The 55029-nt window shown below is 73.8% G+C and carries 53 protein-coding genes and 4 pseudogenes (1 of these 57 only partly in view); 29 read left to right on the top strand and 28 right to left on the bottom strand.

Annotated features, from left to right (window positions below; translation table 11 throughout):
* Together KBZ10_RS23450 and KBZ10_RS23445 are read left to right on the top strand one after the other, a co-directional pair.
* Positions 1 to 2041 carry the 3' portion of a catalase gene (locus KBZ10_RS23450; protein WP_247702847.1) on the top strand. Its footprint begins 182 nt before the window's first position, so only the last 2041 of its 2223 coding nucleotides appear in the window; the start codon falls outside the window, past its left edge; its stop codon occupies positions 2039 to 2041.
* A gap of 225 nt (positions 2042 to 2266) precedes the next feature.
* Positions 2267 to 2965, top strand: a complete 699-nt coding sequence (locus KBZ10_RS23445) for a 1-acyl-sn-glycerol-3-phosphate acyltransferase (protein ID WP_210989691.1) — start codon at positions 2267 to 2269, stop codon at positions 2963 to 2965.
* 267 nt (positions 2966 to 3232) lie between these two features.
* Here the strand turns inward: KBZ10_RS23445 and KBZ10_RS23440 are convergent, their stop codons facing one another.
* The gene (locus KBZ10_RS23440; protein ID WP_210989690.1) at positions 3233 to 3544 is read right to left on the bottom strand and encodes a type II toxin-antitoxin system Phd/YefM family antitoxin; all 312 of its coding nucleotides are present in this window, start codon (positions 3542 to 3544) and stop codon (positions 3233 to 3235) included.
* A gap of 90 nt (positions 3545 to 3634) precedes the next feature.
* Between KBZ10_RS23440 and KBZ10_RS23435 the strand changes: the two genes are divergently transcribed.
* Positions 3635 to 4270 (top strand): ATP-dependent Clp protease proteolytic subunit, encoded by a 636-nt coding sequence (locus tag KBZ10_RS23435; RefSeq protein WP_210989689.1) that lies wholly within the window; start codon positions 3635 to 3637, stop codon positions 4268 to 4270.
* 3 nt (positions 4271 to 4273) lie between these two features.
* Positions 4274 to 4582: a hypothetical protein gene (locus KBZ10_RS23430; protein WP_210989688.1), complete on the top strand. Its 309-nt coding sequence runs from the start codon at positions 4274 to 4276 to the stop codon at positions 4580 to 4582.
* A 153-nt stretch (positions 4583 to 4735) separates the two neighbouring features.
* On the opposite strand, the gene KBZ10_RS23425 is transcribed toward KBZ10_RS23430, so the two are convergent.
* Positions 4736 to 5893 carry an 8-amino-7-oxononanoate synthase gene (locus KBZ10_RS23425; RefSeq protein ID WP_210989687.1) on the bottom strand — a complete coding sequence of 386 codons (1158 nt, stop codon included), beginning with the start codon at positions 5891 to 5893 and terminating at the stop codon, positions 4736 to 4738.
* 145 nt (positions 5894 to 6038) lie between these two features.
* On the opposite strand from KBZ10_RS23425, the gene bioB reads away from it, so the two are divergent.
* From bioB to KBZ10_RS23405, 4 genes are all read left to right on the top strand, one after another.
* Positions 6039 to 7298, top strand: a complete 1260-nt coding sequence (gene bioB / locus KBZ10_RS23420) for a biotin synthase BioB (RefSeq protein ID WP_210989686.1) — start codon at positions 6039 to 6041, stop codon at positions 7296 to 7298.
* Between the two features lie 109 nt (positions 7299 to 7407).
* A complete protein-coding gene (locus KBZ10_RS23415) occupies positions 7408 to 8712 on the top strand; it encodes an adenosylmethionine--8-amino-7-oxononanoate transaminase (RefSeq protein ID WP_210989725.1) in 1305 nt (434 codons plus the stop codon).
* An 89-nt stretch (positions 8713 to 8801) separates the two neighbouring features.
* Positions 8802 to 9524, top strand: coding sequence for a dethiobiotin synthase (gene bioD, locus KBZ10_RS23410; RefSeq protein WP_210989685.1), 723 nt, complete (start codon positions 8802 to 8804; stop codon positions 9522 to 9524).
* Between the two features lie 143 nt (positions 9525 to 9667).
* Complete coding sequence (locus tag KBZ10_RS23405) at positions 9668 to 10342, top strand: class I SAM-dependent methyltransferase (RefSeq protein WP_210989684.1); 675 nt, start codon at positions 9668 to 9670, stop codon at positions 10340 to 10342.
* A gap of 42 nt (positions 10343 to 10384) precedes the next feature.
* Here KBZ10_RS23405 and KBZ10_RS23400 read toward each other — a convergent pair whose 3' ends face one another.
* Both KBZ10_RS23400 and KBZ10_RS23395 read right to left on the bottom strand, forming a co-directional pair.
* Positions 10385 to 10759: a fic family toxin-antitoxin system, toxin component gene (locus tag KBZ10_RS23400; RefSeq protein WP_210989683.1), complete on the bottom strand. Its 375-nt coding sequence runs from the start codon at positions 10757 to 10759 to the stop codon at positions 10385 to 10387.
* Positions 10756 to 10980 (bottom strand): antitoxin, encoded by a 225-nt coding sequence (locus tag KBZ10_RS23395; protein ID WP_210989682.1) that lies wholly within the window; start codon positions 10978 to 10980, stop codon positions 10756 to 10758. The genes KBZ10_RS23400 and KBZ10_RS23395 overlap by 4 nt, the downstream gene beginning before the upstream one ends.
* 112 nt (positions 10981 to 11092) lie before the next feature.
* Between KBZ10_RS23395 and KBZ10_RS23390 the strand changes: the two genes are divergently transcribed.
* The 4 genes from KBZ10_RS23390 to KBZ10_RS23375 all read left to right on the top strand — a co-directional run bounded on the left by KBZ10_RS23390 (position 11093) and on the right by KBZ10_RS23375 (position 14982).
* Complete coding sequence (locus KBZ10_RS23390) at positions 11093 to 11902, top strand: ABC transporter ATP-binding protein (RefSeq protein ID WP_210989681.1); 810 nt, start codon at positions 11093 to 11095, stop codon at positions 11900 to 11902.
* 83 nt (positions 11903 to 11985) lie between these two features.
* On the top strand, positions 11986 to 12414 hold the full coding sequence (locus KBZ10_RS23385) for a GNAT family N-acetyltransferase (protein WP_210989680.1): 429 nt from the start codon (positions 11986 to 11988) through the stop codon (positions 12412 to 12414).
* Between the two features lie 211 nt (positions 12415 to 12625).
* Positions 12626 to 13969 (top strand): hemolysin family protein, encoded by a 1344-nt coding sequence (locus KBZ10_RS23380; RefSeq protein WP_210989679.1) that lies wholly within the window; start codon positions 12626 to 12628, stop codon positions 13967 to 13969.
* A complete protein-coding gene (locus KBZ10_RS23375; protein ID WP_210989678.1) occupies positions 13966 to 14982 on the top strand; it encodes a hemolysin family protein in 1017 nt (338 codons plus the stop codon). The genes KBZ10_RS23380 and KBZ10_RS23375 overlap by 4 nt, the downstream gene beginning before the upstream one ends.
* Positions 14983 to 15120: 138 nt before the next feature.
* Here the strand turns inward: KBZ10_RS23375 and KBZ10_RS30120 are convergent, their stop codons facing one another.
* The gene (locus KBZ10_RS30120; protein ID WP_210989677.1) at positions 15121 to 15567 is read right to left on the bottom strand and encodes an ATP-binding protein; all 447 of its coding nucleotides are present in this window, start codon (positions 15565 to 15567) and stop codon (positions 15121 to 15123) included.
* Positions 15568 to 15912: 345 nt separating this feature from the next.
* Positions 15913 to 16050, bottom strand: a complete 138-nt coding sequence (locus KBZ10_RS23365; RefSeq protein ID WP_210989676.1) for an SCO1431 family membrane protein — start codon at positions 16048 to 16050, stop codon at positions 15913 to 15915.
* Positions 16051 to 16284: 234 nt separating this feature from the next.
* Between KBZ10_RS23365 and KBZ10_RS23360 the strand changes: the two genes are divergently transcribed.
* From KBZ10_RS23360 to mug, 3 genes are all read left to right on the top strand, one after another.
* Positions 16285 to 17061 carry an SGNH/GDSL hydrolase family protein gene (locus KBZ10_RS23360; protein WP_210989675.1) on the top strand — a complete coding sequence of 259 codons (777 nt, stop codon included), beginning with the start codon at positions 16285 to 16287 and terminating at the stop codon, positions 17059 to 17061.
* 86 nt (positions 17062 to 17147) lie between these two features.
* Positions 17148 to 18581: an adenylosuccinate lyase gene (gene purB / locus KBZ10_RS23355; RefSeq protein ID WP_210989674.1), complete on the top strand. Its 1434-nt coding sequence runs from the start codon at positions 17148 to 17150 to the stop codon at positions 18579 to 18581.
* Between the two features lie 6 nt (positions 18582 to 18587).
* Positions 18588 to 19112 (top strand): G/U mismatch-specific DNA glycosylase, encoded by a 525-nt coding sequence (gene mug / locus KBZ10_RS23350; RefSeq protein ID WP_307847569.1) that lies wholly within the window; start codon positions 18588 to 18590, stop codon positions 19110 to 19112.
* Between the two features lie 49 nt (positions 19113 to 19161).
* Here mug and KBZ10_RS23345 read toward each other — a convergent pair whose 3' ends face one another.
* Complete coding sequence (locus KBZ10_RS23345) at positions 19162 to 19866, bottom strand: LPXTG cell wall anchor domain-containing protein (protein WP_210989673.1); 705 nt, start codon at positions 19864 to 19866, stop codon at positions 19162 to 19164.
* Between the two features lie 138 nt (positions 19867 to 20004).
* Entirely contained in the window at positions 20005 to 20580 is a 576-nt protein-coding gene (locus KBZ10_RS23340) for a hypothetical protein (RefSeq protein WP_210989729.1), read from the bottom strand.
* Positions 20581 to 20686: 106 nt separating this feature from the next.
* Here KBZ10_RS23340 and KBZ10_RS23335 point away from each other — a divergent pair, with 106 nt between their 5' ends.
* The 3 genes from KBZ10_RS23335 (at position 20687) to KBZ10_RS23325 (ending at position 25663) form a co-directional block, all read left to right on the top strand.
* Entirely contained in the window at positions 20687 to 21433 is a 747-nt protein-coding gene (locus KBZ10_RS23335) for an SDR family oxidoreductase (RefSeq protein WP_210989672.1), read from the top strand.
* Positions 21434 to 21643: 210 nt separating this feature from the next.
* Positions 21644 to 23224, top strand: coding sequence for an alkaline phosphatase (locus KBZ10_RS23330; protein WP_210989671.1), 1581 nt, complete (start codon positions 21644 to 21646; stop codon positions 23222 to 23224).
* Between the two features lie 939 nt (positions 23225 to 24163).
* Positions 24164 to 25663, top strand: a complete 1500-nt coding sequence (locus KBZ10_RS23325; RefSeq protein WP_210989670.1) for a GNAT family N-acetyltransferase — start codon at positions 24164 to 24166, stop codon at positions 25661 to 25663.
* Positions 25664 to 25686: 23 nt separating this feature from the next.
* On the opposite strand, the gene KBZ10_RS23320 is transcribed toward KBZ10_RS23325, so the two are convergent.
* On the bottom strand, positions 25687 to 26889 hold the full coding sequence (locus tag KBZ10_RS23320) for a PLP-dependent aspartate aminotransferase family protein (protein ID WP_210989669.1): 1203 nt from the start codon (positions 26887 to 26889) through the stop codon (positions 25687 to 25689).
* 60 nt (positions 26890 to 26949) lie between these two features.
* Between KBZ10_RS23320 and KBZ10_RS23315 the strand changes: the two genes are divergently transcribed.
* The 4 genes from KBZ10_RS23315 to KBZ10_RS23300 all read left to right on the top strand — a co-directional run bounded on the left by KBZ10_RS23315 (position 26950) and on the right by KBZ10_RS23300 (position 30110).
* On the top strand, positions 26950 to 27423 hold the full coding sequence (locus tag KBZ10_RS23315) for an Lrp/AsnC family transcriptional regulator (RefSeq protein WP_210989668.1): 474 nt from the start codon (positions 26950 to 26952) through the stop codon (positions 27421 to 27423).
* Between the two features lie 162 nt (positions 27424 to 27585).
* Positions 27586 to 29274 carry a DUF885 domain-containing protein gene (locus KBZ10_RS23310; RefSeq protein WP_210989667.1) on the top strand — a complete coding sequence of 563 codons (1689 nt, stop codon included), beginning with the start codon at positions 27586 to 27588 and terminating at the stop codon, positions 29272 to 29274.
* Between the two features lie 210 nt (positions 29275 to 29484).
* Positions 29485 to 29736: a hypothetical protein gene (locus tag KBZ10_RS23305; RefSeq protein WP_210989666.1), complete on the top strand. Its 252-nt coding sequence runs from the start codon at positions 29485 to 29487 to the stop codon at positions 29734 to 29736.
* 2 nt (positions 29737 to 29738) lie between these two features.
* Positions 29739 to 30110, top strand: a complete 372-nt coding sequence (locus KBZ10_RS23300) for a hypothetical protein (protein WP_019708304.1) — start codon at positions 29739 to 29741, stop codon at positions 30108 to 30110.
* A 66-nt stretch (positions 30111 to 30176) separates the two neighbouring features.
* On the opposite strand, the gene KBZ10_RS23295 is transcribed toward KBZ10_RS23300, so the two are convergent.
* Both KBZ10_RS23295 and KBZ10_RS23290 read right to left on the bottom strand, forming a co-directional pair.
* On the bottom strand, positions 30177 to 33188 hold the full coding sequence (locus KBZ10_RS23295; protein ID WP_210989665.1) for an AAA family ATPase: 3012 nt from the start codon (positions 33186 to 33188) through the stop codon (positions 30177 to 30179).
* The gene (locus KBZ10_RS23290) at positions 33185 to 34348 is read right to left on the bottom strand and encodes an exonuclease SbcCD subunit D (protein ID WP_210989664.1); all 1164 of its coding nucleotides are present in this window, start codon (positions 34346 to 34348) and stop codon (positions 33185 to 33187) included. Before KBZ10_RS23290 ends, KBZ10_RS23295 begins: the two co-directional genes overlap by 4 nt.
* A gap of 263 nt (positions 34349 to 34611) precedes the next feature.
* On the opposite strand from KBZ10_RS23290, the gene KBZ10_RS23285 reads away from it, so the two are divergent.
* Positions 34612 to 35610 (top strand): dihydroxyacetone kinase subunit DhaK, encoded by a 999-nt coding sequence (locus KBZ10_RS23285; protein ID WP_210989723.1) that lies wholly within the window; start codon positions 34612 to 34614, stop codon positions 35608 to 35610.
* Between the two features lie 23 nt (positions 35611 to 35633).
* Entirely contained in the window at positions 35634 to 36311 is a 678-nt protein-coding gene (locus KBZ10_RS23280) for a DAK2 domain-containing protein (protein ID WP_210989663.1), read from the top strand.
* 96 nt (positions 36312 to 36407) lie between these two features.
* Here KBZ10_RS23280 and KBZ10_RS23275 read toward each other — a convergent pair whose 3' ends face one another.
* Together KBZ10_RS23275 and KBZ10_RS23270 are read right to left on the bottom strand one after the other, a co-directional pair.
* Positions 36408 to 37220, bottom strand: coding sequence for an HAD family phosphatase (locus KBZ10_RS23275; protein ID WP_210989662.1), 813 nt, complete (start codon positions 37218 to 37220; stop codon positions 36408 to 36410).
* Between the two features lie 337 nt (positions 37221 to 37557).
* Positions 37558 to 38187 carry a YigZ family protein gene (locus KBZ10_RS23270; protein ID WP_210989661.1) on the bottom strand — a complete coding sequence of 210 codons (630 nt, stop codon included), beginning with the start codon at positions 38185 to 38187 and terminating at the stop codon, positions 37558 to 37560.
* A gap of 73 nt (positions 38188 to 38260) precedes the next feature.
* Between KBZ10_RS23270 and KBZ10_RS23265 the strand changes: the two genes are divergently transcribed.
* On the top strand, positions 38261 to 38674 hold the full coding sequence (locus KBZ10_RS23265) for a CoA-binding protein (protein ID WP_210989660.1): 414 nt from the start codon (positions 38261 to 38263) through the stop codon (positions 38672 to 38674).
* Between the two features lie 52 nt (positions 38675 to 38726).
* Here KBZ10_RS23265 and KBZ10_RS23260 read toward each other — a convergent pair whose 3' ends face one another.
* Positions 38727 to 39299 (bottom strand): helix-turn-helix domain-containing protein, encoded by a 573-nt coding sequence (locus KBZ10_RS23260; RefSeq protein ID WP_210989722.1) that lies wholly within the window; start codon positions 39297 to 39299, stop codon positions 38727 to 38729.
* A 109-nt stretch (positions 39300 to 39408) separates the two neighbouring features.
* Between KBZ10_RS23260 and KBZ10_RS23255 the strand changes: the two genes are divergently transcribed.
* Positions 39409 to 40281: an EamA family transporter gene (locus KBZ10_RS23255; RefSeq protein WP_210989659.1), complete on the top strand. Its 873-nt coding sequence runs from the start codon at positions 39409 to 39411 to the stop codon at positions 40279 to 40281.
* A gap of 317 nt (positions 40282 to 40598) precedes the next feature.
* Here KBZ10_RS23255 and KBZ10_RS23250 read toward each other — a convergent pair whose 3' ends face one another.
* Positions 40599 to 41423: a DapH/DapD/GlmU-related protein gene (locus KBZ10_RS23250; RefSeq protein ID WP_210989658.1), complete on the bottom strand. Its 825-nt coding sequence runs from the start codon at positions 41421 to 41423 to the stop codon at positions 40599 to 40601.
* A gap of 106 nt (positions 41424 to 41529) precedes the next feature.
* On the bottom strand, positions 41530 to 42144 hold the full coding sequence (locus tag KBZ10_RS23245) for a gamma carbonic anhydrase family protein (protein ID WP_210989657.1): 615 nt from the start codon (positions 42142 to 42144) through the stop codon (positions 41530 to 41532).
* A 225-nt stretch (positions 42145 to 42369) separates the two neighbouring features.
* Between KBZ10_RS23245 and KBZ10_RS23240 the strand changes: the two genes are divergently transcribed.
* Positions 42370 to 43392: a hypothetical protein gene (locus KBZ10_RS23240; protein ID WP_210989656.1), complete on the top strand. Its 1023-nt coding sequence runs from the start codon at positions 42370 to 42372 to the stop codon at positions 43390 to 43392.
* Between the two features lie 198 nt (positions 43393 to 43590).
* On the opposite strand, the gene KBZ10_RS23235 is transcribed toward KBZ10_RS23240, so the two are convergent.
* The 3 genes from KBZ10_RS23235 to tuf all read right to left on the bottom strand — a co-directional run bounded on the left by KBZ10_RS23235 (position 43591) and on the right by tuf (position 46813).
* A complete protein-coding gene (locus KBZ10_RS23235; RefSeq protein ID WP_307847568.1) occupies positions 43591 to 44454 on the bottom strand; it encodes a fused MFS/spermidine synthase in 864 nt (287 codons plus the stop codon).
* Between the two features lie 125 nt (positions 44455 to 44579).
* Positions 44580 to 45425 carry a patatin-like phospholipase family protein gene (locus tag KBZ10_RS23230; RefSeq protein WP_210989655.1) on the bottom strand — a complete coding sequence of 282 codons (846 nt, stop codon included), beginning with the start codon at positions 45423 to 45425 and terminating at the stop codon, positions 44580 to 44582.
* Positions 45426 to 45640: 215 nt separating this feature from the next.
* Positions 45641 to 46813 carry an elongation factor Tu gene (tuf, locus tag KBZ10_RS23225; protein ID WP_210989654.1) on the bottom strand — a complete coding sequence of 391 codons (1173 nt, stop codon included), beginning with the start codon at positions 46811 to 46813 and terminating at the stop codon, positions 45641 to 45643.
* 388 nt (positions 46814 to 47201) lie between these two features.
* On the opposite strand from tuf, the gene KBZ10_RS23220 reads away from it, so the two are divergent.
* Together KBZ10_RS23220 and KBZ10_RS23215 are read left to right on the top strand one after the other, a co-directional pair.
* A complete protein-coding gene (locus KBZ10_RS23220; RefSeq protein WP_210989653.1) occupies positions 47202 to 47903 on the top strand; it encodes a TVP38/TMEM64 family protein in 702 nt (233 codons plus the stop codon).
* Between the two features lie 227 nt (positions 47904 to 48130).
* Positions 48131 to 49006, top strand: a complete 876-nt coding sequence (locus tag KBZ10_RS23215; RefSeq protein WP_210989720.1) for an undecaprenyl-diphosphate phosphatase — start codon at positions 48131 to 48133, stop codon at positions 49004 to 49006.
* A 176-nt stretch (positions 49007 to 49182) separates the two neighbouring features.
* On the opposite strand, the pseudogene KBZ10_RS30380 reads toward KBZ10_RS23215, so the two are convergent.
* The 9 genes and pseudogenes from KBZ10_RS30380 to KBZ10_RS23175 all read right to left on the bottom strand — a co-directional run.
* Positions 49183 to 49317 (bottom strand): annotated as a pseudogene (locus tag KBZ10_RS30380) (IS630 family transposase); the annotation flags it as partial.
* A 38-nt stretch (positions 49318 to 49355) separates the two neighbouring features.
* On the bottom strand, positions 49356 to 50564 hold the full coding sequence (locus KBZ10_RS23210; RefSeq protein WP_210989652.1) for an RNA-guided endonuclease TnpB family protein: 1209 nt from the start codon (positions 50562 to 50564) through the stop codon (positions 49356 to 49358).
* Between the two features lie 131 nt (positions 50565 to 50695).
* Positions 50696 to 51695 (bottom strand): annotated as a pseudogene (locus KBZ10_RS30375) (IS630 family transposase); the annotation flags it as partial.
* A 16-nt stretch (positions 51696 to 51711) separates the two neighbouring features.
* On the bottom strand, positions 51712 to 52083 hold the full coding sequence (locus KBZ10_RS23195) for a VOC family protein (protein ID WP_210989651.1): 372 nt from the start codon (positions 52081 to 52083) through the stop codon (positions 51712 to 51714).
* Positions 52084 to 52319: 236 nt separating this feature from the next.
* Positions 52320 to 52769, bottom strand: a complete 450-nt coding sequence (locus KBZ10_RS23190) for a carbamoyltransferase N-terminal domain-containing protein (protein WP_210989650.1) — start codon at positions 52767 to 52769, stop codon at positions 52320 to 52322.
* A gap of 301 nt (positions 52770 to 53070) precedes the next feature.
* A pseudogene (locus KBZ10_RS23185) lies at positions 53071 to 53205 on the bottom strand (IS5/IS1182 family transposase); the annotation flags it as partial.
* 266 nt (positions 53206 to 53471) lie between these two features.
* Positions 53472 to 53638 (bottom strand): annotated as a pseudogene (locus tag KBZ10_RS30370) (IS630 family transposase); the annotation flags it as partial.
* A 268-nt stretch (positions 53639 to 53906) separates the two neighbouring features.
* The gene (locus KBZ10_RS23180; RefSeq protein WP_210989649.1) at positions 53907 to 54140 is read right to left on the bottom strand and encodes a hypothetical protein; all 234 of its coding nucleotides are present in this window, start codon (positions 54138 to 54140) and stop codon (positions 53907 to 53909) included.
* A gap of 95 nt (positions 54141 to 54235) precedes the next feature.
* The coding region (locus KBZ10_RS23175; RefSeq protein WP_210989648.1) for a hypothetical protein at positions 54236 to 55029 on the bottom strand (794 nt) is incomplete at its 5' end.

Genomic DNA, 55029 nt, shown 5'->3' with positions numbered 1-55029 from the left:
CGCGTATCTCACCACCGCCCAGGGACTCCGGTTGCCGGACACCGACCACTCCCTGAAGGCGGGGGCGCGGGGACCGGTCCTGCTGCGGGACCACCATCTGCGGGAGAAGATCACCCACTTCGACCACGAGCGCATCCCGGAGCGTGTGGTGCATGCCCGCGGCGCCGCCGCCCACGGGGTGTTCCGGGGGTACGGCACAGCGGCGGGCGTGACGAAGGCGGCCTTCCTGGCCAAGGACGCCGAGACGCCGGTCTTCGTCCGGTTCTCCACCGTGCTCGGCTCCCGGGGCTCCGCGGACACCGTCCGGGACACCCGGGGCTTCGCCACGAAGTTCTACACCGGCGAAGGCGTCTTCGACCTGGTCGGGAACAACATCCCGGTGTTCTTCATCCAGGACGCCGTCAAGTTCCCCGACATCATCCACGCCGGCAAGCCGCATCCGGACCGCGAGATCCCGCAGGCGCAGAGCGCGCACGACACCTTCTGGGACTTCGTCTCGCTGCACACCGAGGCCACCCACCACACGCTGTGGAACATGTCGGACCGCGGCATCCCGCGCTCCTACCGCATGATGGAGGGCTTCGGCATCCACACCTTCCGGCTGGTCGACGCCTCGGGCGGCACCACCCTGGTGAAGTTCCACTGGAAGCCGAAGCTGGGAGCGCACTCCCTGGTCTGGGAGGAGGCGCAGATCACGGGCGGGGCCGACCCCGACTTCCACCGGCGCGACCTCGCCGACGCGATCGAGGCCGGCGCCTTCCCGCAGTGGGAGCTCGGCATCCAGACCTTCCCCGACACGCCCGAGCAGACGTTCGCGGGCATCGACCTGCTGGACCCGACGAAGATCGTGCCGGAGGAGCTGGCACCGGTGCAGCCGGTCGGTCTGATGACCCTGGACGCCAACCCCTCGAACTACTTCGCCGAGACGGAGCAGGTGGCCTTCCACCCGGGCCATCTGGTCCCGGGCATCGACGTCACCGACGACCCCTTGCTCGCCGGGCGGCTCTTCTCGTACCTCGACACCCAGATCTCCCGGCTGGGCGGCCCCAACTTCGCGCAGATCCCCGTCAACCGCCCGCACGCGCCGGTCAACGACATGCTGCGGGACGGGATGCACCAGACCGCCGTGCACCGGGGGGTGGCGCCGTACCGGCCCAACTCCCTCGACGGCGGCTGCCCGTTCACCGCCGGGGCGGACGCGGGCGGCTACACCGAGGTGCCGGTGGAGGTGCCGGCCGCGCCGCGGGGGCGGGAGGCACCGGCCTCCTTCGCCGACCACTTCAGCCAGCCGCGGCAGTTCTGGCTGAGCCTCTCACCGGTCGAGCGCGAGCATGTGATCGCCGCGTACACCTTCGAGCTGAGCAAGTGTTACGAGAACGCGGTCAAGGAACGGGTCCTGCGCACGCTGGCCGCGATCGACCCCCGGCTCTGCCGGGAGGTCGCGAACGGACTCGGGCTGCCCGCGCCGGAGCCGTCGGAACCGCTGGCGGAGGTGGAGCCCAGCCCGGCGCTGTCCCAGGTCGGGCAGGAGTGGCCGGTCGCGGGGCGGGTCATCGGCATCGTCACCGGCGAGAGCGGTGACCTGGACTCCGTGCGGGCAGTCCGGCAGGCGGTGTTCGACCAGGGCATGGTGCCGCTGGTCATCGCTCCCCGGGGCGGCGTGCTGGAGGACGGGGCCGGGGAGCCGGTCACCGTCCAGCGCACGTTCGCCAACGCCCGTTCCGTCGAGTTCGACGCCCTGCTGCTGGCCGGAGCCCCCGCCGCGGGGGCGGACGCCCACGGAGCGCGGGACGCCAAGGCCGGGAACGGCGGCGCCGGCGCGCCGGTCGACCCCCGGGTGCTGCTGATGACCGCCGAGGCCTACCGGCACGCCAAGGCCGTCGGCGGCTGGGCGGACGCCGGGCGGGTCTGGGAGGCGGCGGGCATCGACCCGGGCGCCCACGGGGTGGTCGGCGGCGACAACGGCCGTGACGTCCTGGACGGCGTCGTCCGGCTGCTGGCCCGGCACCGGGTGTGGGACCGCTTCCCCGCCACGGTCTGAGCCGCAATCTGCCCGGCTCCGCCGCCGTGCCCGCCCGTCCGGTGGGCGGGCGGGCACGGCGGCATTGCTGACGCCCCGTGAACCAGTGCCGAAGGCCCCTGAAAGGGGGCCGGTCAGGAGTGGTCACGCGCGGCCACACCTGCCCATAAACTGGTTCCCTTCCTTTCACCCTGGACCTCACGGGGCGCAGCCCAGGGCCGATACGGTGCAGTCGGGAGCCGACCTGTGTTCTATTACGTGCTCAAGTACGTGCTTCTCGGGCCGTTGCTGAGGCTGACGTTCCGCCCTCGTATCCAGGGCCTGGAGCATGTGCCCGAGAACGGGGCCGCGATCGTCGCCGGCAACCACCTGTCCTTCTCGGACCACTTCCTGATGCCGGCCATCCTCCGCCGCCGCATCACCTTCCTCGCCAAGGCGGAGTACTTCACGGGTCCCGGGATCAAGGGCCGGCTGACCGCCGCCTTCTTCCGCAGCATCGGCCAGATCCCGGTGGACCGGTCGGGCAGGAAGGCCGGGCAGGCCGCGATCGCCGAAGGGCTCAAGGTGCTGGAAAGCGGCGAGCTGCTCGGGATCTATCCGGAGGGGACGCGCTCGCACGACGGCCGGCTCTACAAGGGCCGCGTCGGGGTGGCCGTGATGGCGATCCGGGCGGGGGTGCCGGTGGTGCCGTGCGCCATGCAGGGGACGTTCGAGATCCAGCCGCCGGGGCGCCGGCTGCCGCGGCCGGGCCGGGTGACGATCCGCTTCGGGAAGCCCATGGACTTCTCCCGGTTCGCGGTCATGGACGGCGAACGGGCGGTGCTGCGCGCCGTGACCGACGAGATCATGTACGAGATCATGAAGCTCTCGGGCCAGGAGTACGTGGACCGCTACGCGAACGAGGCCAAGGCGGAGCAGAAGGGCCGGCCGGGCACCCGGGGCTGACCGGTCCCGCGCCCACCGGTCCGGCGCCCACCGGTCCCGCGCCCACCGGTCCCGCGGCCGCCCGGCCACGGCCCGCACGGCGGACACGCACCGTGATCCCGCTGGTCCCCCGTGATCGCCGCCCGCGCGCGGTGGGCCTCCGTCCGGCCCGCGGCCCGGATCGCCCCGCGCGGCCGCCCCGCTCGGCGTGGCCGGGCCGGTCTCCGCCACCGCCCCGCTGGAGCAGTGGCTCCGGCGCCGGCGCCGGCACGTTGGCCTGATGCCTCGTCAGTTGCGATGCCGCCCGGGCGGACCGCCCGGGCCCGGCCCCGGGCCCCCGTGCTCCGCCGCGATGCCGAACCGGCTCCGTTCGCCCGCAGCGGACGGGAGACCGGGGCGGAGGGCCGACACCGTACTGACCACCGGCTCCTCCGCGGCAACCTCCTCCGCCTCCAGAAGCTGCAGGTCAGCGGCTGACACCAGGGCCACCAGGGGCTTGCCGTGCCGCGTCACGACCACGCGCTCACCGCCGTAGACGACGCGGTTGATCAACTCGGCCAGCTCCGCGCGGGCTTGCGTCACCGGAATCTCATACGCCATGCTCCCCATCGTACGAGACGTACAGGACGTACATTTTTGCCAGAGCGGTGATCACGAACAACGGAAGAAAACGGAAGAAGGGGAGCAGCCGTGGAGTCTCCGACCGCCCGCTACGTGCTGCCGCAGTTCACCGAGCGCACCAGTCGCGGGACCCGCACGCTCGATCCGTACTCCCGGCTTCTGGAGGAGCGCATCGTCCTCCTCGGCACCGAGATCGACGAGACCTCCGCCAACGACGTCATCGCACAGCTGGTGCACCTGGAGCACGACGCCCCCGGCCGGGACATCGCCCTGTACATCAACTCTCCCGGCGGCTCGCTCACCGCGATGACCGCCGTGTACGACACGATGCTCTTCGTCGGCTGCGCCATCGAGACGATCTGCCTGGGGCAGGCGGCGGAGGAAGCCGCCGTGCTGCTCGCCGCGGGTGAGCCCGGCCGGCGCCTGATGCTCCCGGGTTCCCGTGCCGTGCTGCGGCAACCGTCCCTGCCCGAGCCCGTGGAGGGGCAGGTGGACGATCTGGAGATCAGGGCCCGTGAGGCGGGCCGAGCCCGCGCCGTGCTGGAGGGGATGCTGGTGCGGCACACCGGGCAGTCCGCCGATCGCGTCGCCGCGGACATCGAGCGGGACAGGATCTTCACCGCCGGCGAGGCCGTCGCCCACGGCCTCGCCGACAGGATCGTCGAGAACCGCGAGGGTTCCGCCGCCGCCACGAGCCGGAGGTGAGCCGTGCCGCTGCCCGAACTGCCGCCGCTCCCCGCTCTCACCCGCGCCGAAGGAGAGCTGATCGACCGTTACCTGGAGGCGGTCGATCTGCTGGGACGGATCAATCCGGCCCGCGGGTCCGACACCTACGGCGGTCTGCGTGCGGCGCAGGCCCTGGTCGACCGCGCCGTCCGGCTGCGCGACGCGCTCTCCCTGATGCACGACCGCGGCGAGACGGAACTGCATACGACGACCCTGGGCCGGGCCCTGCGCGTGCTCGACGGGGAGCGCCGGACACGCCGCGTCACCCTCCCGCCGGAGAACCGCGCCTGACGGGACGCGCGGGCGTCACACCTGGCCGTTGAGGGGCCGGAGGGGTCGCCGGATGGACCCGGTCGGGGCGGAAGGGGGACGTTCCGCATGACGCCGGCTGACCGCCGGACCGCCCCCGCCCGACCGCCCCCGCCGGACGGGCCGGCCCGGCGGTCAGCCCTCGGGCGCCGCCGCGACGATGACGGCCACCGCCCGGTCGACCTGCTCCTCCGTCAGGTCGGCGCGGGCGGTGAGCCGCAGCCGTGAGACGCCGTCGGGCACGGACGGCGGGCGGAAGCAGCCCACCGCCAGCCCGCCGGTCCGGCAGTCCGCCGCCCAGCGCAGCGCCGCCTCCGGGGAGGGCGCCCGGACGGACACCACCGCCGCGTCCGGGCGCACGGACGCCAGACCGGCCGCCGTCAGCCGCTCGTGCAGCGCGGCGGCGACGGTGCGGGCCCGGGCCGCCCGTTCGGGCTCCCGGCGCAGCAGCCGCAGGGCGGCGAGCGCCGCCCCGGCGGCTGCGGGCGCGAGTCCGGTGTCGAAGATGAACGCCCGTGCCGTGTTGACGAGATGCTCGATCACGCGGGCCGGACCCAGCACGGCACCGCCCTGGCTGCCCAGGGACTTGGACAGGGTGACGGTGGCGACCGTGTCCGCCGAGCCCGCGAGCCCGGCGGCGTGCGCGGCTCCGCGCCCGCCCGCTCCCAGCACCCCCAGCCCGTGGGCGTCGTCGACGACGAGGGCCGCACCGTGCTCGCGGCAGACGGCGGCGAGCCGGTCGAGCGGCGCGGCGTCGCCGTCGACGGAGAAGACCGTGTCGGTGAGGGCGACCGCCCGGCCCCCGTGCCCGTCGAGCGCCTTGGCCACGGCCTCGGGATCGGTGTGCGGGACGACGGCGGTGCCGGCCCGGGAGAGCCGGCAGCCGTCGATGAGCGAGGCGTGGTTGGCGGCGTCGGAGACGATCAGGGTGCCCCGCCCGGTGAGCGCCGTGACCGCGGCGAGGTTGGCCGCGTAACCGGAGGACAGGACGAGTGCGGCCTCGAAGCCGCAGAAGTCCGCCAGTTCGGCCTCCAGTTCGGCGTGGAGCCCGGTGCTGCCGGTCACCAGCCGGGAACCCGTCGCACCGGCCCCCCACACCCGGGCCGCGTCCGCGGCCGCGGCGGTCACCGCGGGGTGACGGGCCAGCCCGAGGTAGTCGTTGGACGCCAGATCGAGCAACGGGGACGCGGCGGGACGGGGGCGCAGCGCGCGGACGAGACCCGCCCGCCGCCGGGCGGCCGCCTCCTCGTCGATCCATCCGAACGGATCCCGGGCGTCCTGGTCCTGGGGCATCGGCCATCCTCGCGTCTGTTGGGTCTGCCCAAAACCTAGCCCGGCTACGGGCGGGACACGGTGTGGCGATACACACACCCGGATCCGGCCGTGTTGTGGGATCCCTCCTTGGCCGCGGCCCCTCCGGTAGGCAAGGATCTCCGCCATGGAGCTGCTGACAACGCTGGTGGACAAGGGGCTGCGCCGCGAGCCGCCCACCCGGGACGAGGCGCTCGCCGTACTGGCGACGTCCGACGACGACCTCCTCGACGTGGTGGCGGCGGCCGGCCGGGTGCGCCGCCAGTGGTTCGGGCGGCGGGTGAAGCTCAACTACCTGGTCAACCTCAAGTCGGGGCTGTGCCCCGAGGACTGCTCGTACTGCTCGCAGCGGCTGGGCTCGAAGGCGGAGATCCTCAAGTACACCTGGCTGAAGCCGGAGGAGGCGGCCGCGGCGGCCGGTGCCGGTGTGGCCGGCGGGGCCAAGCGCGTCTGCCTGGTGGCGAGCGGGCGCGGGCCGACCGACCGGGACGTGGAGCGGGTGTCGGCCACCATCGCCGCCATCAAGGAGGAGAACGAGGGCGTGGAGGTCTGCGCCTGCCTCGGCCTGCTCTCCGACGGACAGGCGGAGCGGCTGCGGCGGGCCGGCGCGGACGCGTACAACCACAACCTCAACACCTCCGAGTCCGCCTACCGGGACATCTGCACCACCCACGACTTCTCCGACCGGGTGTCCACCGTGCGGCAGGCGCAGGGCGCGGGGCTGTCGGCCTGCTCCGGCCTGATCGCGGGCATGGGCGAGTCCGACGAGGACCTGGTCGATGTGGTGTTCGCGCTGCGCGAACTCGACCCGGACTCGGTGCCGGTCAACTTCCTGATCCCGTTCGACGGCACGCCGCTGGCCGGGGAGTGGAACCTCACCCCCCAGCGGGCGCTGCGCATCCTGGCCATGGTCCGCTTCGTCTGCCCCGATGTGGAAGTGCGGCTCGCGGGCGGCCGCGAGGTGCATCTGCGGTCCCTGCAGCCCCTCGCGCTGCACCTCGCCAACTCCGTCTTCCTGGGCGACTACCTGACGAGTGAGGGCCAGGCGGGGCAGGCGGACCTGGACATGATCGCCGACGCGGGCTTCGAGGTGGAGGGCTCGGACATCGTGACGCTGCCGGAGCACCGGGCGGGCGCGTCCGGGGCGGCGGGCCGCGGCGGACACGACGGCGGCGGCTGCGCGCCCTGCGGCGGGACGGCGGAGGGCGCGGCCCCGGACGGGGCACACGGCCCGGCCGGTGCGGACACCGCCCCGGCCGTCGCGACGACGGCGGCGTCTGCGGCCGCGGCCACCGCGCCCTCCTCCGCGCCGGCGGGCGCCGCCCGTACCGGCCTGGTGGCGGTACGCCGCCGCGGGCCGGGCACCGAGCTGCCGCCCAATGCCTGAGCGGCTCCCGCCCCCGCCGGGCGCACCGCACGCGCCGTCCGGGCACGCCGTGCCCCCGCCGCTGCCCACGCCGCTGCCCACGCCGCTGCCCACGCCGCTGCCCACGCCGCTGCCCACGCCGCTGCCCACGGCCGAACTGCTGGAGCTGGACCGGCGGCACGTCTGGCACCCGTACGGCCCGATGCCCGGCCGTACGGACCCGCTGGTCGTGGCGTCCGCCTCCGGGGTGCGGCTGCGGCTGGCCGAACCGGCCCACGGCCGGGAGGAACTGGTCGACGGGATGTCGTCGTGGTGGTCGGCCGTGCACGGCTACGGCCACCCGGTGCTGACCGGCGCCGCGCACGCGCAGCTGGACCGGATGAGCCATGTGATGTTCGGCGGGCTCACCCATGAGCCGGCCGTCCGGCTCGCGGCCCGGCTCGTGGAGATCACCCCGGAGCCGCTGCGCCACGTCTTCCTGGCCGACTCCGGCTCGGTCTCCGTGGAAGTGGCCGTCAAGATGTGCCTGCAGTACTGGCGTTCGCTGGGGAAGCCGCGCAAGCAGCGGCTGCTGACCTGGCGCGGCGGCTACCACGGCGACACCTGGCAGCCGATGTCGGTGTGCGACCCGGACGGCGGCATGCACCACCTGTGGTCCGGGGTACTGCCCCGGCAGGTCTTCGCGGACGCGCCGCCGGCCGGCTTCGGCGCCGGCGTGGACCCGGCGTACGCGGAGCACCTGCGCGGGCTGATCGCGGAGCACGCCGACGAGCTGGCGGCCGTCGTCGTCGAACCGGTGGTGCAGGGCGCGGGCGGGATGCGCTTCCACTCCCCCGGCTATCTGCGGGTGCTGCGCGAGGCGTGCGACGACCACGGCGTGCTGCTGGTGCTGGACGAGATCGCGACCGGCTTCGGCCGCACCGGCGAGCTGTTCGCCGCGGACCACGCGGGTATCGCGCCCGATGTCCTGTGCCTGGGGAAGGCGCTGACCGGCGGGATGGTGACGCTGGCGGCGACGCTGTGCACCGCGGAGGTGGCGGAGGGCATCTCGCGCGGCGAGGTCCCGGTGCTGGCGCACGGCCCGACCTTCATGGGCAATCCGCTGGCCACGGCGGTCGCGGGCGCCTCGGTCGACCTGCTGCTGAGCCGCGACTGGCGCGCCGAGGTGCGCGCGGTCGAACGCGGGCTGCGGGACGGGCTGGCCCCGGCGGAACGGCTGCCGGGCGTGCGGGAGGTCCGGGTGCTGGGGGCCATCGGCGTGGTGCAGCTCGACCACGAGATCGACATGGCCGCGGCGACCCGCGCCGCGGTGCGCGAGGGCGTCTGGCTGCGGCCGTTCCGCGATCTCGTCTACACGATGCCGCCCTACGTCACGGACGAGGAGGACGTGGCCCGGATCTGCGCCGCGGTGTACGCGGCGGCAGCGGCGGGCTGACCGGGGGGCGGAGGAACAGGCAGGGCGCGCGGGCACGCGGGCCACGGACGGCAGCGCTGCAGCGCACCGGGAAGGGAGCAGGGAGCCTCATGGCCGTCACCGTCGTCAGCGGCACCGGCACCGGGATCGGCAAGACCATGGCCACGGCCGCGCTGGCCGCCGTGGCCCTGGCGGCGGGCCGTACCGTCGCCGTCCTCAAGCCGGCCCAGACAGGAGCGGCCCCGGGCGAGCCGGGGGACGCGGCGGAGACCGCCCGCCTCGCCGGCCCCGTCACCACGGCCGAACTGGCCCGCTATCCGGAACCGCTGGCCCCGGAGACCGCGGCCCGGCGGGCGGGTCTCTCCCCGGTGCGGCCGACGGAGATCGCCGGGGCGGCGGAGAAACTGGCCGCGGAGCACGATCTGGTCCTGGTCGAGGGCGCCGGCGGACTGCTCGTCCGGTACGACGAGGAGGGCGCCACGCTGGCGGACGCCGCCCGGCTGCTGGACGCGCCGGTGCTCGTGGTCGCCGCCGCGGGACTGGGCACCCTCAACGCCACCGCGCTGACGGCGGAGGCCCTGCGCACCCGGGGCCTGGCCTGTACCGGTGTTCTCGTGGGCAGCTGGCCCGCCGAGCCGGGCCTGGCGGAACGCTGCAATCTGGCGGACCTGCCCACGGCGGCCGGGGCGCCGCTGCTCGGTGCGCTCCCGCAGGGATCGGGCGCGCTTCCGCCCGCGGAGTTCCGCGCCCGTGCCGGCCGCTGGCTCGCCCCCGCTCTCGGAGGCGTCTGGGACGCGGCGGGGTTCACCGCGCGGTACCGTCCGGTGCCCTGAGCCGGCGGACGGGGGCGGGCGGAGGCGCGCGGTGCCCCCGGGCTCGTGCCGCCGCCCGCACCGGTCCGGGGCGGGCGGGGACAATGCGATGGGCGGTGCCGTCGGGACCGTTCGCACACCACCACCGAAGAAGGAGTCCGGCCATGTCACGGCTCAGCGGGAACAGCGGCGACGCGCGTGCCACGGTGCACCATCCGCTCTTCGCCCGGTTCTACACGCGGCTGAGCGTCCTCGCCGAGAAACAGGGGGAGACCGCCGCGCACCGGACCGAGCTGCTGTCCGGGCTCTCCGGCCGGGTCGTGGAGGTCGGCGCGGGCAACGGCCTCAACTTCGGCCACTACCCGCCCGGCGTCACCCGGGTGTCCGCCGTCGAGCCGGAGCCCCGGCTGCGGCGGCTGGCGGTGGCGGCCGGACGGCGCGCCGCGGTCCCGGTGGAGGTGATGCCGGGGACGGCCGAGGAACTGCCCCTGGGCGACGGGCACTTCGACGCGGCCGTGGCCTCGCTGGTGCTCTGCTCGGTGCGTGATCTGCCGCGGGCCCTGGCCGAGATCCGCCGGGTCCTCCGGCCCGGCGGCGAACTGCGCTTCTACGAGCACGGGCGGGCCGGCCGCCCGGCCGCCGACCGGGTGCAGCGGGCCCTGGACCGCACGGTGTGGCCGAAGCTGTTCGGCGGCTGCCACACCGGCCGGGACACCCTGGCGGAGATCGCCGCGGCGGGGTTCGAGATCGGCCCCCACCGCCGGCTGCGGGTCCCGGGGCAGGGGCTGCCGCTGCCCTGCTCCCCCCATGTCCTGGGCGTGGCGCGGCGGCCGGAGTGAACCCCGGCCGGCCCACGGCTACGGCTACGGCTACGGCTACGGCTACGGCAGGCTCCAGCTCCGCAGTTCCTCCGCGATGGCCTCCACTCCGGCGGTCCCGTCCTTGACGAGCCGGGCCAGATCGCGGACCTGCTCCGGCGAGGTGCTGATCTTCAGCCCGCTCGCGACGAGATAGGCGTAGGCGACGGCCGAGGCGAACACGGCGTTGGACCGCTCCAGCGCCGGTACGTGGAGCAGCAGTTGCAGCAGGGCGGCCGCGCGGCTCTGCGGATCGGTGTAGACGGGGACACCGAATATCTCCGCCTCGTGCCGGCTGACGGCGGCGACGAGCGCGCCCCAGTCGGTCACCGCCGGATCGCCGGGGGTGTTCTGCTCGGCCACCATGAGCAGCCAGGAGAGGTCGATGCGGAAGGTCAACGGCGGGTGCGCTCCTCGCCGAACTCCTCCGCGAAGACCGACTCGTACTGCTTCATGAAGTCGGCGGCCGCCTCGACGAACGTCCGGCCGGCCTCACCGGCGTCCTGCCGGACGAGCTCCTCGATGTAGCGGTTCACGCTCATGCCCCGCTGGAGCGCGCGCTGCCGCGCGGTCTCGGCGGTCGTCTCGTCCACCCGGACGTTCAGCTGGGTCTTGGCCACCCTCCCAAGCTAGCACTTATCCGCTATCATCGGCAAGGGGTACCGGCCCGCCCCGCGGCCCCCTACCCTCGGAAGCCCCCCGGGGGACGCCACACCGAGACGGGAGGCGGCCATGCCCACCCTTGCACAGGAGACCACCCGCGACGCCGCGGACGGACGGCCCCCGGCCGCGCGGGCCGAGGCGCTCACCAAGGCCTACGGTTCCGGCGAGACGACGGTGATCGCCGTGGACGCCGTGGACGTGACGATCGAACGGGGCCGGTTCACGGCGGTGATGGGCCCCTCCGGCTCCGGCAAGTCCACACTGATGCACTGCCTGGCCGGGCTGGACTCCGTCTCGGCGGGCCGGGTCTGGCTGGGCGGCACGGAGATCACCGGGCTCAGGGAACGGGATCTCACCCGGCTGCGGCGGGACCGGGTCGGCTTCATGTTCCAGTCGTTCAACCTGCTGCCGACGCTGACGGCGGCCGAGAACATCACGCTGCCGATGGACATCGCCGGCCGCAAGCCCGACCGGGCCTGGCTCGACCGGGTGATCGACACCCTGCGCCTGCGGGACCGGCTCTCGCACCGCCCGTCCCAGCTCTCCGGCGGCCAGCAGCAGCGGGTGGCCTGCGCGCGGGCCCTGGCCTCCCGCCCCGAACTGATCTTCGCGGACGAGCCGACCGGGAACCTGGACTCCCGGAGCGGCCGGGAGGTCCTGCGCTTTCTGCGCGAGGCCGTGGACGAGCTCGGGCAGACGGTGGTGATGGTCACCCACGACCCGAACGCGGCCGCCTTCGCCGACCGGGTGCTGTTCCTGGCCGACGGCCGCATCGTCGACGAGATGACGGAGCCGACCGCCGAGCGGGTACTGCAGCGGATGCGCCTCTTCACCCCGGGCCCGCCGCCGCCCGCCGAGGGCGGCGGCGCGGGGGCCTGAGCCCCCGGGCGCGGCGGACGGCCACGTCCCGGTCCGCGGAATCACGTGGCCCGGGCACCCGCCGGCATGCTTCGCTGCCGGTCATGACCGATGTGGAAATCCGCACCGCCCGTCCGTCCGACGCCGCCGACGTGCTGGCCTTCTGGAAGGCGGCAGCCGAGGGGACGAGCGTCAGCGACGACGAGACAGGGGTGACCGGGCTCATCGCACGGGACCCCGGAGCCCTGCTCCTGGCCGAGTCGGCGGGCCGTCTCGTGGGGTCCGTCATAGCCGGCTACGACGGCTGGCGGTGCAGCCTGTACCGTCTCGCCGTCCTCCCCGCACATCGCCGGCAGGGCGTGGCGACCGCCCTGCTGCGGGCCGCCGAGCAGCGGTTCGCGGCGCTCGGCGGCCGGCGGGCCGACGCCATGGTGCTGGAGGCGAACGCACGCGCCCACCGGGCCTGGGCCGCTGCCGGCTACCGGCGGCAGGACCAGTGGCGGCGCTGGGTGAAGCCGCTGCCCCACCCCTGATCTCATCTCGGCGGAGCGGTCGACGACCGAGCGCGTGCACTGCCGCTTCGCCCGCCGTTTTGCTGAGCCTTTACTATGGTGGTCCCCCGGGCCTCGCGGCCCCGCCTCCGCATGACGAAAGGTGTGAGCGTCCGCCCATGGGCGAGCCTCCCAGTAGCGACCATCGCGCGATCCTCCGTTCCCCGGCCCACCATGGGGGGAGGTGAACCCGATGATCGAATTGCTGCTTCTCGCCCTGGCGCTCCTCCTGTCCCTGGCGTGCGGTGCCTTCGTCGCGGCGGAGTTCTCGCTGACCACCCTGGAGCGCGGCAGCCTGGAACAGGCGGCCGAGAACGGTGAGCGGGGTGCGGAGAGCGCCCTCAAGGCCGTCCGCAATCTGACCTTCCAGCTCTCCGGCGCCCAGCTCGGCATCACCGTCACCAACCTGGTCATCGGTATGCTCGCCGAGCCGTCCATCGCGGCGCTGCTGCGCGGACCGCTCACCGCCGCCGGGGTCCCCGAGGGGGCCGTGGGCTCCGTCGCCCTCGTCACCGGTACGGCCGTGTCGACCGTGGTCCTGATGGTGGTCGGCGAGCTGGTCCCCAAGAACTGGGCGATCTCCAGCCCGCTGCCGGTGGCGAAGGCCGTCGCCACGCCGCAGCGCGTGTTCAGCGCGGCCTTCCGCCCGCTCATCAGCCATCTCAACAACTCCGCCAACCGCCTCGTCCGCCGGATGGGCCTGGAGCCGGCCGAGGAGCTGGCGTCCGCGCGCGGCCCGCAGGAGCTGGTGGCCCTGGCCCGGCACTCCGCCAGGGAGGGGGCCCTGGAGCCCGACACGGCCGAGCTGTTCGTGCGGACACTGAACCTCTCCGAGCTGAGCGCCGAGAACGTCATGACGCCACGCGTGCAGGTCATGGCCCTCGACGTGCAGGCCACCGCGGAGGACGTCGCCAATGCCACCCGCGCCACGGGTCTCTCCCGCTTCCCCGTCTACCGGGGCAGCCTCGACACGGTCGTCGGCATCGCGCACATCAAGGATGTCCTGGCGGTTCCGGCCGGGCGCCGGGCGCGCCACCCGGTGACCGAGCTGCTGCGCGAGCCGCTGCTCGTCCCGGAGTCGCTGACGGTGGACCGGCTGCTCGACCGGCTCTCCGGCAAGCGCAGCATGGCCGTCGTCATCGACGAGTACGGCGGCACCGCCGGTGTCGTCACCCTGGAGGACATCGTCGAGGAGGTCGTCGGCGAGGTCCGGGACGAGCACGACCCCCTGGAGGCGCCCGACCTGGCGCCGGCCGGCACCGACGAGGAGGGCCGGGCGCTCTACGCGGCGGACGGCGCGGCCCGGACCGACCAGCTGGAGACGATCGGCCTGCGCGCCCCCGAGGGGCCGTACGAGACCCTGGCCGGGCTGGTCGCCACGGAGCTCGGCCGGATACCGGCCGAGGGCGACCGGCTGGAGGTCGCCGGCTGGCAGGTCGACGTGGTGGACGCGTCGGGCCGCCGGGCGGCGCGCGTGCTGCTGCACGCCCCCCTGCCCGAGCACGGTGAGCAGCACCACGAGGAGGCCGCCCGATGACCGCGATCCAGCTGTTCGTGGGTCTGCTCACGCTGATCCTGAACGCCTTCTTCGTCGGTGCCGAGTTCGCGATGATCTCGGTCCGGCGCAGCCAGGTGGAACCGCTCGCCGAGGAGGGCGACCGGCGCGCCACGAGCGTGCTGTGGGGACTGCAGCACGTCTCGGCGCTGATGGCCGCCGCGCAGCTCGGTATCACGCTGTGCACGCTGGTCCTGGGTGTGGTCGCCGAGCCGGCGATCGCCCATCTGCTGGAACCGCTGTTCGACGCGGTGGGCGTGCCGCACGGCCTGGTGCATCCCATCTCCTTCGTCATCGCCCTGGCGGCGGCGACGTATCTGCACATGCTCTTCGGCGAGATGGTGCCGAAGAACGTCGCGCTCGCCGCACCGGTGCGGACCGCGCTGCTCCTGGGCCCGCCGATGGTGGCCCTCTCCCGGGCGCTCCGCCCGGTGATCTTCACCGTCAACGCCTTCGCCAACGCGCTGCTGAAGCTGCTGCGCGTGGAGCCGAAGAACGAGGTCGCGGCCACGTTCTCGGACGACGAGCTGGCCCGGATGGTGGCCGACTCCCGTGAGGCGGGGCTGCTGGACAAGCGGTCCACGGAGCGCCTGCGGGACGCCCTGGAGCTCGGCCGCCGGCCCGTGCGGGAGGTCGTCAAGCCGGTGGCCAACGTGGTCGCCGCCCCGCTCGGCATCACGCCGGAGGGTCTGGAGACCCTGGCATGGGAGTCGGGGTTCTCCCGCTTCCCGGTGGTGGACTCCGGCCTCCGGATCCTGGGCTACCTGCACGTGAAGGACGCGCTGGACGCCCGGCCGCGGGATCTGCCCTTCCCCGTGGCGGCGATGCGGCCGATCGCCCGGGTCCGGGCCGAGACGCCGCTGGACGACGCCCTGGGCGCGATGCGGAGTTCCAGTACGCATCTGGCCGCGGTGATCGGGGCGGACGGCAAGCTGGCCGGCCTCGTCACCATGGAGGACGTCCTGCGGGAGCTGGTCGGCCGCACGCCCGCCTGATCACGGAGGCCGGCTCGGCCGGAGGGGTCCGGGCGCCCGGGGGTCCCGGTCGCACTCGGAGGGCCGCGGGCGCGCGTGCCGCCGCGGTGGCCCGGCCCGGCCCTCACGGGAGCCGGCACGGGCTCCCGGCGTCCGTACTCAGTCCCGCTCGTCCGCGGGCGGCGCCGGGGCCGGCACGACGGCGGCCGGAAGAGGAGCGGCCGGGGCCGGGAGGGAGAACCAGACTTCCTTGCCCCAGGGGGTGCGGTCCGCGCCCCAGTCGCAGGCCATCAGGTCGACCATCGACATGCCGCGGCCGTGTTCGTCGTCCGCGGTGGCGCGGCGGACCCGGGGCAGTTCCCGGCTTCCGTCACCGACCTGGCAGCAGACCGAGGCACCCCGGACGAGGGTCAGGTGGACGGGGCCCTGCGCGTGCCGCAGCGCATTGGCGACGAGTTCGCTGACCAGGAGTTCCGCGGTGTCGGCGAGGTCGCCGAGTCCCCAGCGGGACAGGGTGTGCCGCACGGCCCTGCGGGCGAGCGCGCACGCCTCGCCCGACCGCGGCAGCGGCCAGGGGCCGGCCCGGCCGGTGACGGGCTCGGGCACCGCCGGCTCGGAGGCCGGGCGGCACACGGGCACATGGGCCGGGTGAGGCAGTGTGGCCTCCGCCGGCCCACGCGGGTGCGGGTGGTGCATGGGGTCTCCACTACGGCCCGGCTGTCCGACGACAGGGGCTCAGCGGATCGAGCGTGCCGTGTGCGGCACGGGAAGGTTCGCGACGCTGCGAGGCTTCCGCGCGGCCGTTCCCCCGGGTGCGTCCGGGCAGACGGCAGCTGCGGGTTACTTCCGCGTAAAACAATAAAATGCGTTTACCGGGAAGTAAAGCGTTGATGACCGATCTGTTCCGGACGCCCTACCAACCAGAACCGGGCAGACCCGATCATTCCGGTCTCAGAGCGGACCGAATCGCGCGATGAGCACTGCCAGCAGGATCGTGAGAACCCACCCCGCGACGTGCTCCAGCAGCGGGTGGTGGTCGTCGTCCGGCGGTCCGCCGGTACGGGCGGCCGCGACAGCGGCAGCGGTCATTGCGCACACTCCTTGCCGAGGGGTCCCGCCCGGCCCCGCGCCACGGGACGGCGGGACGAAGACGGCGGGACGAAGACGGGAACGGGACCGGATACGGCACGGAGCCGCCGAACAGCACCCATACCGGTACCGGTCGGGCGACCATAGCCCCGTATCGCGCGCCCCGCTGTGACCGGGGCCTCATCCCCACCGGCCCCCTCCCCCGTCCCGGCCGGGCGTAGGATTTCCGGCGTCATGCAGATGAATGCCTCCTACACCAGTTTTGTCGCCCTGGGCGACTCCTTCACCGAGGGCATGTCCGACCGCCTGCCCGACGGCAGTTACCGCGGCTGGGCCGACCTCCTCGCGGCGGACCTGGCCGCCCGGACCCCCGGCTTCCGTTACGCCAATCTGGCGGTGCGCGGAAAACTCATCGGCCAGATCGTGGACGAGCAGGTGGACGCGGCGGCCGCCATGAACGCGGACCTGGTGACCCTCGTCGGCGGACTCAACGACGCCCTCCGCCCCGCGTGCGACATGGGCCTGGTCCGCGCCCGGCTGGAAGAGGCCGTCACCAAGCTGGCGCCCAACTGCGGCCGCCTGGTGCTGATGCGCAGCCCCGGGCGGAACGGGCCGGTGATGGAGCGCTTCCGGCCCCGCATGGAACAGCTCTTCGGCTTCATCGACGAACTGGCCGGCGCGCACGGCGCCCTCGTCGTGGACCTCTACGGCTCCGGTGCCCTGGGCGACCCCCGGCTGTGGGCCGTCGACCGGCTCCACCTCACCGCCGAGGGGCACCGCCGGGTGTCCGAGGCCGTCTGGCAGACAATCGGCCTGGAGCCGCGCCGCGACTGGACCGAACCGCTGCCGCCGGTGGCACCGGAGAGCTGGTACCGGCGGCGGAGCAGCGATCTGCGGTTCGCCCGCGAGCATCTGCTGCCGTGGATCGGCCGGCGGCTGACCGGGCGCTCCTCCGGTGACGGGCTCGCGCCCAAACGCGGCGATCTCCTGCCCTACCCGTACGAACTCTGAGCCGGCGCCGCGGCGGCGGTCGCCGGGCCGGGGGCGTGCGGAGGCGGGCGGACGTCCCGCCGGACCGGCCCGTACAATGCCGTCACGTGACCTCCAAGCCCCGCATTCCGAACGTTCTGGCCGGCCGCTACGCCTCCGCGGAGCTCGCCGCCCTGTGGTCCCCCGAGTACAAGGTGACGCTGGAGCGCCGGCTGTGGCTGGCCGTCCTCCGTGCGCAGAAGGACCTCGGCATCGAGGTGCCGGAGCAGGCACTCGCCGACTACGAGCGGGTGCTCGACCGGGTGGACCTGGCGTCGATCGCGGAACGCGAGAAGGTCACCCGGCACGACGTGAAGGCCCGGATCGAGGAGTTCAACGCCCTCGCCGGGCACGAGCACGTCCACAAGGGCATGACCTCCCGGGACCTCACCGAGAACGTCGAGCAGCTGCAGATCCGCCTCTCCCTGGAACTGGTCCGGGACCGCGCGGTCTCCGTGCTGGCACGGCTGGGGCGGCTCGCCGCCGAGCACGCCGAGCTGGTGATCGCCGGCCGTTCCCACAACGTCGCCGCGCAGGCCACCACCCTCGGCAAGCGGTTCGCGACCGCGGCGGACGAACTGCTGGTCGCGTACGGCCGGCTGGAGGATCTCCTCGCCCGCTACCCGCTGCGCGGGGTCAAGGGCCCGGTCGGCACCGCGCAGGACATGCTCGACCTCCTCGGTGGCGATGCCGCGAAACTGTCCGAGCTGGAACGGCGGGTCGCCGGCCACCTCGGCTTCGGCCGGTCCTTCACCTCGGTCGGCCAGGTCTACCCGCGCTCACTGGACTACGACGTCGTGACCGCGCTGGTGCAGCTGGCCGCCGCGCCCTCCTCGCTCGCCAAGACGATCCGGCTGATGGCCGGGCACGAGCTGGTCACGGAGGGCTTCAAACCCGGCCAGGTCGGCTCCTCCGCCATGCCGCACAAGATGAACACCCGTTCCTGCGAGCGCGTCAACGGCCTCATGGTGATCCTGCGCGGCTACGCCTCGATGACGGGAGAGCTCGCGGGCGACCAGTGGAACGAGGGCGACGTGTCCTGCTCCGTCGTGCGCCGGGTGGCCCTCCCGGACGCCTTCTTCGCCTTCGACGGCCTGCTGGAGACGTTCCTCACGGTGCTCGACGAGTTCGGCGCCTTCCCCGCCGTCGTCTCCCGCGAGCTCGACCGCTACCTGCCCTTCCTCGCCACCACCAAGGTGCTCATGGGCGCCGTGCGGGCCGGAGTCGGCCGGGAGGCCGCGCACGAGGTCATCAAGGAGCACGCCGTGGCCTCGGCACTGGCGATGCGGGAGAAGGGCGCCGAGCGCAATGAACTGCTCGACCGGCTCGCGGGCGACGAGCGCATCCCCCTGGACCGCGCCCGGCTGGACGCGCTGATGGCGGACCGCCTCGCCTTCACCGGTGCGGCGGCGGACCAGGTGGCAGCGGTCGTCACCCGGATCGAGGACATCACGGCCGCGCGTCCGGAGGCCGCCGCCTACGTCCCGGGAGCGATCCTCTGACGCGCGGTGAGCCCCGGGCGGGGCGGCGGCCTGCGGGTGCTGTTCTGCGGCATCAACCCCGGACTCATGTCGGCGGCGACCGGGCATCACTTCGCCCGGCCGGGCAACCGCTTCTGGCCGGTGCTGCACGCCTCCGGCTTCACACCGCGGCTGCTGCGGCCGGACGAGGAGCGGGAACTGCTCGACCACGGGCTCGGCATCACCAACGTCGCCGCCCGCGCCTCGGCGCGGGCGGACGAGCTGAGCGACGAGGAGATGCGCGAGGGCGGCCGCCTGCTGGCGGAGAAGGTCCTGCGGTACGAGCCGCGCTGGCTGGCGGTGCTGGGGATCACGGCCTACCGGGTGGCGTTCCGGGACAGGGCGGCGGTGATCGGTCCGCAGGACCGGGTGATCGGCCGCACGCGGATCTGGGCCCTCCCCAATCCGAGCGGCCTCAACGCCCACTGGACGGCGGCGACCATGGCGGAGGAGTTCGCCCGTCTGCGGGAGGCCGCCGGGCGGGTCGGCCGGCCCGCGTCACCGGAGCGGTGAGCCCGGCCGGCCCCGGAACCGGCGGCACCGGTGCGCCGGCGGTGCTCCGTCAGTTCTCGCCGCGGGCCGCCCGGCGGCGCATCAGCAGCACGCCGCCCGCGCCCAGCAGCACCAGGGCGGCCGCGGAGGTGCCGATGACCGCGGAGGCACCGGTCTCGGCGAGGTCCTCCTTGCCGCCGTCCGACGGATTGCGGCCGGCCGTGTCCGCGGCCGTCGGCTCGTTCGACGGCTCGCCGGTCTCTCCGCCCGTCCCGCCGGCGGGCTCCTCCGAGGGCTCCTGCGACGGCTCGCCGGAGGGCCGGCCACCGGACGTCCCGCCGTCACCTCCCTCGTTCTCCTCGTCGTCCCCGTCCTCGCAGTCCGTCCGGAAGACCTTCTGCTTGGCCTTGCCGTTCTCGCCCGCGAAGTTCCAGAGCAGCTTGTAGTGGCCGTCGGGAAGCTCCAGATCGTCCGTGCGGCCGTGCCCCGCGGCGTCGAGGGTCAGGACGCCGGACTCGGCCTCCGTGCCCCGGGTGCCCGTGGGCGGCATCTCGACGATCGTCCACTCGATCCGCTGGCCGGCGTCGAACTTGAACGCGTCGAGGTAGAAGACGCAGACGTGCGGCTCGTTCTTGACGAGCGCCTCGCCGGTCTCGGCGTCGTGGATCTTGACGGTCCCGTTGTCACCGGGCGGGGTGGCGTACGCGGCGGAGGCCGGCAGCAGGAGGACCGCCGCGGCCGCTGCCACCGCACACGCCGAAGTGAGGCTGCGCATGGATCACCAGATTTTCGAGAAAGCGCCGGAAGCGGGGGGTGACGCCACAGCTTCCAGCCATCTGTTCGTATCGGTCAAGCCACGTGGCCGGGAATCCGGCCCCTTTACCCCTCCGATGCCCCTTTGGTCACGGGTTGATCAGCGGTAACGATTCGGCCTAGGCCGCCCGTTCGACGTACATCCGCTCGAATGAGACACATCGGCGGCGGCCGGTGGCGGTCCGGCGCCCGCGTCACCCCCGCCCTCCGGGCGGCCGGGGCGTTCCCGGGCCGTACCCTCCGGGTCCTCCGCCGCCGCGACCGCCAGCAGCCGGAGCGGTAACTCGCGGTCCTGCCGGCCGAGTCCGACGGCGAGCCAGCGGTCGCCGGCCCGCCAGGCGTACAGCACACCGACACAGCCGCAGAGGGTCGCCAGCGGCTCGGGAACCGGCTCGCCCCCGGCCGACCGTACGAGGTACTCGATGAGGTCCAGCCGCTGCGGCTCGCCCCAGCGCCGGGACAGCACGAAGACCAGCGCCTCGCACTCGGCCTCCAACTGCTCCTCCGCCTCCCGCGTCCCGAAGCCGTCGTCCTCCCGGCACTCCGCGCCCACCCGCAGATCGGCCAGGTGGAAGGCCGGCCCGCCCTCCCCGGCACGGAAGGGGCCGCCGGGCGCCGCCGGGAGAGGACGGGCGCACAACTGGTCGATCACCGCGAGCTGTTCCGCTGTGCTCATGGTTCCAGTGAACCTCCCCGCACCGACAACGCGCCCCCGGGGCAACGGAGTCGGGCTCCCGGGCCGGTGTGGCAGGCTTCCGGCAGCCGGCACACGGAGGTGGGACATGGGTCAGGTCACCGTCGTCACGGGCGGCGGGCGCGGTATCGGAGCGGCGGTCGCCGTCCGTCTCGCGCGCGCCGGACACGCGATCGGCATCGGCTACGAGAAGGCGCGGGAGGCGGCGGAGGAGACGGCCGCGGCGGTGCGCGCCCGGGGCGTCGCCTGTGTGACGGTGCGGGTGGACACCAGCGTGGCGGAACAGGTCGAGTCGCTGTTCGACACGGTGGGCGCCGAACTGGGCCCGGTCACCGGCCTCGTCAACAACGCCGGGATCACCGGGCCGCTCGGCCGGTTCGCCGAGACCGGCCCCGAGGTGATGCGGCGGGTCGTCGACGTCAACGTCATGGGCACCCTGCTCTGCGCGCGCCGGGCGGTGCGGGACATGTCGACCCGCTACGGCGGCGCGGGCGGCGCGATCGTCAACATCTCCTCGGGCGCCTCCACCACCGGCAGCCCCGGCGAGTACGTCCACTACGCGGCGACCAAGGCCGCCGTGGACGCGATGACGAACGGGCTCGCCAAGGAGGTGGCGGCCGAGGGCATCCGCGTCAACTCCGTACAGCCCGGGATGATCCTCACCGGTATGCACGCCGCGATGGGGGATCCGGAGCGTCCCTGGCGGGACCCGGAGCGGGTGCCGATGCGGCGCCCCGGTGAGCCGGAGGAGATCGCGGGCGCCGTCGCCTGGCTGCTCTCCCCCGAGGCGTCCTACACGACGGGCGCCGTGCTGCGCGTCTCGGGCGGCCTCTGAGCCGGCCGGGGGAACGGCCGGGGCCGCCCGGTTCCCCGTGTCCGGCGCCCCCGCCGTGCGGCCTCCTTCCTCCGGGCCCCACCCGGTTGTTCACTGTCCGTTCGGGCGTGCGGCATCCGGCGCCGATAGCAATCCCTTGCACAGCAGACACCGCCCCGTGCGCCGCGGAGACCCGAGGCCGGGGCGGACCGGTACGACAGGAGGCACCACATGGCGCGGGAACCCAGGGGATTCGTCGGGCGGCGGTCGGTTCTGCGAGGGGGTGCGGCCGCCTCGGCCGCGCTCGCACTACCCGGCGCGGCCGGGCTCGCGGCAGCCCCCGCCCAGGCGCGGTCGGGGCGGCCGGCCGCGCGGTGGGGGGTGCAGACCGGTGATGTGACCGCCTCGTCCGGGCTGGTGTGGGTCCGCTCGGACCGGCCGGCCCGGATGATCGTCGAGACCTCGGCGACGGAGTCGTTCCGGAACGTCCGGCGGCGGATGGGGCCCCTGCTGGGCCCGGGCACGGACTTCACCGGGACCACACCGCTGCAGGGGCTGCCGGCCGGCGAGGAGATCCACTACCGGGTGCTGCTCGCCGACCCGCACGACCCGCGGCGCACCGGCGAGCCGGTCCACGGCAGCTTCCGCACGGCACCGGCCCGCCGCCGCCAGGGGGTGCGGTTCCTGTGGTCGGGCGATCTCGCGGGGCAGGGCTGGGGCATCAACCCCGACCGCGGCGGTTTTCCCGTCTTCGACGAGATGCTGCGCCGCGACCCGGACTTCTTCCTCAACAGTGGCGACACGGTCTACGCGGACGGCCCGATCCAGCCGTCGGTCACCCTGCCCGACGGCCGGGTCTGGCGGAACGTCACCACCGAGGAGAAGTCCAAGGTCGCCGAGACCCTGGACGAGTACCGCGGCGCCTTCCGCTACAACCTGCTGGCGGAGAACCTGCGCCGCTTCAACGCCCGTGTCCCGGGCATCGTCCAGTGGGACGACCACGAGGTGGTCAACAACTGGTACCCGGGCGAGATCCTCGCCGACGACCGCTACACCGAGAAGCGCGTGGACGTGCTCGCGGCCCGCTCCCGGCGGGCGTTCGCGGAGTACTTCCCCGTGCGCACGCTGCGCCCCGACGGCGACGGCCGGCTGCACCGGGTGGTGCACCACGGGCCGCTCCTCGATGTCTTCGTGATCGACATGCGCACGTACCGCAACGCCAACTCGCCCGGCCGGCAGCCGCGGGAGGAGGAGGGCATCCTCGGGGCGGAGCAGCTCGCCTGGCTCAAGCGGGAGCTGTCCCGCTCCCGGGCGGTGTGGAAGGTGATCGCCTCCGACATGCCGCTCGGGCTGGTCGTGGCCGACGGCAAGGCCGACTACGAGGCCGTGGCGCAGGGCGACCCGGGCGCGCCGCTGGGCCGCGAACTGCAGATCGCCGAACTGCTGCGGCACATCAGGCACCACCGGATCACCGGCACGGTCTGGCTGACCGCCGACGTGCACTACACCGCCGCGCACCACTACGAGCCGTCGCGGGCCGCCTTCCAGGACTTCGCCCCCTTCTGGGAGTTCGTGTCGGGACCGCTCAACGCGGGCGGCTTCCCGGCGGTCGGCCTGGACGGCACCTTCGGCCCGGACCAGGTCTTCGTGAAGGCCCCCGACCGGGCCAACGTGTCGCCGCTCGAGGGCGGTCAGCACTACGGCGAGGTGGAGATCGACGGCTCAAGCGGTGAACTGACGGTGCGGCTGATCGAGGAGGGCGGCACGGTGCACTTCACCAAGGTCCTCCAGCCGGGACTGGTGGGGCAGTAGCCGCCAATCCGGCGCTGCTCCTCCCCGCCCCGGGCGTACGGGCCCGGGGCGGCGGGCACGCCGGACGCGGGGACGCGGTCACCGCCCCGGTCCGCGCACCCGGCGCCCGGACGACCACCGGCACCGGCACCGGCGTGCCCGCTCCCCGGAGGCGGGCCGCGTCCCGTCGTGCCGTCGTTCCGGAGCCGTGAGGACACGGTCCCGGCGGCCGGACGGAACGCCCCGCGGCCGGCCCGGCGGAACGTCGTTGCGTGCCCGGCCCGCGGTCACCGGAACCCGGGTAGCGGAGTCGATGCGAGTGCCCCGGTCCAGCGTCCCGGCCATGACGCGATCAGTGCACGATTTCTGTCGTCTCCGCCCGTCATCCGTGGCGCCGGGCCGGGACGGCGGTCTGCTCGGCCCGCCGGCCCGGGCACGGGGCGACGCCTCACCGCCGGCCATGCACGAGCTCGTTGGCGCGGTCCCCGCCGGCTGGTGGTCCCGGCGCCGTGCTCCCCGCCCGCCCTGCTCCCGGTCCGCGGACCGGGCCGGGAGCAGGGCGGGCGGCGCGGCTCACCGCCGGTACCGGATCCCCTGCCCCCGCCGCGTTTCCGCCCCGCCCGCGGGTGCCGGACGGAGGCGGGGGCACCCCCCGGCGCGGCCCCGGCCGGGAAGCACCGGGCCGTACGCGCGGCAGGGCGGGACGCGGACCCCCAACGGTGCCGGAACGCCGCGGCGCCGGGCGCCGGGACGGTCCGGGCGGCGCGTCCGCCGGGGCTCGCCCGGCTGCCGGGCGGCCGGCGTCTCCCCCCGCCGCCCGGCACGCCATCCCGGCGAATGGCGCGTTCCGCCGCGTTGGCCGCTTTCCTCGCCATCGGCGTACGGAGCCCGGAAGGCGGCTTAACCAGGCGGTCACAGTTCGTTCGTGATCACGCAACAGCGATGGGTCACGGTGGGACCATGACCGATGTGACACCCGCGAAGCCCGCCCGCCGCCGCCATCACTGGCGGCGGGACCTCGTCGAACTGGCCGCGCTCTTCACCGCCGTCGCGGTCGCCGACGCGATCGCGAACATGATCGCCCACGGTCCCGACGGCCCGGTGCTGCTCGTCGCCTCGGCGGTCGCCCTCGCCGCCACGGCCGCCTTCCACAGCTGGTGGTCCCACCGCCACGGCCACTCACCCCCGGAGGCGACGGCCGGCGGCGGGCCGGACGGCGCGGAGAGCGGCCCCGCCGGCCGGGCCACCACCGGAGCCGTGCCCGGTGACGGCCACGCGGACGAGGGCGGGGACGGCGCGGAGGGCACCGGTGACGGCACGGCCCCGCACGGCACCGCCCTGTGGCGGGTGCGGACGACGGTGCGGGACACCCCGGGCAGCCTCGCCGCCCTGTGCACCGCGCTGGCCCGCCGCCGGGTGGACATCCTGGCCCTGCAGACGCACCCGCTCTCCGACGGCACCGTCGACGAGTTCCTGCTCCGCGCACCCGCCGGCCTGGCCCCCGCGGACCTCGGCCGGGAGATCTCAGCGGCCGGCGGCCGGCACACCTGGACGGAGCGCGCCGACGCCCACGATCTGGTCGACACCCCCACCCGGGTGCTGAACCTCGCCACCCGCACCGCCCTGGACGCCGCCGAACTCCCGCTCGCCCTGCGAGAGTTGCTGGGACGCTGCACCATCCGTTCGCAGCCCCGGCAGGCCCGCCCGGGCACCCCGCGGGCCGCGGGGACCGGGGAGCGGGAGGTACCGCGCGAGGGCGCCCTGGAGGAGACCGTCATGCGGCTGCGGGACCCCTCCGGCGGCACGATCAGCATCGAGCGCCCGTATCTGCCGTTCACCCCGGCCGAGTTCGCCCGCGCCCGCGCGCTCGTGGGGCTCGACGCGCGCCTCGGACCCCGGATGCCGCGCGGCCGCGACGTGTGGACACTGCCGGGCGGCAGCGAGATCACGGTGCGCCGGGCGGACACCGCCGACATCCCGGCCGCCCGGGAGATGCACGAGCGCTGCTCCCCCGAGACCCTCCGGAAGCGGTACCACGGCCCGGTCAAGGACGCCGACCGCTATCTGGCCCATCTGCTCAGCCCGCGCTTCGGCCGCACGCTGGCGGTGCAGACGGCGTCCGGCCGTCTGGTGGCGCTCGGCCATCTGATGTGGGACGGGGACGAGACCGAGGTCGCGCTGCTCGTCGAGGACGCCTGGCAGCGCCGGGGCATCGGCGGTGAGCTGCTGCGGCGGCTGGCCGCCCTGGCGGGCGAGGCGGGTTGCGAGAGCGTCTACGCCGTCACCCAGTCCGGCAACACCGGGATGGTCGCCGCCATGCGCGGTCTGGGTCTCCCCCTCGACTACCAGGTCGAGGAGGGCACGCTCGTCATCACCGCCCGCCTCGCCCGGACCGCGGACCGTCCGCAGTCCCCGGGCTCCCGCCCGCCGCACGGCCCGTACGCGCCGGCCGGGCGCTGAACCCGTCCGGCGGGCGCGCCGGGCTATCCGGTGGCCGTGTCGCCGCTGCGGCCGGAGACCAGGCCGCCCGCCCGCGTCGCGCGGTCGAGGGCCTGGTCGAGGTCGGCCCAGAGGTCGTCGGCGTCCTCCAGGCCGACCGACATCCGCAGCAGCCGGTCGCTCACGCCCGAGGCGTGCCGGTCGTCCGCGTCGACGATGCGGTGGCTGATCGACGCGGGGTGCTGGATGAGGGTGTCCACACTGCCGAGGCTGACCGCCGGGGTGATCAGCCGGACTCCGGCGATCACCTCGTGCGGGTCGCCCGCGGTCTCGAACGCCACCATCGCGCCGCCGAGCTTCGGGTAGCGCACCCGGGTCACGCGCGGGTCGTCCGCCAGCCGCCGCGCCAGCTCGGCGGCCGTCGCCGACGCCGCCCGGACGCGTACCGGGAGCGTGGACAGGCCGCGCAGCAGCAGGTATCCGGCGAGCGGGTGGAGCACCCCGCCGGTGGCGAAGCGCACCTGCCGCAGCTTCCGGGCGAACTCCTCGTCGCAGGCGACCACACCGCCGAGCACGTCGCCGTGCCCGCCCAGGTACTTGGTGGCGCTGTGCAGCACGATCCGCGCACCCTGCTCGGCGGGCCGCTGGAGCACGGGGGTGGCGAAGGTGTTGTCCGCCAGCAGCGGCACCGCCCCGCAGGAGTGGGCGACCGCCGCCAGGTCGAGTTCGGCGAGGGTGGGGTTGGCCGGGGTCTCGACCAGGACCAGGCCGGTGTCCGGGCGGATGGCGTCGGCGATGCCGGCCGGGTCGACCCAGGTCACCTCGTTGCCGAGGAGCCCGGCGGTCAGCAGGTGGTCGCTGCATCCGTACAGCGGGCGGACGGCGACGACATGGCGCAGGCCCATGCTGTTCCGCACCATCAGGCAGGCGGTCAGCGCGGCCATGCCGCTGGCGAAGGCGACGGCGCTCTCGGTGCCCTCCAGCCGGGCGAGGGCCGCCTCGAACCGGGCCGTGGTCGGGTTGTCCAGGCGGGCGTAGACCGGCGGGCCCTCGGGCCGGGCGCCGGTGGTGGCGAAGTCGTCGATCCGGGCCGCCTCGGCCCGGCTGTCGTACGAGGGGTAGGTGGTGGACAGATCGAGCGGCGGCGCGTGCAGACCGAGTTCCGCGAGGTCTTCGCGGCCGGCGTGGACGGCCTCGGTGGACAGGGACCGGCGGACGGGCGGGGTGGGCCCGGAGGGTGTCTCCATGGACCGCATGGTGAACACCTGCCGGGCTCTGGGGGGCGGATCCCGTGCTACGTTCGGCCGATGTCCGATTCGGTGGTTCTGGATCCGGTGGATCTCCAGATTCTGCGGCTGCTGCAAAACGATGCCCGGACCACGTACCGGGACCTCGCGGCCGAGGTGGGCGTGGCCCCCTCGACCTGCCTGGACCGGGTGGCGCGGCTGCGCCGCAGCGGTGTGATCCTCGGCAACGCGCTGCGGCTGGACCCGGCGAAGCTGGGCCGGGGTCTGGAGGCGCTGCTGCTCGTCCAGGTGCGGCCGCACCGCCGGGAGCTGATCGGGCCGTTCGTCGAACGGGTACGGGCGCTGCCGGAGTCGCGGGCGCTGTTCCACCTGACCGGGCCGGACGACTATCTGGTCCATGTGGCGGTGACGGGCACGGCGGATCTGCAGCGGCTCGTGCTGGACGAGTTCACCTCCCGCCGGGAGGTGGCGCGCGTCGAGACCCGGCTGATCTTCCAGCAGTGGGAGTGCGGGCCCCTGCTGCCCCCGGGCTGACGCCGGGTTCCGCGCCCGTGTCAGCACCGCGGGGGAAAGCCCTTTCGACACCGACAGACACCGTCTACCGCAGTTGACGTATCGGATATCGGACACCCTTCGACAGGATCATGCCGCCGGATGGTGGTGACGGAGCGGCCGCCGGCATATGAGGATGGCCGCATGTCCGATACCACCAGCAGCCCCCTGCCCCGCCAGATCGCCGACGCCCACGTCGACGCCCTCGTCGAACTGGATCCCCTCGAGGGCACCTATCTCGGTGTCACCGGGAGCCACTCCCGCCTGCCGGACCTCTCCCCCGCCGGCCAGGACGCCGTCGCCGCCCTGGCACGCGCCACCCTGGACCGGCTGGCCGAGGCGGAGGCCCGGCCGGGCGCGGACGACGAGGCGGAACGCCGCTGCGCCCGCCTGCTCCGGGAACGGCTCACCGCCGAACTCGCCGTCCACGACGCCGGCGAAGGACTGCGCGCCCTCAACAACCTCTTCTCGCCGCCGCAGGCGGTCCGGGCCATCTTCACCGTCACACCGAACGACACGGCCGAGGACTGGTCGAGGATCGCCGAGCGGCTGCGGGCCGTGCCCGGCTGCCTGGAGGGCTACCGCACCGCGCTGGCCGAGGGCCTCAAGCGGCAGCTGCCGGCCGGGCCGCGCCAGGTGGCCACCGTCATCGGGCAGCTCGACGCGTGGGTGGGCACCGACCGCAGCTGGTTCGCCGCGTTCGTCTCCGACGGCCCGGCGGAGCTGCGCGGTGAGCTGGACACGGCGGCGGCCCACGCCACGGCCGCCTTCGAGGACCTGCGCGACTGGCTGCGCGACCATTACGCCCCGGCCGTCGAGGGGGCCCCGGACATCGTGGGCCGCGAGCGGTACGCCCGCTGGGTCCGCTACTACAACGGCACCGATCTCGACCTGGACGAGGCGTACGCCTACGGCTGGTCGGAGTTCCACCGGCTGCTCGGCGAGATGCGCGCCGAGGCGGAGAGGATCCTGCCCGGCACGGCGGAGGACCCGTGGAGGGCCATCGCCCACCTCGACGAGCACGGGCACCACCTGGAGGGTGTGGACGCGGCCCGCGACTGGCTCCAGGAGCTGATGGACGAGGCCATCGAGGCCCTGGACGGCACCCACTTCGACCTCGCGGAGCGGGTCAAGCGGGTGGAGTCCCGGATCGCCCCCGCCGGCAGCGCCGCGGCCCCCTACTACACCCAGCCCTCGGCCGACTTCTCCCGGCCCGGTTTCACCTGGCTCCCGGCCACGGCCGAGGACCGCTACCCCGTCTACGACCTGGTCTCCACCTGGTACCACGAGGGCGTGCCCGGCCACCACCTCCAGCTCGCGCAGTGGACCCACGTGGCCGACCGGCTGTCCCGGTACCAGGCGTCCGTCGGCACCGTCAGCGCCAACGCGGAGGGCTGGGCGCTCTACGCGGAGCGGCTCATGGACGAACTGGGCTTCCTCACCGACCCGGAGCGCCGCATCGGCTATCTGGACGCGCAGATGATGCGGGCCGTACGTGTGATCATCGACGTCGGGATGCACCTGGAGCTGGAGATCCCCGCGGACTCCCCGTTCCACCCGGGCGAGCGCTGGACCCCGGAACTGGCCGGGGAGTTCTTCGGGCTCCACTCCGGACGCCCGGCGGACTTCGTGGAGAGCGAGCTGACCCGCTACCTCGGCATGCCCGGCCAGGCCATCGGCTACAAGCTCGGCGAGCGCGCCTGGCTGCGCGGCCGCGAGGCGGCCCGGACGGCGCGCGGAGAGGCGTTCGACGCCAAGCGGTGGCACATGGCCGCCCTCTCCCTGGGCTCGCTCGGCCTGGACGACCTGGAGGAGGAACTGGCCCGGCTGTGACGGCACGGCGGGGCGGCGCCGGGCGGGGCCGCTCCCGCGCGTCGTGGCGGTCCCGGGCGGCAGGTCGCTCACCCGGCCGCCCGGGACCGCCGGCGGCGAGCGGCTGTGCCGCGCCCGCGCCGCCGCCCCCGCCAAGCCCCGGGTACCTGATCCACACCGTGCTGACCTGCCCCTCTGTGCAATGGGGTACCCGCGCAGTACCGTGGCGGCATGCCCGCACTCAACATTGACTTCAGCGACGAGGAGCTCGCCGAGCTCCGCGAGGCCGCCCGGGAGAGAGGCGTCACGCTCAAGGCCCTGGTGCGCGAGGCCGTGACCGACGACCTGGCGCGGCGGCGCGCCATGTCGGAGGCGAGCCAGATCTTCCGGTCCTTCGTCGTGGACAACGCCGACGCCTTCGACGAGGCCTTTCCGGAGGACGCTCCGGCGGGGGCCGCGGGCAGCGGGCGGGGAGCCGCCTGAGCGTGGATCTCCTCATCGACGTCCGCTGGCTCCTCGCCCGCCAGACGGAAATCCTCCCCACCGATCCCGGCGTCGACGACTACTCCGCGCTCGCGGCGGCCGTCGCCCGCCACCGGGTCAACACGCCCCGTCTGGGCGAGCACGCCGACGCCGCCTGGCGCGCCGCCGCGCTGCTCCACACCATCGTCCAGCTGAAGCCGCTGCCGTCCCGCAACGCGCTGTTCGCCTGCGGTATCGCGGTCGCGTACATGCACGCCTCGCACGAGGGCATCGACCCGCCGTACGGTGCGCTGATCGAGCTGGTCAAGGACCTCCAGTCGGCCGACGCCACGGTCTACGGCGCGGCCGAGCTCATCCGTTCCTGGCGGATCTGAACCCGTCCGGCCGCCGCCCGCGGTGACCGCGGCGCGGTGCGGGCCCCGCCGGGCACCCGGGGCGCCTCAGCCGCCCGCGGCGACGGTGTGGTGCCGTACCGCCGAGCCGGTGCGGGTCTTGACGACCTCCAGCCGGGCCGGCACGCGGCGGCGCAGGTCGGGCACGTGGCTGACGATGCCGACCGCGCGGTCCCGCTCCCGGAGGGAGTCGAGGACGTCGAGCACCTCGTCGAGGGTCTGCTCGTCGAGGCTGCCGAACCCCTCGTCGATGAAGAGCGTGTCGAGGCGCGCCCCGCCCGCCTCGTCCGTGACGACGTCGGCGAGCCCCAGCGCGAGGGCGAGGGAGGCGAAGAAGGTCTCGCCCCCGGAGAGGGTGGCGGTGTCGCGTTCGCGGCCCGTCCAGGCGTCGATCACGTGCAGGCCGAGTCCGGAGCGGCCGCGGCCCGGGGCGCGGGCGTCGGAGTGGACGAGGGTGTAGCGCCCGGCGGACATCCGCTGGAGCCGGAGGCTCGCCGCCGCGGCCACCTGCTCCAGCCGGGCGGCCAGTACGTAGGACTCCAGGCGCATCTTGCGGGCGTTCTCGGCGGAGGTGCCCGCGGCGAGCCCGGCGAGCCGCGCCACCCGTTCGTGGTCCCGGCGGAGCGGTGCGAGCCGGCGCGCGCCGTCGAGGGCCTGCGTGGAGAGCCGGTCCAGCTCGGCACGGCGGCGATCCGCCCCGGCCTCGGCGGCGGAGGCCGCGCGGAGCCGCGCGGTGGCGGCCTCCAGGACGGCGCGCGCGGCACCGGGGTCGGCGGGCGGCCGGCCGGCGGCCTCGGCGACGTCCGGGTCGGCCAGTTCGGCGGCGACGGCGACGGTCTCGGCCTGCCAGGCGTCCAGCCGGCCCTGGAGTTCCCGCCGCCGGTCGTCGCCGAGTGCGGCCCCGGCGGCCGCGGCGGGCGTGTCGAAGCCGGCGGCGTAGGCGGCGTCGGCGAGGCGGGCGTCGGCCTCCTTCAGCCGGCGCGCCGCCTCCCCCGCGGCGCGGACGGCCGCGGCGGCACCGGCGAGCGCGGCGGTCTCCCGCTCCAGGGCCGCGGCGCGCTCGGCGACGCTCCCGGCACTGCCCCGTGCCCGCGCCAACTCCTCCTGGAGGGAGGCGAGTTCGGCGGCGAGCGATTCCCGCCGGGAGGTCCGCGCGGCGGCGCGCCGCTCGGTCTCCCGCTGCTCGGCCAGCCGGCGTTCCCGTTCCCGCTCCGCCCGGTCGAGGGCCTCCTCCGCCGCGGAAAGACCCGCGGCCGCGGTCCGGGCCTGCGCGTGCTCGCGGCGGAGCCGCTCGACGGTCTCCCGGAGCGCTGCGGTGCCGGCCCCGTCCGCCTCGCCGGTGGCGGCGGCGAGCGCGTCGGCGAGGGACCGCAGCTCCCGCTCGGCGTCCTCCCGGCGGTCCTCGGCCGCGCGGTACGCGGTGTGTGCCGTCTCCTCCTCGGCCCGGCCGACGTGGTCCGCCGTCCTGGCCGCGGGCCGGGGGTGTTCGGTGGAGCCGCAGACGGCGCACTCCGTGCCCGGCACGAGCCCGGCGGCGAGCTCCGCCGCGATGCCGAGCAGCCGGCGCTCCCGGAGGTCGAGCCACCGCTGCCGGGCGTCGCCGGCGCGGTCGCGGAGCACGCGGAGCCGCTCCTCGGCGGCCTCGGTCCGGCCGGTGAGGTCGTCGCGGCGGCGGGCGGCTTCGAGCCGGTGTTCGGCCGGTCCGGTCTCGGCGCGCAGCGTCTCGGCCCGGGTGAGGGCCTCCCGTGCACCGGCGATCCGCTCGCGGTGGGCGTCCCTCGTGCTCTCCCAGGCGCAGAGCCAGCGCTCGGTCTCGGCCAGGGCCTCCTCGTCGGCCTCCGCCTCGCGGTCGAGGGTCCGCTGCTCCCGGCTGATCGCCGCGGCCCGGTCCTCGGCGTGCCGTGCGGCGGCGAGCCGGCCGAGGTCCTCCCGGCGTTCGCGTTCGAGGGCGGCGAGCCGGCCGGCGCCGGCCTCCGCCAGGGCGGCGGGCAGTTCCCGCCGCAGCCGCCGCTCCGTATCGCTCGCCGCGCGGTGGTCCCGCCCTGCCGCGTCGCGCAGCTCCAGCGCGGGGACGACCCGGGCGGCAGCCCGCGCGCGGTCGAGCCGGTCCCGTACCTCCGCGCGCTCCGCCGCCGCCTCCTCCAGGGCCGAGGCCCGGCGCCGGGCCTCGGCGTGCCGCCGCTGCAGCCGGGCGCGTTCGGCGGCGGCCTCACTGTCCCGCTCCGCGTCCCGGTGGGCGGCCTCGGCCGCGCGGACCGCCGAGGCGGCGATCTCGTACCGTTCCCGGACATGCGTCCGGGCGACGGCGGCCCATTCCAGGACGGCCTCCGCCAGGCCGGGCCGGCCGGGAGCGGCGTCCGGCAGCGGGTGCTCCGCCGGGTCGGCGGCCTCGCCCGCGGCCTGGGCCATCCGGTGGGCCAGGGCGAGGAGTTGCTCGTCCGCGGCGGTCACCCTCCGCTCGGCGGCGCGCCGCAGCTCGGCGAGGCGTTCCTCGACGGCGGCGAAGCGCCGGGTGTCGAAGAGGCGGCCGAGGAGCTTGCCGCGCGCCTCGGCGTCGGCGCGGAGGAAGCGCGCGAAGTCGCCCTGCGGAAGCAGGACGACCTGGCAGAACTGCTCCTTGTTCATCCCCAGCAGCTGGTGGATCTCCTCGCCGGCCTCCTGGTGGGACCGGCTCAGCCCCTTCCAGCCGTCCGGGCCGTGTTGCCGCAGCCACGTCCAGGCCTTCTCCGTGGTGGAGCCGGTACCGCGCTTCTTCGGCCGGAGCTGCTCGGGGCCGCGGGTGATCTCCAGCCGGCGCCCGCCGGCCGTCAGTTCGAGCTGCACCTCGGTCCGGGTGCCCGGTTCGGCGTGGTCGCTGCGGAGTGCCGGGAGGCTCGCCTGGCGGGCGCCGGGCACACCGCCGTACAGGGCGTAGCAGACCGCGTCGAGCACCGAGGTCTTGCCGGCCCCGGTCGGGCCGTGCAGCAGGAAGAGCCCGGCGGCGGACAGCTCGTCGAAGTCGATCTCGTGCGTGCCGCCGAAGGGGCCGAAGGCGCTGACGCGCAGCCGGTGGAGCCTCATCGGGCCGCCTCGTGACGGGGGTCGGCGGCACGGGCGGTGTCGAAGGCGTCGCGGAGCACGGCGCGTTCGCGTTCGTCCGGGCCGCCGCCGCGGACGTGGCCGACGAAGTCCTCCGCGATCTGCTGGTCGGTGCGCCCGCCGATCCGTTCGGCGTACGAGGCGCGCGGGTCGCCGGGCGCGCGGTCGGGCTCGAAGACCAGGGTGAGGAGGTGCGGGAAGCGCCGGCCGAGCCGGGCCATCGGCTCGTGCGGGCGGACCGGGTCGGTGAGGGTGGCCTCGACCCAGGCGTCCTCCGCCGCCTCCAGCCGCGGATCGGCCAGGAGTTCGTCCAGCCGGCCGCGGATCCGGGCGAGCGGGCGGGGCACGGGGCAGTCGACGCGCTCGGCGGTGAGAGCGCCGCCGGCTCCGAGGTCGACGAGCCACATGCTCTTGCGGTGCCCAGCCTCGGAGAAGGAGTAGGCCAGCGGGGAACCGGAGTAGCGGACCCGCTCCGTGATGGTCTGGCAGCCGTGGAGGTGGCCGAGCGCGGCGTAGTCGACGCCGTCGAACACCCCGGCGGGGACGGCGGCGGCACCGCCCACGGTGATGTCGCGCTCGCTGTCGCTGGCCGCGCCGCCGGAGACGAAGGCGTGGGCGAGGACGACGGACCGGGTTCCGGCGGGACGGGCCGCGAGGTCGGCCCGCACCCGGTCCATGGCGGCGCCGAGGACGGCGGCGTGGCCGGCCCTCTCCGCGTCCAGCCGCTCGCGGACCAGGGCGGGTTCGAGGTAGGGCAGCCCGTAGCAGGCGATCTCGCCGTGCTCGTCGGCCAGGAGGACGGGGGTGCCGATACGGCCCGGATCGGTGCGGAGGTGGATTCCGGCGCGCTCCATGAGCCCGGCGCCGACGCCCAGCCGGCGGGCGGAGTCGTGGTTGCCGGAGATCATCACCACGGGGACGCCGAGCGCGGCCAGCCGGTGCAGCGCGTCGTCGTACAACTCGACGGCGGCGAGCGGCGGTACGGCCCGGTCGTAGACGTCGCCCGCGACGAGGACGGCGCCGATCCGCTGCTCCCGTACCGTGCCGACGAGGTGATCGAGGAAGGCGGCCTGGGCGTCCAGCAGGCCCACCCGGTGGAACGACCGGCCGAGATGCCAGTCGGAGGTGTGCAGGAATCTCACAGCGGGGCCCCCACGCGCACCGTCCGTCCCCCGCGTCCTCGTCGGTCGGGCCGGCCGCCACAGCCGGCTCCCTGGCACCGGACACTCTAGTGGCCCCACCCGCACCGCGGCCGCCGGCGGGCGGAACCGCCTGCGCTGTGGTAAGGGGTGCCGCGGAGGCGGCCACGAGTTGCCGTGGCCCACCCGCCGCCGCACGATGGTCGGACAGCGGAAGTCGGAGGCACCGTCAGGACATCCTGGCCGTGATCACCACAGGAGTCGCCATGGCCCCGTACTTCGCGAGAGCACCCGAATCACTGGTGTCGGACGCCCTCGAGGGCTTCGCCCGGGCGCACCGGGATCTGATCGAACACGACGCCGAGGGCGGGTTCGTCCGCGCCCTGCGCCGTTCGCCGGACCGCAGGGTCGGTCTGCTGTCGGGCGGCGGTTCCGGGCACGAACCGCTGCACATCGGGTTCGTCGGGGCCGGCATGCTGGACGCCGCCACCCCCGGGATGATCTTCACCTCGCCGCACAACCGGCAGGTGTTCGCCGCCTCGCGGGCCGTCGCCCGCCGGGACGGGGTGCTGCACCTGGTGAAGAACTACACCGGAGACAAGATCAATTTCGGTATCGCCGCCGAGCGGCTGGCGGACGAGGGCATTCCCGTCGCCCGGGTGCTGATCGACGACGACATCGCGTCGGAGTCCGAGGACATCGCCGTGGGCCGGCGCGGTACGGGGGCGACCGTCCTCCTGGAGAAGATCCTGGGCGCGGCCGCCGACTCGGGGGCCGGTCTGGCGGACCTGGCCGACCTCGGCGCCTCGCTGGCGGGCCGCTGCCGCAGCCTGGCCGTCGCCTCGGCGGCCCACACCGCGCCGGCGGACGGTGCCCCGGCCTTCGACATCCCCGGCGGCCGCCTGGAGTTCGGCGTCGGCATCCACGGGGAACGGGCGGACCGCACGGTGGTCCACGAGCCGCTGGACAGCCTGCTGGAGATGATGACGGGCACCCTGCTGGGCTCCCTGGCGCCGGACCGCGGCGAGTCCGTGATCGCCCTCGTCAACGGCCTGGGCTCGGTGACCGGCCTGGAGCTGTACGCCATCGCGCGGGAACTCGGCCGCCTGCTGGACCGCCAGGGTGTCGAACTGCGGCGCAGCCTCGTGGGGCACTTCGTGACCGCGCTCGACATGCGGGGCTTCTCCCTGACGCTGCTCGTCGCCGACGACGCGGTCACGGACTGGTACGACGCGCCCGCGCACACTCCGGCGTGGCGCCGGTAGTCACGACCCCAGGGACTGATGCCATGACGACCTTCGATGCCGCCTTCACCGGCGGGTGGATACGGCGGTTCGCCGAGTCGGTGCGGGCCACGGAACCGGAGCTCACCGCTCTGGACCAGCGGGCGGGGGACGGCGACTTCGGCGTCAACCTCACCACCGGGCTGACGACCGCGCTGCGGATGCTGGACGGGGCCGCCGCCGGCGGGGAGCCGCGGGACGCCTCCGCCCCCCTGCTCACCACGGCGACGGCCTTCCTCGACAGTGTCGGCGGGACGAGCGGCCCGCTGTTCGGCCTGCTCTTCCAGCGGCTCGCCGGTGCCGTCCGCGATACCGGGCCCGGCCTCACCACGTCCGGTCTCGCGGCCGGCACCCGGGAGGGGCTGGCCGTGATCCAGCGGGTCGGCGAGGCCCGGGCCGGGGACAAGACGCTGGTCGACGCCCTGGCCCCGGCCGCCCGCGCGCTCGGTGCCTGCCCGCCGGACACGCCTCCCGACACGGCCCTGGCGCGCGCCGCCGAGGGCGCCTGGGAAGGCGTGCGGAACAGCGCGCTGCTCCGGGCCCGGCGCGGGCGCGCCAGCTACCTCGGCGACCGGGTGTCCGGAGTGCCGGACCCGGGTGCGGTGGGCATCGGCCTGCTCTACGCCTCGGCGGGCGGCGGTGTCAGGACACTCACCCCGTTCCTCGGGGACTGCCGGCCGTGACGCGCGCCGGCCGCCCCGCCTCCGGCCGCCCGCGCGCGGGACGGCGGAGGTCCCGGCCGCCGGCCGGGGGCGGCCGGCGGCGACGGGCCCGGTCCGTCAGGAGGCGGTCCCGGGGGTCCCCCGGCCGGGGGAGGACCTCCCCCGCCGGACCGTCCGGGGAGCCACGGACCCGGAGGGCGCGGGGCGCGGCGGCACGACGCGCGGCTCGGTGCCGCCGGACGGCCCCTCGGCGATCGCCGGACGGCTCTCCGCCCAGGCGACGAGCCGGGGCTCCCCGAGCGAGGGCACCCAGAGATCCACCAGGGCGGTGGACTCCTCGTCGGGCCGCGGACCGACGCCGATGACCCGCATGCCCGCACGGACGGCGGACCGGATGCCGCAGAGCGAGTCCTCGACCGCCAGGCACTCCGCCGGATCGGTGCCGCAGGCGTCGGCGGCGGCGAGGTAGACGTCCGGGTCGGGTTTGGGCGCCATCCCCTCGCCCGGCACGACGATATGGTCGAAATAGAGCAGCAGGCCCGCCGTGTCCAGACAGGTCTCGACGACATCGCGCGGGCAGTTGCTGGCCACCGCGAGCGGGGCGAAGTCATGGGCCAGAGCCACCATTTCCACGGCCCCGGGCGCCGTAACGGGATCCCCGGCGACGAGCGAGCGGAAACTGTCCAGCAACTCCTCGGTCATTTTTCCGGTCAGTTCCGGGCGCCCCGCCGTCTCCGCCAGCAAACGGCCGCAGTCGGTGTAGTGAATTCCCTTGGCACGCTCGTCGAATTCCGGCCCGGGGGTGGCTCCGTACTCCCGGAGCACGTGTCGCCGGGCCTCCTGCCAGTGGCGTTCGGTGTCCATCAGGGTGCCGTCGCAGTCGAAGACGACGGCCTTCGGGGTCCAGGTGAAAATCCGGTCTGCTGTCACTTTTCCGACCTTCTTCGAGTGGGTCCGGTGTGGACTGCGGCCGGTCCCCCCGTCACCTTTCCCGGTCAACAGAAAGGATTTTCCACACGGTCGGCCGCCACCGCGTTCGGGGGAAATGACGCCCCGGAACGGGGCAGCCACGCCTCTGTCGTGTCACCCAGGAAATTGAGGGGACATCGCAAAAACTACGGTAAATTCCCCCCGGCGACCACGTCAATTGGCCCCGGCTAAATAGGGTTAAGTGATATGGATATCCGCAGCGGAATACACGAATAACGGTCCGATTACCACTCCGCCGGAAAGGGAAAATGCGGGCGGGGGCTGCGCCCGCGGGAGATCAGCCCTCCACGTACGTCACGGCGCCGAGTTCCAGCCCGGCGGTCCCGGCCGTGGCGTCGGCGAGCCAGCCGCGGAACCGGTCGAGGTCCGCCTCGGCCACGCCGATCTCGATGCGGACCCGGTCGCCGTAGCGCACCCCGCGCACCCTGCGGCCGGTCGCCCGCAGGTCGTTCTCCAGCTTTCCGGCGCGCCGGTGGTCGACCGTCACGGTGGCCAGCCGCAGCGGCCGGCGGGTGACGGTGCCGAGCACGTCCAGGGTCCGCCCGACCGCGCCCCCGTAGGCCCGGATCAGGCCGCCCGCGCCGAGCTGCACCCCGCCGAACCAGCGGGTGACGACGGCGACGGTGTCACGCACCTCGCGGCGGAGGAGCATCTGGAGCATGGGAACGCCGGCGGTACCGCCGGGCTCACCGTCGTCACTCGACTTCTGCACGCCGCCGGAGGCGCCCAGGACATAGGCCCAGCAGTGGTGGGTGGCGCCCGGGTGCCGCTCCCGGACGCGGCGGATCACCGCCTGCGCGTCTCCCTCGGTGGCCGCGGGAGCGAGCGTGGTGAGGAAACGGGACTTCTTGATCTCGATCTCGTGTTCGCCCTCGTGCGCCACCGTGCGGTACCGCTGGTCCTCCATCACCGCTGCGACTCCATCCCGTCAGCCTAAGGGCTGCGGGAATGCCGCGGGAACGCGGCCTGTTCGTGCCGGCATGCACACAGACGCGGACACGGAGACGATCCGGCGGATCCTGACCGGCACCGGCGACACCTGGGCGGTGGTGGGCCTGTCCTCGAACAGGGCGCGGGCCGCCCACGGCGTGGCGGCGGTACTGCAGCGCTTCGGCAAGCGCATCGTGCCGGTGCACCCCAGGGCCGAGCCGGTGCACGGCGAGCGGGGCTACGCCTCCCTGGCGGAGATCCCGTTCCCGGTGGACGTGGTGGACGTCTTCGTCAACAGCGCGCTGGCGGGGCGGATCGCCGACCAGGCGGTGGCGATCGGCGCGAAAGCGGTCTGGTTCCAGCTCGGCGTGGTGGACGAACAGGCGTACGCGCGGGTCCGCGCCGCCGGTCTGGACATGGTGATGGACCGCTGCCCGGCCATCGAGATCCCGCGGCTCGGCTGACCGGGGCCGCCCCCGGGACGCCCGCGGCCGGGCTCCACCGTGCGCGGGCGCCTCAGCGGACGGGCGGGACCGACACCACCATGCTCATCTCGACGGTCTCCGTCCCGTCGTTGCGGTAGCCGTGCGGCACGTCGGCCTCGAAGGAGGCGGACGACCCGGCCGGGACCCGGTACTCCTCCCCGTCCAGCACCAGCGTCAGCTCCCCCGCCCGGACGTGCAGGAGTTCCTGGGTGCCGGCGGGGTGCGCGTCGGACGTGCTGCCCTCGCCGGACACCAGCGTCCAGCCCCACAGTTCCAGCGGCCCCGGGGCCTGGACGCCGGCGAGCAGCACGGTGGCGCTGCCGGCCTCCGTGGACCACATGCGCACCGCCTCCTCGGGCTGCACGACCCGGACCCGGGGCTCCTGGTCGTAGTCGAGGAGGGCGGTGACGCTGACGCCGAGGGCGTCGGCGAGCTTCACCGTGGTGCCGACGCTCGGATTGGTCCGGGCCTGCTCGATCTGGATGATCATGCCGCGGCTGACTCCGGCGCGGGCGGCGAGGGTGTCCAGGGTGAAGCCGCGTTCGCCCCGCCAGCGTCTGAGGTTGCGCGCCAGGGACTGGGTGAGGTGGTCGAGGTCCGTCACAGCGAGTCCGGGGTCCAATCTTTTTGATGTATCGGTTCAGTATCCTGTACTACTGTGTGATGCACCGGAACGTCCATCGCACTGCACTTCCAGTACTTCGGGGGAACACATGACCGCGGTCCTCGCCCTCGCCTCCAGTCTCCTCTGGGGGCTTGCCGACTTCGGCGGCGGGCTGCTGACCCGCCGTATCCCCGCGCTCACCGTGGTCGTGGTCTCCCAGACCATCGCGGCGGCGGTGCTGGGAGTGATCGTGCTGCTCACCGGCGCCTGGCGGGAGGCCGGACCGCAGCTGTGGTTCGCGGTGGCCGCCGGTGTGGCCGGGCCCGCCGCCATGTTCGCCTTCTACAAGGCCCTGGCCCTCGGCCCGATGGGCGTCGTCTCGCCCCTGGGGTCTATCGGGGTCGCCGTGCCGGTCGGGGTGGGGCTGGTGCTCGGCGAGCGCCCGGGGCTCCTGCAGGCCGTGGGCATCCTGGTCGCCGTGGCCGGGGTGCTGCTGGCGGGCGGTCCCGAACTGCGCGGTGCGCCGGTCCAGCGGCGCGCGGTCCTCTACACCCTGGTGGCGGCGTTCGGCTTCGGCACGGTGATGGCCCTCATCGCGGAGGCGTCCTCGACGCTGAACGGCCTGTTCCTCGCCCTCTTCGTCCAGCGGCTGGCGAACATCGCGGTCGGCGGCGCCTCGCTGCTGGTGTCCGTGCGGCGCGGCGGCGCGGCCCTGCCGCCGGGGGCGGGGGGCGGACCGGACGCGCTCCGCGCCGCGCTGCCCTCCCTGGCCTTCGTGGGCCTCGCCGACGTCGCGGCGAACGGCACCTACGCGCTCGCCGCCCAGCACGGGCCGGTCACCGTCGCCGCGGTGCTCGCCTCGCTCTATCCGGTCGTCACCGCGCTCGCGGCGCGCGGCCTGCTCAAGGAGCGGCTGCTGGGGGTGCAGGCGGTCGGCGCGGGGCTGGCTCTGCTCGGCACCACCCTGCTCACGGCGGGCTGACGGCCCGGGGAACGGGCCCGCCGCCCCGGGCCTCCTCCCGGCCACGGCGGACGCCCGGTCCGGCTCCGGCGTCCCGTCCACCACGGACGTCCCCGGGCCGCGGGCCGTCCCCGACGTCCTCGGGCCGGGGTGCGCGGGCGTGTTCGGGTACCGCACCGGTCAGTGACGCCGGAGCGCGTACATCAGCAGCGCGATCCCCTGGACGGCGACCGCCACGGCCAGCAGGATCCGCAGTCCGCGGTTGCTCATGCCGGGTCTCCCCTCCTCGTCCCGTGCCCGTGACGGTACCCCGCCGTCCGCCGTCCGCGCCCGGGCGGTCAGCGGCCGGCCGGTGCCCGGTCCGCGTCCGCTTCCCCCGGCGGGAGGTCCTCCGTGAGGGAGCCGAGCGCGGCCAGTGCCCGCAGCTGCTCCGGCGTGGCCCCCTCCAGCGCGCGCAGCTGCTCCGGCGTGGCGTCCCCGGGCGGCGGGACCGGCGCCGGCGTCCGCAGCGGCGGCTGCCAGCCCGCCCCCGGCTCCCAGCGGCGGACCACCCGGGCCGGCGCCCCGGCCACCACCGCGTGGTCGGGGACCGTGCCGCGCACCACCGAACCGGCGGCCACCACCACATTGCGGCCGAGCCGCGCCCCGGGCAGTATCACCGCGCCCGCGCCGAGCCAGCTGCCGGAGCCGATCTCGACCGGCGCGGTGCGCGGCCACTGGCGGCCCACGGGGGTGCCGGGGTCGTCGTAGGAGTGGTTGTCGCTGGTGACGTAGACATACGGGCCGCAGAAGACGTCGTCGCCGAAGACCACCGGCCGCGAGGCCACCACATGGCTCCCCCGGCCCAGCACCACGCCGTTGCCCAGGGTCAGCACGGGGTCGGGGCCGAGGTCCAGCCCGGGCATCATCCCGGCGGTGAGCGTGACCTGTTCGCCTATCACGCAGTGCTCACCGAGGCGTATCCACTCCTCCCCGAACACCGTGCCCTGGGGGTACGCGAGCCGGGTGCCCTCGCCGATCCGGCCGAAGCGGTACGGGCCCGGGCGGTCCGCGGTGACGGCTCCGGTCTCCCGCACCCAGCGCGCGCCGCGGTGCACGGCCCGCGAGAGCGTCCGGCGGCGCCAGGCCGCGAGGGCGGGGAACAGCTTCTGCTTCTTCGGCACCCGGCCACGGTACTCAGCGGTAGCCCCGCCGGGACCGGGAACCGGCTGTGACCTTCACCCCACGGCGCACCGGCGGGGCGGTCAACGGCCGGTCCCCGGCGGCACCTCAGCGGGAACCGCCCCCGCCGTGCTCCCCCTCGCCGTCCTCGCCGTTCTCGCCGTTCTCCTCGGCCTTCTCGTCCCCGCCGCGCCCCGCGTCCGCCGCCTCGCGGTGGGCCTCCGCCAGCTCCAGGTACATCGCCGCGTTGAGCCGCAGGGCCTCCCGCTCCTCCCCGGTCAGCTCCCGGCGCACCTTGGCGGGCACCCCCGCCACCAGCGAGCCCGGCGGCACCCGCATCCCCTGCGGCACCAGGGCCTGCGCGGCGACCAGCGAACCGGCGCCGATGTGCGCGCCGTTGAGAACCGTGGCCCCCATGCCGATCAGGCAGCCGTCCTCGACGGTGCAGCCGTGCAGAACGGCGTTGTGGCCGACGGAGACCCGCTCGCCGACGGTCACCGGGAAGCCGGGGTCGACATGGACCGTGCAGTTGTCCTGGATGTTGCTGTCCGCGCCGATGACGACCGGGCCGCAGTCGGCGCGCAGCACGGTGTGGTACCAGACGCTCGACCCCGCGGCCAGGCTGACCTCGCCCAGCACGACCGAGGTGGGCGCGGTGAACGCCCGCTCGTGGACGACCGGTTCCCGGCCCGCCACCGCCCCGATCAACGCCCGTTCCGCCATGGGTTTCTCCATTCTCGTCCGCACCGTCCGCGCCATGCGCGCCGTCCGCGGCGCATCGCTCCGCTCCGGCGCACCGCGGCGGGCTCCGTGCCCGCGTGGTCCCGCGTACCGTACGGCGGACGGGCGCCCCGGGGCACCGGCCCCGCGCGGAGGCGCGGATCGCCGCTCGTGCGGCAGTCCGGCCCGGCGTGGCAGGCCGGGGCCGGGCGGCTCTATGGTTACGCCATGTGGCCAGGACAGCAGCCGCCCGGGGGCGAGCAGAACCCGCAGGACCCGAACGCGAATCCGTACCAGCGGCCGGGGCAACCGCAGCCGAATCCCTACCAGCAGCCGGGGTTCCAGCAGCCGAACCCCTATCAGCAGCCGGGGTTCCAGCAGCCGAATCCGTACCAGCAGCCGACCGGCCAGTGGGCCGCGCCCGGGACACCCGGCGCGCCCCAGGCGCCGGACGACGGCAGGAAGACGAAGCTCGTCGCCATCGGGGCGGCGCTCGCGGTCCTGGTCGCCGGTGGTGTCACCGGTTTCCTGCTCATCGGCGGTGACGACGACAAGCCGGAGGCCGGCGGCAAGCCGGGGCCGGAGAAGTCGGTGTCCGCCCCGCCCTCTCCCACCGAGAGCGAGGACAGCGGCGATCTCGACAACCCGCGCGGCGGCAATCCGGCGGTCGAGCCCGTGATCGACGGCTGGCAGACCGTCGTCAGCGCCAAGCGCCAGAACGCCTTCGACGTCCCCTCGGACTGGAAGGTGGAGTCCCCGACGCTCTCCATCGGCTTCGAGGACGCCAACAGCGAGGAAGACATCCCCAAGCCCGTCATCATGATGAGCGCGCCGGCCTTCTACGGGGAGGACTGGTGCACGGTCGGGGACGACACCTCCGACCTGGCGGGTGTCGGCACCAAGGGCGCCCAGGGTGCCAAGAGCCTGCAGAACGCCGCCGAGACGGCCGCCGAGGTCTGGGTCTTCGCCGCCTTCGACCAGGACGAGACCGGCACCCGCAAGGTGACGAAGGCCAAGGCCTTCACGAGCGAGCACGGGATCGAGGGCTACTCCTCCTCCGCCACGGTCACCGGGGTGAAGAAGGAGAACAAGTGCTCCTCGGACGGCAAGGCGTACACCGTCGCCTACAAGACGGAGAACGGTGACTACGCGGTCTGGTGCCTCTACGCCGCCAAGGGCGTCGAGGAAGAGCTCGCGGACGCGACCATCAGGAAGATCATGAACACGCTGCGGCCGCTCACGTCCTCCTGAGCCGCCCCGGGTCCGCTGTTCCGAGCCGTCGCCGCGGCGCTCCGGCACCCCGCCCGCCCCGCCGCCGAAAACCGCTGGCGGGGCGGGCGGCGTCACGCCGAGGATCCGGCCATGCCGCTGACCCACTTCTCACGCCGCACGGCGGGCGCCGGCCGGGCTGACGGGCTGCCGGCCGGCGGGCGGGCGGCGAGGACGCGGTCAGCCGATGCTGAAGGCGCCTTCCGGCGGAACGGGGGACGGCGCGGCCTCCCCGTCCCGCACCACGGCCGCGCCGGCCGTCAGCCGGGCCAGGGCGCCGCCGTGCTCCACCCGGGCCGGGAAGGGATCGGCGGCGCAGCGCCGGGCGAGCTCCGCCACCGGCAGCTCCTCCCGGGAGGCGGCCAGGACGGTGTTGCCGAAGCGCCGGCCGCGCAGCACGGCGGGTTCGGCGATCACACAGAGGTGCTCGAACACGGCTGCGAAATTGGCCAGTTGGGAGCGGAGGAACTCGAACGGGGCCGCGTCGGCGAGGTTGGCCGTGTAGACCCCGCCGGGGCGCAGCACCCGGGCGGCCGCGCGGGCGTACTCGACGGAGGTGAGGTGCGCGGGCACCCGTGAGCCGCCGAACACGTCGGCGACCAGCACGTCGTACGCCGCCGGGGGCGCGCTCTCCAGCCAGGCGCGGGCGTCGGCGGCGTGCAGTTCGATGCCGTTGCCCGGGGGCAGCGGGAGGTGGTCGGTGACGAGGCGGAGCAGGGCGCGGTCGGCGTCGACGACGGTCTGGCGGGCGCCGGGGCGGACCGCGGCGACATGGCGGGGCAGCGACAGCGCGCCGCCGCCGAGGTGCAGCACGTCCGGCCCCGCTCCGGTCCGGACGCTCTCCGCGCTCGCGGCGGCGGTGTCGAGGACGTGCGCGATCCGCCGCGCGTACTCGAACTCCAGGTGCGCGGGCGCGTCGAGGTCGACATACGACTGCGGCGCGCCGTCCACGGTGAGCAGCCAGGCGCGCGGCCGGTCGGTGTCGGGCATGAGTTTCGCCGTGCCGTGGTCCACGGCACGGGTCACCGGTATCGGCTCGTCCACCCGCCCATTGTGCCGCTTCCGGCGGTGGCGCTCCGGCCGCCGGCGGGGCTCGTGCGGCGGCCGGGGCGCGGTTGGCCGGGCGGACGGGTGCGCGGCGGAGTGACGGGCCGCCGCGCGGGACCCGTTCAGTCCCGCCAGAGGGCCTTGACCGCGGTCGCGTGGGCCGCCGCCTGGGCACGGCCCGCCCGGGCGGCGGCCGCCCGGCGCGCCGGGTCCAGCGGGTTGCGGCCGAAGGCGGCACGGGCGGCCCGGTCCGGGGTGATGAGCTCGACCCGGGCACCGCCCGCCGCGAGCCGTTCCGCCTGGGCGCGCACCGTCGGAACGGGCCCGCCGCCGCCGGCCATCGGGGCGAGGACCAGGACGCGGCGGCAGCCGTCGGCCACGTCGGCATTGGCACTCGACCGGACCCCGCCGTCGATCCAGTGCCGGCCGCCGATGGTGACGGGCGGCCAGACGCCCGGGACCGCGCAGCTCGCGGCGACCGCGTCCACGATCCCCACACCGCTCGCCGCGTCGAACACACGGAACTCCCCGGTGGCGGCGTCGACGGCGGTGATCAGAAGCCGCCGTTCCGGCCAGGTGTGGGAGAGCAGCCGCCGTCCGATGACCGCCCGCCGGTCCGCCTCGCCGGCCGTCGTCCGGGTGGCGAGGGCCAGCCGGCCCATGCGCCGGCCGAAGGCGCGGCTGTCGCGGGAGCGGAGGGCCGCCAAAGCGTAGCGCGACATCACCGCTGGCCCCACCCGTCCGGCCACCTCGCCCCGGGGTTCGGCGAGTTGACGTTCGTAGAGCTGCTCGGGGGTGATGCTGCCGGAGGTGAGCTGCGCGCCGACGACGGATCCGGCGGAGGTGCCGATCACCACGTCCGCCGCGCCCGGGTCGGCGCCGGCCTCGGCCAGCCCGGCCAGGACACCGGCCTCCCAGCCGATCCCGGTGAGCCCTCCGCCGCCGAGCACCAGTGCCGTCTCCGCCATGCCCCACCCCTCCTACCGTCCGGTCGGTCTCCCGTGCGAGCAGTCTGGCACCGCGTGACGGCCGCGCGGAACCGGGTCCGCGTCCCGGGGACACGGCGGCGGCCCGCACCCCCGGGGGGCGGGCCGCCGCCGGGCACGGGCGGGCGGACCCCCGCCCCCGGCACGGGCGGACGGGCCGCCCGTCGCCCGTCCGCCCGCCGGCCGGTGACCCGGGCCTACTCCGCCACGGCCGTCACCGTTCCGGCGCCGACCGTGCGGCCGCCCTCGCGGATCGCGAAGCCGAGGCCCGGCTCCAGCGGCACCTCACGCCCCAACTCCACGGTGACGGTGACCGTCTCACCCGGCAGGGCCACGGCCGCGCCGCCGAGGCCCAGCTCGCCGACCACATCCGCCGTGCGGAGGTGGAACTGCGGACGGTAGCCGCCGCTCACGGGCGTGCTGCGGCCGCCCTCGGCGGCGGACAGCAGGCGCACGGTCGCCGTGAACCGCCGCCGCGGGGTGATGCTGCCGGGCGCGGCGACGACGTGTCCGCGGCGGACCGCGTCGCGCTGGACGCCGCGCAGCAGCAGCGCGATGTTGTCGCCCGCCTCGGCCGACTCCATCGGCTTGCCGAACGTCTCGACCCCGGTCACGGTGGTCTCCAGCCCGGCCCCGAGCACCTCGACCCGGTCGCCGAGCCGCACCCGGCCGCGCTCGACGGCGCCGGTGACGACCGTTCCGCGCCCGGTGATGGTCAGGACGTTCTCCACCGGCAGCAGGAACGGCGCCTCGGTGAAGCGGACCGGCGTCGGCACCCAGGTGTCGACCGCGTCGAGCAGGGCCTCGATCGCGGCGGTCCACCGCGGGTCGCCCTCCAGCGCCCGCAGTCCGGAGACCCGGACGACGGGGGTGGTCTCGCCGGGGAAGCCGTGCGCGGACAGCAGTTCGCGCACCTCCAGCTCCACCAGGTCGGTCAGCTCCGGCTCACCGGCGTCCGCCTTGTTGAGCGCGACGACGATGTGCCGGACCCCGACCTGGCGGGCGAGCAGTACGTGCTCCGCGGTCTGCGGCATGATCCCATCGAGTGCCGAGACGACGAGGATCGCCCCGTCGAGCTGGGTCGCGCCGGTGACCATGTTCTTGACGTAGTCGGCGTGGCCGGGCATGTCGACGTGGGCGTAGTGCCGGGTGCCGGTCTCGTACTCGACGTGCGCGACGTTGATGGTGATGCCGCGCGCCGCCTCCTCGGGCGCCCGGTCGATGCGGTCGAGCGGCACGAAGGAGCCGGTGCCGTGCTCGCTGAGCACTTTGGTGATCGCGGCGGTCAGGGTGGTCTTGCCGTGGTCGACGTGCCCCATGGTGCCGATGTTGAGGTGCGGCTTGGTGCGGACAAATGCCTGCTTGGGCATGGTTCATCCCCGGATGTGAGGAGTGGAGGCGGGACCCCTGGAGCCGGCCGACCCTCCCCCTGCGGGGTCCGCCGGACGATCCGGGGAGGGTCAGCTTCGGGCGCCGCCGGGAGCCGGAGCGGCGCAGGCCGCGGCGGCGGCGCCGACGGCAGCGGGGGCCGCCGCGGCCGGCGGGGCCCCGGCCCCTGCCGGGAGGTGGCCGGCGGCAGCCTTCGGAGGGTCCGCGAGCGCGGACCCGACCAGGAGGAAGGTGTGCCGGACCATGCGCCAAGCATCGCCGCCGAACCGTGCGCCGTCCACCGGATTTGGCGGCGACGGCTCCCGTCCTCCCCAGCGCGGGAGCACACGTGTGCGGCGATCACCGCGAGCGGTCGGCTAGGCTCCCCGCATGCACCACCCTGCCCCGCAGCCTCTCGGCCTCGCCGCCCGTACGGCCGGGATCCTGCTCTCCCCGTGGTCGCGGCTCGTCCTGCTCGTGCTCATCGTCGGCTGCGGGGCGACGGCCGTCGCCCTGCTGGAACCGCACCGGCTCCTCACCGCCGGCTGGCCGCCGCGGATCTCCGGCGGGGGCGCCGTGGTGCTCTTCGCCGCCGCCTACGGGCTGTGCACGGCCGCGCTGCTGCCCCGTCCGGTGCTGAACCTGGCCGGGGGCGCCCTGTTCGGCTCGCAGTTCGGGCTGGTGGCCACCATCGCGGGCACGGTGATCGGCGCGGGCATCGCCTTCGTCCTCGGCCGCGCCCTGGGCCAGGACGCCCTGCGGCCGCTGCTGCGCGGGCGCTGGCTGGCCGCGGCCGACCGGCAGCTCAGCGACCACGGCTTCCGCTCCGTCCTCGCGGTGCGCCTCTTCCCCGGGGTGCCCTTCGCCGCGGCCAACTACTGCGCGGCGGTGTCCCGCATGCGGCTGCTGCCGTTCCTGCTCGCCACCGGTCTGGGCAGCATCCCCAACACCGCCGCGTACGTGATCGCCGGCAGCCGTGCCGCCACCCCGACCTCACCCGCCTTCCTGGTCGCGATGGGCTTCATCGCACTGAGCGGGCTCACCGCCCTGGCCGTCGCCTGGCGCAAACGCGGACGGCTGCGCTCCGCTTGAGCCGCGGGCGCCGCCCGGCGGAAGGGTCCGCCCTCCCCGGTCCCGGCCGCCCGTCGGACGTTCACCCGGGGACGCTACGCTGCCCCGGGTCGGTGTGCGATCAGTGGTCGCCACCGTCCTTTCCCGCGCCTATCGAGCAACGCATCCTGTCCGGCATTCCGTCTTCCTGACCCGAGCCGCGGCTCCAGCGGTCAGCACATGATCCTTCCTTGGGTGGCACAAGCTCCATGTCCTGGTTCGAATCACTCATCCTCGGGCTCGTCCAGGGGTTGACCGAGTTCCTTCCGATCTCCTCCAGCGCCCATCTGCGGCTCACCGCGGCCTTCGCCGACTGGCAGGATCCCGGAGCGGCCTTCACGGCGATCACCCAGATCGGCACCGAGTCCGCGGTGCTCATCTACTTCCGGAAGGACATCGGGCGCATCCTCTCCGCCTGGACCCGGTCGCTGACCGACCGGGAGATACGCTCGGACCAGGACGCCAGGATGGGCTGGCTGGTGATCGTCGGCTCGATCCCGATCGGTGTGCTCGGCCTGACCTTCAAGGACCAGATCGAGGGCCCGTTCCGCGATCTGCGGCTGATCGCCACCACCCTCATCGTGCTGGGCGTCGTCCTGGGCGTCGCCGACCGGCTGGCGGCCCGCGACGAGACCGGCGGCCGGCACCGGGTCGCCAAGGAGCGGAAGACCCTCGGCGACCTCGGTGTCCGCGACGGCCTGATCTTCGGTTTCTGCCAGGCCATGGCCCTGATCCCCGGCGTCTCCCGGTCCGGCGCGACGATCAGCGGCGGCCTCTTCATGGGCTACACCCGCGAGGCCGCGGCCCGCTACTCGTTCCTGCTCGCCATCCCGGCGGTGCTGGCCTCGGGCGCCTACGAGCTGAAGGAGATCGGCGGTGACAGCCACGTCTCCTGGGGGCCGACGATCCTGGCCACCGTCGTCGCCTTCGCGGTCGGGTATGTCGTCATCGCCTGGTTCATGAAGTTCATCACCACCAAGAGCTTCATGCCGTTCGTCTGGTACCGGATCGCGCTCGGCATCCTGCTGTTCGTGCTGGTCGGGGCCGGTGTGCTGAGCCCACACGCGGGCGAATCCGGCGGCTGAACCAGGGCCGCACAGGCAGCGCTACCCAGCATTTCCCAGCGCCTGATTGCAGCATCACGCCATGATCATCTCCCACTCGTCTCCCACCCAGGAGACCGGGAGACGATCAGCCAGAAGTGCGCACCGCAAAGTCGGGAGCAGAAAGGAGGGCCCGCACAGCAGCAGCTAGTGCCGCATCAGGCAACGTTCGCCCTGTCGACGACGGCGCGTAGCCGCCGGTCGTCGACAGGGCGGTTTCGCCAGATGATGTAGCGGCGGATCATGCTGCCCTGCTCCTTGTGACTGGCGTGGTCGGTGCCATCCAGGGTGAATTGACATCCTCGCCGCCCTGAAGGACGGCGATTCCCGCCTACTGCGCTGTTGAAGGTTGCGGTGTCGGGTGGGTTCCTGCTTCGCTGCGCGGTGCCGGGACGAGTCCCGGTCTTACCTGCGCTCGACAGGCTGTCACGGCCAGTCCGGCCGCCTTGGCGACGTTGACCGCCGCGTTGATGTCCCGGTCCAGGACCGCCCCGCACGCCCTGCACGTCCACACACGGACGTGCAGGGACTTGGGGCCGTCCTTGACGCCGCACTGCGAGCACACCTGGGAGGTCGGCTCGAAGCGGCCGATCTTCACGAAGGTGCGCCCGTACCGGGCGGCCTTGTACTCCAGCATGTTCACGAACGCCGACCATCCGGCGTCGTGGACGGACTTGGCCAGGCGCGTGCGGGCGAGTCCCTTCACCGCCAGGTCCTCCACGGCGACCGCTTGGTTCTCGCGGATCAGCCGGGTGGAGAGCTGGTGGTGGAACTCGCGGCGTGCGTCGGCCACCTTCGCGTGTGCGCGGGCGACTTTGATCCGGGCCCTGTTCCGGTTGCTGGAGCCCTTCTCTTTGCGGGACAGGGAACGCTGTGCTTTCCTCAGACGCTTCTCGGCGCGGCGCAGGAAGCGCGGGCTGTCGACCTTCGTCCCGTCGGAGAGGACCGCGAAGTGCCCGAGCCCGAGATCGATGCCCAGCTCGGGCGTGACCCCGGGAAGGACTTCCTCCGGACCGGTCTCCACGACGAAGCTCGCGAAGTACCTGCCCGCACTGTCCTTGACCACCGTCACCGTCGACGGCACGGAAGGCAGCGTCCGCGACCACTTCACCTTGACATCGCCGACCCTCGGCAGGCGCAGCTTCCCGCCGGTCGTGATCGACCAGCGGGCGTTCGCGGTGAACCGGACCGACTGCCGGGTGTCCCGTTTCGACTTGTACCGGGGTGCGCCCATGCGGGGGCGCCTGCCCTTGAGCCCGTCGAAGAAGTTCCGGTACGCGGCGTCCAGATCGCGGAGGGACTGCTGGAGGACGACCGCCGAGACCTCGCCGAGCCAGGCCCGTTCCGGGGTCTTCTTCGCCTCGGTGATGAGCTGCTTGGACAGGTCCCCGGTCCTCGGGAACGGCATGCCTTCGCTGCGGGCGGCCTCCCGAGCGCGGAGCGCGTCGTTGTAGACCACCCGCACACACCCGAACGCCCGCGCCAGCGCGCTGCGCTGACCGGCGCCCGGGTACAAGCGGAAGCTGTACCGAAGCTGCACGCGGATCACGCTACACAATGGGGTTTATGGACATCGACGCCAACGTTCGTACTGGTCGTCACGGTGGTCAGAGCAGCTCTCAGAATCGCTTCACCACCGGGCTGAAGCCCGGTGCACTGCGAATAGTCCCGGTAGCGCAGAGCGGTGAACTGGGCCTCGATGCGGTTGAGCCAGGAGGAGTTCGTCGGGGTGTAGGCGAGCTCGACGTTGTTCGCCGCCGCCCACGAGCCGACCCGCTGGCACTTCTTCGTGGTCAAGTGCGGGGAGAAGTTGTCGCAGACGATCGCGATGCGGGTCTCGGGCGGGTAGAGACTGCGCAGGTAGCGGCAGAACTCCAGGAACTGCGTCCTCCTCTTGATCGGCTTGATGTGTCCGTAGAGCTTGTCTTTGGCCAGGTCGAGTGCGGCGAACAGGTGCCGTACTCCGCCGTAGCGGTTGTAGGTGGCCCGGCGCCTGCGACGAGGTTCGCGGTCGGGCTCCTTGTGCCTGCCACCGCGCTCGGCCCACTGGCGTCCGGGGTGTGGGGCACCAGGTTGAGCGGCCCGAACTCGTCCACACAGAAGACCACTTCGGGCTCGTCGTCCTCGGGTATCACCTCGCCGTCGGCGATCGCGTAGAGGTGCTCGACCCGTGCCTTCTTGGCCGCGTAGTCGGGATCGCGGGAGGTCTTCCAGGTCTTTATGCGTTGAAAGGAGACGCCTTCCTCGCGGAGCAGGATGCGCAGGCCCTCGTGGCTGATGTCGTCGACCACCCCCTCGGCGACCAGAAAGTCCGCCAGCTTGGTCAGGCTCCAGGTGGAAAACGGCAGGTCGTGCTCGGTCGGCTTGGATTTGGCGATCTTCTTGATCTCGCGCCGCTCGGGCAGGGTGAAGGTCTTCGGCCGACCGCCTTTGTACTTCGGGTAGAGGGAGTCGAAGCCGTCGGTGTTGAAGTCGTGGATCACGTCCCGGACCCGGTCGTCGCTGGTGAACGACACCTCGGCGATCTTCGCCACCGGCATGCCCTGCGCGGACAGCAGGACCATTTGGGCCCGCCGCCAGGTCACCACCGACCCGGTGCCCCGGCGGATGATCCGAAGCAGCCTCTGCCTTCGTCATCGTCGATCTCACGCACTCGCACCCGCTCCGCCACCTGAGCCCCGTGTGCGTCAGCCGTGACTGGTGTCGATGACGCAGAAGCGGTTGCCCTCCGGATCGGCGAGCACGACAAAGTCGGCGTCGTCCGGATAGAAGTCCCAGTCGACGCGTTCAGCGCCCAGGGAGATCAGTCGTGCCACTTCGGCTTCCTGATCGGCGGCGTCGTCGGCATAAAGGTCGAGGTGGACTCTCGGGTGTTCCTGCACGGGCGTCGTACTGAGGTCGAGAGCCAGTGCGGCGCCGGAGCCGTCGGCCGGCACCAGCACCACCCAGTCATCCTTCACCTCACCATCGCGAGGGACGTAGCCCAGTGCCCGGCTCCAGAACTCCGCGGCCCGCCGCACATCGGTGGCCCCCATCACGATCGTTCCGATGTTCAGCATCCGCCGATTCTCCCAGACCCAGGCAGACCCACGGCGTGAATCGCGGCCCCAACTACGAGGCAAACGTTGCATTCCGCGGCACTAGCAGCAGCTGTGCGGCCCCTGCTGCGTGGCGGCCGGCCCGGGTCAGGCGAGGCTGAGGCGCGCCAGCAGGCCCTGGACACAGCCGGCGAGCGCCTTCTCCGGGTCCGGGCTGATGGTGGCAAGTGCCACTGCGGCCGTCACGATGACGTCGTTCAGCTCCTTCTCGACGAGCCGCCAGCGCGGGCGGTGGGGAAGTCGAGGGTGTAGCGGTCGGGGTTGCCGTAGCCGGCCAGGCCCATGAGCTTGCCGGAGCTGGTCCAGTTGCCGAGTCCGAGGTCTTCGGCGATGGTCTCGTAGAACCAGCCCAGCGACTGGATGAACGGGAACTGGCGCAGGGCCTTCAGTCCGTCGGCGGTGCCGTGGGCGAGGGTGGCGGAGACACCGTCGCCGGAGCCGTCGACCACCAGGACGGCGGCCTCGTCGAAGCCGCTGGGGTGGAAGGCGGAGGCGGCGTGCGCGAGGTGGTGCTCGACCACGGTGACCTGCCGGGGCCGGTGGTGGCCGAACAGGGCGGGGGCGAGGAGTTCGGCGATCAGCTCGGCGTCCGTGCAGATGTCGCTCGGCGTAGGCCAGGCCGGGTTGAAGGGATGGCGATCTGTCAACGTCGGCCAGGGTGATGCCGGCCTCGGACAGGCGGTAGGCCGCGGCCACTGCGCAGGAGCGGGAGTCCTTGTGGCGCTTGCGGCGGGAGAAGCGCTCCTCCTCGGCGAAGGCGACCACCTTCCCGTCGATGACCAGGCAGGCGGAGGGGCGGAAGCAAAGGGGGAGGAGGGGGCGGCGGTACGGGCCGATTCGGCTGGTGCCCGTCGTCCCCGATCGGCGACCGGTGTTTCCCCTCCACGATCCTTGCCACAGCAGCCTCCGCAAGGCCTGGGTTCTCCACTGCAGAAGCGGAGGCCCGCGAAGGGTGAGCAGGGCCTGGCGGCCGGCGCTCAGGCGCCAACGGGAGCCGATCGCACGGCGGTGGCGCCGCAGCTGCTGCGTGAGGAAGCGGAGGGCAGAGCTGGACACGTCGACGCCCGACGGGTAGACAAGCACGTGAAGCCTCTGGTGGAGACGGTTCTCTTGGTCGAAAACCCGTCTACCAGGGGCTTCACCACGTTGTCAGCCCAACCTCCGCACTCCCGAAGCAGGTTGTAAGGTCGGGGGCTGGCGCGGTGGCGGAGTGCTTCCGCTCCGTTTCCAGCCCCCGCCGCTTCGAACCGTGCATGCGGTTCTCCCGCACACGGCTCACCGACGCCGATCACCGGCGGCATTCGGTCTCTCCCGCCAGGGCTTTCCGGCCCTGGGTGCCACGACGGTTCCGTACTGGCTGCCTCTGTAATTCTTCCGACCGGCATCCCCTGCGCGAAAAGCAACACCAACTGCGCCCGGCGCCAGGTCACCACCGACCCGGTACCCTGCGAATGATCCGCAGCAGCCGTTGCCCCTCGTCGTCATCGATCTCGCGCACGCGCACTCGTTCCGCCACCCCGACAGGGTGCCGGAGACGAGCCGACAGGCACAGCGCCCAGACAGCCCGTCACGTCACAACAGGGCAAATGTTCGCTGCTACGGCACTATGCGTGCACTACCGCTGGGACGCGGTCGACAGGGGCGAGCCGCTCCGCCGACTGCGACAAGCAGGGAACCCTCAACAGCAAACTGCCGAGGGCTCACGAAGCCGAGGTCAACCCGCTGATCGCGGCGCCGGGCAGGGTGACCCGTATACGCGGGGTGGCCTCGAAGCCGTGCAGCCGTCACCAGATCCCGATGAGCAAGGTGACTGCAGCGATCACCCAAAAGGATCCGCCTATACGAAAAAGGATGATCCAGAAAGGGGTGGCTTCCCTTCCCTGACTCTTGAAATAAAACTTCTCGATAATCCCCTTGTAGTTGGTCAGGACCAGAAGGCCAAGCATCAGCATGAATGGGGCAAAGCCCAGCCTGACGATGGTGTCGTCACTAAATTTCGCAGCAAGGTTCATTTTCATCCGTCCATGAGGCCGTAAATCACCGGGTGGCCCGCCGCACCCATAGGATGCGGCAGGCCACCCGGAATCAGGGTTCAGAGATCAGAGATCAGAGATCAACTGAACAAGTCGCCGATAGCGTCCTTGATCATTCCACCGCCGCCGGTGAAATTGTATCCGATGGAGATTTCCGCTTCTGCACCGTATTGAATCCCTCCGTACGCCGCCCAGACTTGCTTCCCCTTGGAATTTTCCGCACCGTACCCGAACTCAATGCCCACGTTCGCGCCCACGCCCCAGGCCGCGCTCGCCCCGAAGTCGATGCCGTGACCGTGAAGGTTCGAAGGGTTATCGGCGTTACTGGCCAGCAGATTGATTTCCGCGCTGCCGCCGATGGTGGGGAAGTCGACGCCGACCGACTCAGTCCGGTCGAGGACGAATTCCCCGTTCGGCAGCTGCGTGACGATCAGGCAGGTCGAGGCGTTCCCGCCGACCACGAACCCGCCGCCGCCACCGGCGCACAGACCCACAGTCTTGACCCCACCAGTGTACTTGACCAAGGCTTCATAGATCTCCTTGGCCGCCATGTTGCTGGCGCCACCGTTGTCGATGAGCTCATCCGCCAGATCCTGGATCTCAGCGACCGTTTCACCGTCGTTGACCGAATCATTCAGCTTCGACTCGGTGTTCTCCGGGGCCACGTCCGTCGATGGCGACGCGAACATGTAGAGGGACGGCCCCGTGCCGCACACCTCACGGATTCCTTCCTTGCAGGGAAGGTGAGGGACTGTAAGACGTTCGGTGTAACTCCTGATCAAGGAAGATGCATCGATGACCAGTAAGAACGTGACCGAGACCCAGTCCGTCGAGACGCCTGAGCCGCAGCCGTCCCGGGCGGTGGACGACCAGC

This window comes from Streptomyces sp. F63, from assembly GCF_018070345.1.
Classification (GTDB): Bacteria; Actinomycetota; Actinomycetes; order Streptomycetales; family Streptomycetaceae; genus Streptomyces.
This window is presented reverse-complemented; position numbering and strand designations above follow the sequence as displayed.

Bases quoted from the DNA above. Each gene is read 5' to 3' on its own strand.
- KBZ10_RS23365 (WP_210989676.1), bottom strand. From the start codon at position 16,050: ATGACCGCTGCCGCTGTCGCGGCCGCCCGTACCGGCGGACCGCCGGAC.
- KBZ10_RS23390 (WP_210989681.1), top strand. From the start codon at position 11,093: ATGCCCACCCTTGCACAGGAGACCACCCGCGACGCCGCGGACGGACGG.
- KBZ10_RS23380 (WP_210989679.1), top strand. From the start codon at position 12,626: ATGATCGAATTGCTGCTTCTCGCCCTGGCGCTCCTCCTGTCCCTGGCG.
- KBZ10_RS23230 (WP_210989655.1), bottom strand. From the start codon at position 45,425: ATGGCGGAGACGGCACTGGTGCTCGGCGGCGGAGGGCTCACCGGGATC.
- KBZ10_RS23360 (WP_210989675.1), top strand. From the start codon at position 16,285: ATGCAGATGAATGCCTCCTACACCAGTTTTGTCGCCCTGGGCGACTCC.
- tuf (WP_210989654.1), bottom strand. From the start codon at position 46,813: ATGCCCAAGCAGGCATTTGTCCGCACCAAGCCGCACCTCAACATCGGC.
- KBZ10_RS23345 (WP_210989673.1), bottom strand. From the start codon at position 19,866: ATGCGCAGCCTCACTTCGGCGTGTGCGGTGGCAGCGGCCGCGGCGGTC.
- KBZ10_RS23310 (WP_210989667.1), top strand. From the start codon at position 27,586: ATGTCCGATACCACCAGCAGCCCCCTGCCCCGCCAGATCGCCGACGCC.
- KBZ10_RS23180 (WP_210989649.1), bottom strand. From the start codon at position 54,140: ATGAAAATGAACCTTGCTGCGAAATTTAGTGACGACACCATCGTCAGG.
- KBZ10_RS23405 (WP_210989684.1), top strand. From the start codon at position 9,668: ATGTCACGGCTCAGCGGGAACAGCGGCGACGCGCGTGCCACGGTGCAC.
- KBZ10_RS23325 (WP_210989670.1), top strand. From the start codon at position 24,164: ATGACCGATGTGACACCCGCGAAGCCCGCCCGCCGCCGCCATCACTGG.
- KBZ10_RS23240 (WP_210989656.1), top strand. From the start codon at position 42,370: ATGTGGCCAGGACAGCAGCCGCCCGGGGGCGAGCAGAACCCGCAGGAC.
- KBZ10_RS23305 (WP_210989666.1), top strand. From the start codon at position 29,485: ATGCCCGCACTCAACATTGACTTCAGCGACGAGGAGCTCGCCGAGCTC.
- KBZ10_RS23245 (WP_210989657.1), bottom strand. From the start codon at position 42,144: ATGGCGGAACGGGCGTTGATCGGGGCGGTGGCGGGCCGGGAACCGGTC.
- KBZ10_RS23220 (WP_210989653.1), top strand. From the start codon at position 47,202: ATGCACCACCCTGCCCCGCAGCCTCTCGGCCTCGCCGCCCGTACGGCC.
- KBZ10_RS23440 (WP_210989690.1), bottom strand. From the start codon at position 3,544: ATGGCGTATGAGATTCCGGTGACGCAAGCCCGCGCGGAGCTGGCCGAG.
- KBZ10_RS23295 (WP_210989665.1), bottom strand. From the start codon at position 33,188: ATGAGGCTCCACCGGCTGCGCGTCAGCGCCTTCGGCCCCTTCGGCGGC.
- KBZ10_RS23330 (WP_210989671.1), top strand. From the start codon at position 21,644: ATGGCGCGGGAACCCAGGGGATTCGTCGGGCGGCGGTCGGTTCTGCGA.
- KBZ10_RS23375 (WP_210989678.1), top strand. From the start codon at position 13,966: ATGACCGCGATCCAGCTGTTCGTGGGTCTGCTCACGCTGATCCTGAAC.
- KBZ10_RS23270 (WP_210989661.1), bottom strand. From the start codon at position 38,187: ATGGAGGACCAGCGGTACCGCACGGTGGCGCACGAGGGCGAACACGAG.
- KBZ10_RS23280 (WP_210989663.1), top strand. From the start codon at position 35,634: ATGACGACCTTCGATGCCGCCTTCACCGGCGGGTGGATACGGCGGTTC.
- KBZ10_RS23255 (WP_210989659.1), top strand. From the start codon at position 39,409: ATGACCGCGGTCCTCGCCCTCGCCTCCAGTCTCCTCTGGGGGCTTGCC.
- bioB (WP_210989686.1), top strand. From the start codon at position 6,039: ATGGAGCTGCTGACAACGCTGGTGGACAAGGGGCTGCGCCGCGAGCCG.
- KBZ10_RS23265 (WP_210989660.1), top strand. From the start codon at position 38,261: ATGCACACAGACGCGGACACGGAGACGATCCGGCGGATCCTGACCGGC.
- bioD (WP_210989685.1), top strand. From the start codon at position 8,802: ATGGCCGTCACCGTCGTCAGCGGCACCGGCACCGGGATCGGCAAGACC.
- KBZ10_RS23425 (WP_210989687.1), bottom strand. From the start codon at position 5,893: ATGCCCCAGGACCAGGACGCCCGGGATCCGTTCGGATGGATCGACGAG.
- KBZ10_RS23335 (WP_210989672.1), top strand. From the start codon at position 20,687: ATGGGTCAGGTCACCGTCGTCACGGGCGGCGGGCGCGGTATCGGAGCG.
- KBZ10_RS23285 (WP_210989723.1), top strand. From the start codon at position 34,612: ATGGCCCCGTACTTCGCGAGAGCACCCGAATCACTGGTGTCGGACGCC.
- KBZ10_RS23340 (WP_210989729.1), bottom strand. From the start codon at position 20,580: ATGAGCACAGCGGAACAGCTCGCGGTGATCGACCAGTTGTGCGCCCGT.
- KBZ10_RS23315 (WP_210989668.1), top strand. From the start codon at position 26,950: ATGTCCGATTCGGTGGTTCTGGATCCGGTGGATCTCCAGATTCTGCGG.
- KBZ10_RS23195 (WP_210989651.1), bottom strand. From the start codon at position 52,083: ATGCTGAACATCGGAACGATCGTGATGGGGGCCACCGATGTGCGGCGG.
- KBZ10_RS23215 (WP_210989720.1), top strand. From the start codon at position 48,131: ATGTCCTGGTTCGAATCACTCATCCTCGGGCTCGTCCAGGGGTTGACC.
- KBZ10_RS23320 (WP_210989669.1), bottom strand. From the start codon at position 26,889: ATGGAGACACCCTCCGGGCCCACCCCGCCCGTCCGCCGGTCCCTGTCC.
- KBZ10_RS23385 (WP_210989680.1), top strand. From the start codon at position 11,986: ATGACCGATGTGGAAATCCGCACCGCCCGTCCGTCCGACGCCGCCGAC.